The 55,618-nt window shown below is 57.5% G+C and carries 59 protein-coding genes, 2 tRNA genes and 1 other RNA gene (2 of these 62 only partly in view); 22 read left to right on the top strand and 40 right to left on the bottom strand.

Translation table 11 applies throughout. The features are described from left to right. The 4 genes from AFK67_RS02430 to AFK67_RS02415 form a co-directional block, all read left to right on the top strand. Nucleotides 1–843, top strand: the 3' portion of a protein-coding gene (locus AFK67_RS02430) for a carbohydrate porin (RefSeq protein WP_007718420.1). Its footprint begins 684 nt before the window's first position; 843 of the gene's 1,527 nt are visible here — the last part of the coding sequence; the start codon falls outside the window, past its left edge; the stop codon is at nt 841–843. A 71-nt stretch (nt 844–914) separates the two neighbouring features. Then, nucleotides 915–2,285 (top strand): sucrose-specific PTS transporter subunit IIBC, encoded by a 1,371-nt coding sequence (locus tag AFK67_RS02425; protein ID WP_007718422.1) that lies wholly within the window; start codon nt 915–917, stop codon nt 2,283–2,285. Next, the gene (locus tag AFK67_RS02420; RefSeq protein WP_007718424.1) at nt 2,285–3,694 is read left to right on the top strand and encodes a sucrose-6-phosphate hydrolase; all 1,410 of its coding nucleotides are present in this window, start codon (nt 2,285–2,287) and stop codon (nt 3,692–3,694) included. Before AFK67_RS02425 ends, AFK67_RS02420 begins: the two co-directional genes overlap by 1 nt. Nucleotides 3,695–3,722: 28 nt before the next feature. Next, a complete protein-coding gene (locus AFK67_RS02415) occupies nt 3,723–4,736 on the top strand; it encodes a LacI family DNA-binding transcriptional regulator (protein WP_007718438.1) in 1,014 nt (337 codons plus the stop codon). Here the strand turns inward: AFK67_RS02415 and yhaJ are convergent. After that, on the bottom strand, nt 4,733–5,632 hold the full coding sequence (yhaJ, locus tag AFK67_RS02410; RefSeq protein ID WP_004385839.1) for a DNA-binding transcriptional regulator YhaJ: 900 nt from the start codon (nt 5,630–5,632) through the stop codon (nt 4,733–4,735). The two genes, AFK67_RS02415 and yhaJ, sit on opposite strands and share 4 nt — an antisense overlap. Nucleotides 5,633–5,734: 102 nt before the next feature. On the opposite strand from yhaJ, the gene AFK67_RS02405 reads away from it, so the two are divergent. The 3 genes from AFK67_RS02405 (at nt 5,735) to AFK67_RS02400 (ending at nt 7,496) form a co-directional block, all read left to right on the top strand. Further along, a complete protein-coding gene (locus AFK67_RS02405; RefSeq protein WP_007714942.1) occupies nt 5,735–6,436 on the top strand; it encodes a pirin family protein in 702 nt (233 codons plus the stop codon). 36 nt (nt 6,437–6,472) lie between these two features. Continuing rightward, nucleotides 6,473–6,649, top strand: coding sequence for a protein YhaL (locus tag AFK67_RS23160; protein ID WP_007714915.1), 177 nt, complete (start codon nt 6,473–6,475; stop codon nt 6,647–6,649). 310 nt (nt 6,650–6,959) lie between these two features. Beyond that, nucleotides 6,960–7,496 (top strand): fimbrial protein, encoded by a 537-nt coding sequence (locus AFK67_RS02400; RefSeq protein WP_235047949.1) that lies wholly within the window; start codon nt 6,960–6,962, stop codon nt 7,494–7,496. A 503-nt stretch (nt 7,497–7,999) separates the two neighbouring features. Here AFK67_RS02400 and rnpB read toward each other — a convergent pair. Together rnpB and rsmI are read right to left on the bottom strand one after the other, a co-directional pair. Beyond that, nucleotides 8,000–8,374, bottom strand: an RNA gene (rnpB, locus tag AFK67_RS20550) — RNase P RNA component class A. A gap of 58 nt (nt 8,375–8,432) precedes the next feature. Then, nucleotides 8,433–9,293: a 16S rRNA (cytidine(1402)-2'-O)-methyltransferase gene (rsmI, locus tag AFK67_RS02395; RefSeq protein ID WP_007714912.1), complete on the bottom strand. Its 861-nt coding sequence runs from the start codon at nt 9,291–9,293 to the stop codon at nt 8,433–8,435. A gap of 63 nt (nt 9,294–9,356) precedes the next feature. On the opposite strand from rsmI, the gene AFK67_RS02390 reads away from it, so the two are divergent. From AFK67_RS02390 to dolP, 4 genes are read left to right on the top strand one after another with little or no spacing between them, the layout of a single operon-like run. Beyond that, nucleotides 9,357–11,420 carry a penicillin-binding protein activator gene (locus AFK67_RS02390; RefSeq protein WP_038884932.1) on the top strand — a complete coding sequence of 688 codons (2,064 nt, stop codon included), beginning with the start codon at nt 9,357–9,359 and terminating at the stop codon, nt 11,418–11,420. Then, complete coding sequence (locus AFK67_RS02385) at nt 11,378–11,773, top strand: YraN family protein (RefSeq protein WP_032966702.1); 396 nt, start codon at nt 11,378–11,380, stop codon at nt 11,771–11,773. The genes AFK67_RS02390 and AFK67_RS02385 overlap by 43 nt, the downstream gene beginning before the upstream one ends. Nucleotides 11,774–11,799: 26 nt before the next feature. Continuing rightward, nucleotides 11,800–12,390 (top strand): DnaA initiator-associating protein DiaA, encoded by a 591-nt coding sequence (diaA, locus tag AFK67_RS02380; RefSeq protein ID WP_007673089.1) that lies wholly within the window; start codon nt 11,800–11,802, stop codon nt 12,388–12,390. Nucleotides 12,391–12,399: 9 nt separating this feature from the next. After that, complete coding sequence (gene dolP / locus AFK67_RS02375) at nt 12,400–12,975, top strand: division/outer membrane stress-associated lipid-binding lipoprotein (protein ID WP_007714902.1); 576 nt, start codon at nt 12,400–12,402, stop codon at nt 12,973–12,975. A gap of 125 nt (nt 12,976–13,100) precedes the next feature. On the opposite strand, the gene AFK67_RS02370 is transcribed toward dolP, so the two are convergent. Together AFK67_RS02370 and AFK67_RS02365 are read right to left on the bottom strand one after the other, a co-directional pair. Then, on the bottom strand, nt 13,101–14,141 hold the full coding sequence (locus tag AFK67_RS02370; protein WP_007714899.1) for a permease: 1,041 nt from the start codon (nt 14,139–14,141) through the stop codon (nt 13,101–13,103). A gap of 76 nt (nt 14,142–14,217) precedes the next feature. Next, the gene (locus tag AFK67_RS02365; RefSeq protein ID WP_038884911.1) at nt 14,218–14,868 is read right to left on the bottom strand and encodes an NAD-dependent epimerase/dehydratase family protein; all 651 of its coding nucleotides are present in this window, start codon (nt 14,866–14,868) and stop codon (nt 14,218–14,220) included. A 144-nt stretch (nt 14,869–15,012) separates the two neighbouring features. On the opposite strand from AFK67_RS02365, the gene AFK67_RS02360 reads away from it, so the two are divergent. Continuing rightward, nucleotides 15,013–15,531 carry a type 1 glutamine amidotransferase domain-containing protein gene (locus tag AFK67_RS02360; protein WP_007673104.1) on the top strand — a complete coding sequence of 173 codons (519 nt, stop codon included), beginning with the start codon at nt 15,013–15,015 and terminating at the stop codon, nt 15,529–15,531. Here the strand turns inward: AFK67_RS02360 and AFK67_RS02355 are convergent. Beyond that, nucleotides 15,511–15,945, bottom strand: a complete 435-nt coding sequence (locus AFK67_RS02355; RefSeq protein ID WP_007714893.1) for a YhbP family protein — start codon at nt 15,943–15,945, stop codon at nt 15,511–15,513. The genes AFK67_RS02360 and AFK67_RS02355 overlap by 21 nt on opposite strands. Before the next feature lie 65 nt (nt 15,946–16,010). Here AFK67_RS02355 and AFK67_RS02350 point away from each other — a divergent pair, with 65 nt between their 5' ends. Then, complete coding sequence (locus tag AFK67_RS02350) at nt 16,011–16,298, top strand: GIY-YIG nuclease family protein (RefSeq protein WP_007714890.1); 288 nt, start codon at nt 16,011–16,013, stop codon at nt 16,296–16,298. A gap of 2 nt (nt 16,299–16,300) precedes the next feature. On the opposite strand, the gene AFK67_RS02345 is transcribed toward AFK67_RS02350, so the two are convergent. Both AFK67_RS02345 and ubiT read right to left on the bottom strand, forming a co-directional pair. Then, nucleotides 16,301–16,804, bottom strand: a complete 504-nt coding sequence (locus tag AFK67_RS02345; protein ID WP_007714888.1) for a GNAT family N-acetyltransferase — start codon at nt 16,802–16,804, stop codon at nt 16,301–16,303. Further along, nucleotides 16,798–17,322 (bottom strand): ubiquinone anaerobic biosynthesis accessory factor UbiT, encoded by a 525-nt coding sequence (gene ubiT / locus AFK67_RS02340; protein ID WP_007714885.1) that lies wholly within the window; start codon nt 17,320–17,322, stop codon nt 16,798–16,800. Before ubiT ends, AFK67_RS02345 begins: the two co-directional genes overlap by 7 nt. A 246-nt stretch (nt 17,323–17,568) precedes the next feature. On the opposite strand from ubiT, the gene ubiU reads away from it, so the two are divergent. From ubiU to AFK67_RS02325, 3 genes are all read left to right on the top strand, one after another. Continuing rightward, a complete protein-coding gene (gene ubiU, locus AFK67_RS02335) occupies nt 17,569–18,564 on the top strand; it encodes a ubiquinone anaerobic biosynthesis protein UbiU (RefSeq protein WP_007714881.1) in 996 nt (331 codons plus the stop codon). Nucleotides 18,565–18,574: 10 nt separating this feature from the next. Next, a complete protein-coding gene (locus tag AFK67_RS02330) occupies nt 18,575–19,453 on the top strand; it encodes a U32 family peptidase (protein WP_007714879.1) in 879 nt (292 codons plus the stop codon). A gap of 152 nt (nt 19,454–19,605) precedes the next feature. Then, the gene (locus AFK67_RS02325) at nt 19,606–20,616 is read left to right on the top strand and encodes a luciferase-like monooxygenase (RefSeq protein ID WP_007714877.1); all 1,011 of its coding nucleotides are present in this window, start codon (nt 19,606–19,608) and stop codon (nt 20,614–20,616) included. Nucleotides 20,617–20,663: 47 nt separating this feature from the next. On the opposite strand, the gene mtr is transcribed toward AFK67_RS02325, so the two are convergent. From mtr to rlmE, 20 genes are all read right to left on the bottom strand, one after another. Beyond that, nucleotides 20,664–21,908 carry a tryptophan permease gene (mtr, locus tag AFK67_RS02320; protein ID WP_007714875.1) on the bottom strand — a complete coding sequence of 415 codons (1,245 nt, stop codon included), beginning with the start codon at nt 21,906–21,908 and terminating at the stop codon, nt 20,664–20,666. A gap of 208 nt (nt 21,909–22,116) precedes the next feature. Then, nucleotides 22,117–23,505: a tryptophanase gene (tnaA, locus tag AFK67_RS02315; protein WP_038884914.1), complete on the bottom strand. Its 1,389-nt coding sequence runs from the start codon at nt 23,503–23,505 to the stop codon at nt 22,117–22,119. Between the two features lie 114 nt (nt 23,506–23,619). Continuing rightward, the gene (gene tnaC, locus AFK67_RS21470) at nt 23,620–23,718 is read right to left on the bottom strand and encodes a tryptophanase leader peptide (protein WP_071601050.1); all 99 of its coding nucleotides are present in this window, start codon (nt 23,716–23,718) and stop codon (nt 23,620–23,622) included. Nucleotides 23,719–23,898: 180 nt separating this feature from the next. Continuing rightward, nucleotides 23,899–25,815, bottom strand: coding sequence for a DEAD/DEAH family ATP-dependent RNA helicase (locus AFK67_RS02310; protein WP_007714867.1), 1,917 nt, complete (start codon nt 25,813–25,815; stop codon nt 23,899–23,901). Continuing rightward, entirely contained in the window at nt 25,808–25,888 is an 81-nt protein-coding gene (gene yrbN / locus AFK67_RS22690) for a protein YrbN (protein ID WP_097563900.1), read from the bottom strand. The genes AFK67_RS02310 and yrbN overlap by 8 nt, the downstream gene beginning before the upstream one ends. Before the next feature lie 107 nt (nt 25,889–25,995). Continuing rightward, nucleotides 25,996–26,880, bottom strand: a complete 885-nt coding sequence (nlpI, locus tag AFK67_RS02305; protein ID WP_004385054.1) for a lipoprotein NlpI — start codon at nt 26,878–26,880, stop codon at nt 25,996–25,998. A 116-nt stretch (nt 26,881–26,996) separates the two neighbouring features. Then, nucleotides 26,997–29,132: a polyribonucleotide nucleotidyltransferase gene (pnp, locus tag AFK67_RS02300; protein WP_032966700.1), complete on the bottom strand. Its 2,136-nt coding sequence runs from the start codon at nt 29,130–29,132 to the stop codon at nt 26,997–26,999. Between the two features lie 244 nt (nt 29,133–29,376). Continuing rightward, nucleotides 29,377–29,646 carry a 30S ribosomal protein S15 gene (gene rpsO / locus AFK67_RS02295; protein ID WP_004385056.1) on the bottom strand — a complete coding sequence of 90 codons (270 nt, stop codon included), beginning with the start codon at nt 29,644–29,646 and terminating at the stop codon, nt 29,377–29,379. 143 nt (nt 29,647–29,789) lie between these two features. Continuing rightward, nucleotides 29,790–30,734: a tRNA pseudouridine(55) synthase TruB gene (gene truB, locus AFK67_RS02290; protein WP_007714862.1), complete on the bottom strand. Its 945-nt coding sequence runs from the start codon at nt 30,732–30,734 to the stop codon at nt 29,790–29,792. Further along, a complete protein-coding gene (gene rbfA / locus AFK67_RS02285; protein WP_007714860.1) occupies nt 30,734–31,135 on the bottom strand; it encodes a 30S ribosome-binding factor RbfA in 402 nt (133 codons plus the stop codon). The genes truB and rbfA overlap by 1 nt, the downstream gene beginning before the upstream one ends. Nucleotides 31,136–31,267: 132 nt before the next feature. Next, the gene (gene infB / locus AFK67_RS02280; protein ID WP_007714858.1) at nt 31,268–33,979 is read right to left on the bottom strand and encodes a translation initiation factor IF-2; all 2,712 of its coding nucleotides are present in this window, start codon (nt 33,977–33,979) and stop codon (nt 31,268–31,270) included. 24 nt (nt 33,980–34,003) lie between these two features. Continuing rightward, a complete protein-coding gene (nusA, locus tag AFK67_RS02275) occupies nt 34,004–35,491 on the bottom strand; it encodes a transcription termination factor NusA (RefSeq protein ID WP_007714855.1) in 1,488 nt (495 codons plus the stop codon). A 27-nt stretch (nt 35,492–35,518) separates the two neighbouring features. Further along, nucleotides 35,519–35,971: a ribosome maturation factor RimP gene (rimP, locus tag AFK67_RS02270; protein ID WP_007673151.1), complete on the bottom strand. Its 453-nt coding sequence runs from the start codon at nt 35,969–35,971 to the stop codon at nt 35,519–35,521. A 213-nt stretch (nt 35,972–36,184) separates the two neighbouring features. Beyond that, nucleotides 36,185–36,261 (bottom strand) — tRNA-Met (locus AFK67_RS02265). Nucleotides 36,262–36,320: 59 nt separating this feature from the next. Further along, nucleotides 36,321–36,407 (bottom strand) — tRNA-Leu (locus tag AFK67_RS02260). A 42-nt stretch (nt 36,408–36,449) separates the two neighbouring features. Continuing rightward, nucleotides 36,450–36,782 carry a preprotein translocase subunit SecG gene (secG, locus tag AFK67_RS02255; RefSeq protein ID WP_004385062.1) on the bottom strand — a complete coding sequence of 111 codons (333 nt, stop codon included), beginning with the start codon at nt 36,780–36,782 and terminating at the stop codon, nt 36,450–36,452. Between the two features lie 223 nt (nt 36,783–37,005). Then, nucleotides 37,006–38,343: a phosphoglucosamine mutase gene (gene glmM, locus AFK67_RS02250; RefSeq protein WP_007714851.1), complete on the bottom strand. Its 1,338-nt coding sequence runs from the start codon at nt 38,341–38,343 to the stop codon at nt 37,006–37,008. Next, nucleotides 38,336–39,184 carry a dihydropteroate synthase gene (folP, locus tag AFK67_RS02245; RefSeq protein ID WP_007714850.1) on the bottom strand — a complete coding sequence of 283 codons (849 nt, stop codon included), beginning with the start codon at nt 39,182–39,184 and terminating at the stop codon, nt 38,336–38,338. Before folP ends, glmM begins: the two co-directional genes overlap by 8 nt. Nucleotides 39,185–39,274: 90 nt before the next feature. Beyond that, on the bottom strand, nt 39,275–41,209 hold the full coding sequence (ftsH, locus tag AFK67_RS02240) for an ATP-dependent zinc metalloprotease FtsH (protein ID WP_004385065.1): 1,935 nt from the start codon (nt 41,207–41,209) through the stop codon (nt 39,275–39,277). 56 nt (nt 41,210–41,265) lie between these two features. Beyond that, nucleotides 41,266–41,895, bottom strand: coding sequence for a 23S rRNA (uridine(2552)-2'-O)-methyltransferase RlmE (rlmE, locus tag AFK67_RS02235; protein WP_004385066.1), 630 nt, complete (start codon nt 41,893–41,895; stop codon nt 41,266–41,268). Nucleotides 41,896–42,019: 124 nt separating this feature from the next. Here rlmE and yhbY point away from each other — a divergent pair, with 124 nt between their 5' ends. Continuing rightward, a complete protein-coding gene (gene yhbY / locus AFK67_RS02230; protein ID WP_007714845.1) occupies nt 42,020–42,313 on the top strand; it encodes a ribosome assembly RNA-binding protein YhbY in 294 nt (97 codons plus the stop codon). A 220-nt stretch (nt 42,314–42,533) separates the two neighbouring features. On the opposite strand, the gene greA is transcribed toward yhbY, so the two are convergent. Next, a complete protein-coding gene (gene greA, locus AFK67_RS02225) occupies nt 42,534–43,010 on the bottom strand; it encodes a transcription elongation factor GreA (RefSeq protein ID WP_007714842.1) in 477 nt (158 codons plus the stop codon). A 247-nt stretch (nt 43,011–43,257) separates the two neighbouring features. Here greA and dacB point away from each other — a divergent pair, with 247 nt between their 5' ends. The 3 genes from dacB to pmrB are packed head-to-tail and all read left to right on the top strand — an operon-like array spanning nt 43,258 to nt 46,414. Continuing rightward, nucleotides 43,258–44,691 (top strand): serine-type D-Ala-D-Ala carboxypeptidase, encoded by a 1,434-nt coding sequence (dacB, locus tag AFK67_RS02220; RefSeq protein WP_032966697.1) that lies wholly within the window; start codon nt 43,258–43,260, stop codon nt 44,689–44,691. A gap of 2 nt (nt 44,692–44,693) precedes the next feature. Next, nucleotides 44,694–45,356 (top strand): two-component system response regulator PmrA, encoded by a 663-nt coding sequence (gene pmrA / locus AFK67_RS02215; RefSeq protein ID WP_007714836.1) that lies wholly within the window; start codon nt 44,694–44,696, stop codon nt 45,354–45,356. Further along, complete coding sequence (gene pmrB / locus AFK67_RS02210) at nt 45,353–46,414, top strand: two-component system sensor histidine kinase PmrB (RefSeq protein WP_007714833.1); 1,062 nt, start codon at nt 45,353–45,355, stop codon at nt 46,412–46,414. Before pmrA ends, pmrB begins: the two co-directional genes overlap by 4 nt. Before the next feature lie 62 nt (nt 46,415–46,476). On the opposite strand, the gene cgtA is transcribed toward pmrB, so the two are convergent. From cgtA to rplU, 4 genes are all read right to left on the bottom strand, one after another. Beyond that, entirely contained in the window at nt 46,477–47,649 is a 1,173-nt protein-coding gene (gene cgtA, locus AFK67_RS02205) for an Obg family GTPase CgtA (RefSeq protein WP_007714830.1), read from the bottom strand. Between the two features lie 16 nt (nt 47,650–47,665). Beyond that, nucleotides 47,666–48,631, bottom strand: a complete 966-nt coding sequence (locus AFK67_RS02200; protein WP_007714827.1) for a DMT family transporter — start codon at nt 48,629–48,631, stop codon at nt 47,666–47,668. A 94-nt stretch (nt 48,632–48,725) separates the two neighbouring features. Then, nucleotides 48,726–48,983 (bottom strand): 50S ribosomal protein L27, encoded by a 258-nt coding sequence (gene rpmA / locus AFK67_RS02195; RefSeq protein ID WP_004385076.1) that lies wholly within the window; start codon nt 48,981–48,983, stop codon nt 48,726–48,728. 19 nt (nt 48,984–49,002) lie between these two features. Beyond that, nucleotides 49,003–49,314: a 50S ribosomal protein L21 gene (rplU, locus tag AFK67_RS02190; protein ID WP_004385077.1), complete on the bottom strand. Its 312-nt coding sequence runs from the start codon at nt 49,312–49,314 to the stop codon at nt 49,003–49,005. 257 nt (nt 49,315–49,571) lie between these two features. Between rplU and ispB the strand changes: the two genes are divergently transcribed. Next, nucleotides 49,572–50,543 carry an octaprenyl diphosphate synthase gene (ispB, locus tag AFK67_RS02185; protein ID WP_007714820.1) on the top strand — a complete coding sequence of 324 codons (972 nt, stop codon included), beginning with the start codon at nt 49,572–49,574 and terminating at the stop codon, nt 50,541–50,543. A gap of 318 nt (nt 50,544–50,861) precedes the next feature. Beyond that, nucleotides 50,862–51,125, top strand: coding sequence for a DNA-binding transcriptional regulator SfsB (gene sfsB / locus AFK67_RS02180; protein ID WP_007673194.1), 264 nt, complete (start codon nt 50,862–50,864; stop codon nt 51,123–51,125). Nucleotides 51,126–51,268: 143 nt separating this feature from the next. Here the strand turns inward: sfsB and murA are convergent, their stop codons facing one another. The 7 genes from murA to mlaF all read right to left on the bottom strand — a co-directional run. Then, on the bottom strand, nt 51,269–52,528 hold the full coding sequence (gene murA / locus AFK67_RS02175) for a UDP-N-acetylglucosamine 1-carboxyvinyltransferase (protein ID WP_007714816.1): 1,260 nt from the start codon (nt 52,526–52,528) through the stop codon (nt 51,269–51,271). 52 nt (nt 52,529–52,580) lie between these two features. After that, the gene (ibaG, locus tag AFK67_RS02170; RefSeq protein WP_004385081.1) at nt 52,581–52,838 is read right to left on the bottom strand and encodes a BolA family iron metabolism protein IbaG; all 258 of its coding nucleotides are present in this window, start codon (nt 52,836–52,838) and stop codon (nt 52,581–52,583) included. Between the two features lie 124 nt (nt 52,839–52,962). Further along, nucleotides 52,963–53,265, bottom strand: coding sequence for a lipid asymmetry maintenance protein MlaB (mlaB, locus tag AFK67_RS02165; RefSeq protein WP_007714811.1), 303 nt, complete (start codon nt 53,263–53,265; stop codon nt 52,963–52,965). Beyond that, nucleotides 53,265–53,894: a phospholipid-binding protein MlaC gene (gene mlaC / locus AFK67_RS02160; protein WP_007714809.1), complete on the bottom strand. Its 630-nt coding sequence runs from the start codon at nt 53,892–53,894 to the stop codon at nt 53,265–53,267. Before mlaC ends, mlaB begins: the two co-directional genes overlap by 1 nt. Before the next feature lie 15 nt (nt 53,895–53,909). Further along, entirely contained in the window at nt 53,910–54,461 is a 552-nt protein-coding gene (mlaD, locus tag AFK67_RS02155) for an outer membrane lipid asymmetry maintenance protein MlaD (protein ID WP_007714806.1), read from the bottom strand. A gap of 3 nt (nt 54,462–54,464) precedes the next feature. Further along, on the bottom strand, nt 54,465–55,247 hold the full coding sequence (mlaE, locus tag AFK67_RS02150) for a lipid asymmetry maintenance ABC transporter permease subunit MlaE (protein WP_007714803.1): 783 nt from the start codon (nt 55,245–55,247) through the stop codon (nt 54,465–54,467). 7 nt (nt 55,248–55,254) lie between these two features. Continuing rightward, nucleotides 55,255–55,618, bottom strand: partial view of a phospholipid ABC transporter ATP-binding protein MlaF gene (mlaF, locus tag AFK67_RS02145; RefSeq protein ID WP_038875203.1) — the 3' end only. Its footprint extends 452 nt past the window's final position; only the last 364 of its 816 coding nucleotides appear in the window; its start codon lies off the right edge, out of view; its stop codon occupies nt 55,255–55,257.

Genomic DNA, 55,618 nt, shown 5'->3' with positions numbered 1-55,618 from the left:
TTCCTGGCGGGGACCGGCGCGGGGATTTATGACATGCGCTGGAGCGACAACGCGCGCAGCAACTTCTCGCTGTATGGCCGCACGTTCGGCGATATCGAGAATAGCGAAAACACCGCGCAGAACTATGTGCTGACCCTCAATAACTATGTCGGGCCGGTGCAGCTGATGGTGAGCGGGATGCGCGCCAAAGATAACGAAGACCGCGTGGATATCGACGGCAACCGCGTGAAAAAAGACGCGGCGGAAGATGGCGTGCATGCGCTGCTCGGCCTGCATAACGACAGCTTCTACGGCCTGCGCGACGGGTCGTCGAAAACCGCGCTGTTGTATGGCCACGGTCTTGGCGCGGAAGTGAAATCTATCGGCTCCGACGGCGCGCTGCTGCCGCAGGCGGACACCTGGCGTCTCGCGAGCTATGGCATGACCCCGCTTGGCGGCGGCTGGCATATCGCGCCAGCGGTGCTGGCCCAGAGCAGTAAGGATCGCTACGTGAAAGGCGACAGCTACCAGTGGGCGACCGCTAACCTGCGCGTAATTCAGGAGATTAACCAGAATTTCGAATTGCAGTATGAAGGCAGCTACCAGTACATGGACTTGCGCCCGGAAGGCTATAACGCCCGTAACGCGGTCAGCGGCAACTTCTATAAGCTGACCTTCGCGCCAACGCTGAAAGCGGGCGACGTCGGCGAATTCCTCAAGCGTCCTGAGCTGCGCCTGTTTGCCACCTGGATGGACTGGGATCACCGCCTGGATAACTACGCCAGCAGCGATTCCTTCGGCAGCAGCGGTTTCACCGCCGGTGGCGAATGGAACTTCGGCGTCCAGATGGAAACCTGGTTCTGATGATAACGGCCCCCGCCGCGCGGGGGCCTGCGCTTTGCTGACCACACAAAAACCACAAGACCGAGGTTGTTATGGATTTTGAACAGATTGCCCGCTCGCTCCTGCCGCTGCTCGGCGGCAAAGAGAATATCGCCAGCGCCGCCCACTGCGCCACGCGTCTGCGGCTGGTGCTGGTGGACGACGCCAAAGCCGACACGGCCGCCATCGGCAATGTCGAAGGTGTCAAAGGCTGCTTTCGCAACGCCGGACAGCTACAGATTATTTTCGGTACCGGCGTCGTCAACAAAGTGTACGCCGCGTTTATCGCGGTCGCCGGGATAAGCGAATCCAGCAAATCGGAAGCGGCAAGCGTCGCGGCCCGCAAGCTGAACCCGTTCCAGCGCATCGCGCGTCTGCTGTCGAATATTTTCGTGCCGATCATTCCGGCTATCGTCGCCTCCGGCCTGCTGATGGGCCTGCTCGGCATGGTGAAAACCTACGGCTGGGTCAGCCCCGATAACGCGCTCTATATCATGCTGGATATGTGCAGCTCGGCGGCGTTCATCATTCTGCCTATCCTGATAGGCTTTACCGCCGCGCGCGAGTTTGGCGGCAACCCGTATCTGGGCGCGACGCTTGGCGGTATCCTCACCCATCCGGCGCTGACTAACGCCTGGGGCGTGGCGGCGGGCTTCCACACCATGAACTTCTTCGGGATTGAGGTCGCGATGATTGGCTACCAGGGCACGGTATTCCCGGTGCTGCTGGCCGTATGGTTCATGAGCCTTCTTGAAAAACAGCTGCGCCGGATTATCCCGGACGCGCTGGATCTGATCCTGACGCCGTTCTTCACTGTGATTATCTCAGGCTTCGTGGCGCTGCTGGTGATCGGCCCGGCGGGCCGCGCGCTCGGCGACGGCATCTCTCTGGTGTTAAGTACGCTGATTACCCACGCAGGCTGGCTCGCAGGGCTGCTGTTCGGCGGTCTTTACTCGGTGATTGTCATTACCGGCGTGCATCATAGCTTCCACGCGATTGAAGCAGGATTGCTCGGCAACCCGTCTATCGGCGTGAACTTCCTGCTGCCCATCTGGGCGATGGCGAACGTGGCGCAGGGCGGCGCGTGCCTCGCGGTGTGGTTTAAAACCAAAGATCCGAAAGTGAAAGCGATTACGCTGCCGTCGGGCTTCTCGGCGCTGCTCGGCATCACCGAGGCGGCGATTTTCGGGGTGAACCTGCGTTTCGTGAAGCCGTTTATCTCGGGGCTTATCGGCGGCGCGGCAGGCGGCGCGTGGGTCGTTTCCACCCATGTGGGCATGACCGCGGTCGGGCTGACCGGGATTCCGGGCATGGCGATTGTGAAGGCCAGCTCGCTGCTGAACTACACCCTCGGTATGGCTATCGCCTTCTGTGTCGCTTTTGCGGTCTCTTACCTGTGGAAATACAAAACGGACGCTGAATAATGACTACCCGCACGCTGCTGCCTGCCATTTTACAGGCCGTGATGAAAGGCCAGCCGGTCGCGCTTGGCGATCGCCACTATCCGCGCTGGCACCTGGCGCCTGTTACCGGCCTGATGAACGACCCGAACGGCTTTATTCATTTTCAGGGGCGTTACCACCTGTTTTATCAGTGGAATGCGCTGGGCTGTCAGCATCAGCATAAGTGCTGGGGACACTGGAGCTCGGCGGATCTGACGCACTGGCGTCACGAGCCGCTGGCTCTGCTACCGGATGAAGAGTATGACCGCAGCGGCTGCTATTCCGGCAGCGCGGTGGATGACGCCGGCACGCTGACGCTCTGCTATACCGGCAACGTGAAGTTTGACGACGGCACGCGCACCGCGTGGCAGTGTCTGGCGGTGCAGAACGCCGACGGCGGCTTCGACAAGCTCGGCCCGGTGATGCCGCTGCCCGGCGGCTACACCGGCCACGTGCGCGATCCGAAAGTCTGGCGGCACGCAGAACACTGGTACATGGTGCTGGGCGCGCAGGATCTCGAACACCAGGGCAAGGTGCTGCTGCTGCGATCCGATAACCTGTGGAACTGGGAAAATCTCGGCGAGATAGCGGGCAGCACGCTGGGCGGTCTGGGCGATGCGGGATACATGTGGGAGTGCCCGGATCTCTTTATGCTCGACGGCAAAGCCATTCTGCTCTGCTGCCCGCAGGGCGTGGCGCGCGAAGAGAAACGCTTTCTTAATACGTACCCGAGCGCGTATCTGTGCGGCGAGCTGGATTATGAACAGACGGAATACCGCCACGGCCCGCTGGTGGAGCTGGACGCGGGTTTTGAGTTTTACGCGCCGCAGACCACGCAGGCCGACGATGGCCGCCGGTTGCTTATCGGCTGGATGGGCGTGCCGGACGGCGAAGAGATGCTGCAGCCGACCGTGGCGCAGGGCTGGATCCACCAGATGACCTGCCCGCGCGAGCTCTCGCTTCGCGATGGCTTGCTCTGCCAGCAGCCGGCGCGCGAACTTGCCGCGCTGCGTGGCGACGAACAACGCGTCGGGGGCGTAGCCTCAACGCTCCCGCCAATGGTAGCCGAAAGCCTGGAGCTGATGCTGGAAGCGCAGGGCGACGTCACGCTCGATTTCGCAGGCACGCTGCGCCTTGAATGGACGCGCGATGGTCTGCGCCTTTCGCGCCGCAGCCTGAAAAACGGCGAGTGGCTCTACCGCTACTGGCAGGGCGAGGCGAAGCGCCTGCACATTCTGTGCGACCGTTCCAGCGTCGAAATTTTTATCAACGACGGCGAAGGCGTGATGAGCAGCCGCTATTTTCCGGCGGCCAGCGCGATGCTTGGCTTTGAAGGCGACGCGCAACTCCGGCTGCGCTACTGGTCGTTACGCCCTTGCATGGTAGAATGAGGGTTTGACCACTCACCGAACCGAAGCCGTGCGAAAAACCAAACGCGTTACTATCAGTGATATCGCCGCCCTGGCGGGGGTTTCCAAAGCCACCGCCAGTCTGGTGCTCAATGGACGAGGCAAAGAGCTGCGCGTGGCGCAGGAGACGCGCGAGCGCGTTCTGGCCATCGCACAGCAGCACCACTATCAGCCGAGCATTCACGCCCGCCTGCTGCGCGACAACCGCAGCCATACGCTGGGGCTGGTGGTGCCGGAGATTACCAACTACGGTTTCGCCGTGTTTTCGTATGAACTGGAAACCCTGTGCCGCGAGGCGGGGCTTCAGCTGCTTATCTCCTGCACCGATGAAAACCCCGGCCAGGAGACCGTCGTGGTCAATAATCTGGTGTCGCGCCAGGTGGACGGGCTTATCGTCGCCTCCAGCATGCTGAGCGACAGCGACTACGTGAAGCTCAGCGAACAGCTGCCGGTGGTGCTGTTTGACCGCCATATGAACGATACCGCGCTGCCGCTGGTGATCACCGATTCCGTCACGCCGACGGCGGAGCTGGTCGAACGCATCGCGCGCCAGCACCCGGACGAGTTCTATTTCCTCGGCGGTCAGCCGCGCCTCTCTCCCACCCGCGACCGGCTGGAAGGCTTTAAGCAGGGGCTGGCGCGGGCGGGCGTTGAGCTGCGCCCCGAGTGGATCATTCACGGTAATTATCATCCGAGCAGCGGCTATGAGATGTTCGCCGCGCTCTGCGCCCGTTTAGGGCGTCCGCCGAAGGCGCTGTTTACCGCCGCCTGCGGTCTGCTGGAAGGTGTGTTGCGCTACATGAGCCAGCATCGCCTGCTGGAGAGCGATATCCATCTGGCGAGCTTTGACGATCACTATCTGTATGATTCGCTGTCAGTGCGCATCGATACCGTGCAGCAGGATTGCCGCCAGCTGGCGCTGGACTGCTTTGAGATGATCACCCAACTGGTGGATGACAATGAACCGACGCCGCTGCAGCGCTACCTCCCGGCCACGCTGCAATGGCGTCATCCGGCGGATTAACGCTTCACGTTAAAGAGCTTCGGAATTTCGCGCAGGCACCAGGCCTTCGCCTCGCCCATGCTGTCGCGCCGCCAGGCCATGATGATGTCCACCTCGCTGGTGGACTCCGGGCTTACGACGCGCAGCCGCCCTTCGGCAATATCTTTTTCCACCAGCGGATACGGCATCGTCGCCACGCCAAGCCCGGCGAGCAGCGCCTGGCGCTTGTCTTCAATGGATGTCACCGTCAGCCTCGGCTGTTTGTCGAGCAGCTGTACCGTCAGCACCGGGCGCTCACGCGCGGTGTCCGCCACCGCCACGCCGCGATACTTCACGCGCGTCACCTCGGACAGCGGCTCCGGCTCGTCGTGGATCGGGTGATCCGGCGCTGCGACGTAGACGTTCATCAGCGTATAGAGCTTGCGGGAGTTAATTTCTGACGACGAGCGAAAATGCATGTCCGGCGCGATGACGATATCGGCGCGGCCCTGCTCCAGCCGCTCCCAGGCGCCCGCCAGCACTTCGGTGATGAAAGAGAGCTGGGTGTTGGCTTTCGCGGCGAGTTTATCCACCAGCGGAAAGAGGCACGGCGTCGGCACCAGCGCCTCGGCGACGATAGTCAGGTGCGTTTCCCAGCCGCGCGCCAGCGCCTCGGCGTCCGTTGTGAGCTTATCCGCCGCCTCCAGCAACACGCGTCCGCGCTCCAGCAGCATACGGCCCACGTTGGTGAACTTGGTGCGGTGGCCGGAGCGGTCGAACAGCACCACGTCCAACTCCTCTTCCAGCTTCTGCATGGTGTAGCTCAGCGCAGACGGCACGCGGCCCAGTTCGTCAGCCGCGGCAGCGAAACTGCCGCGCCGGTCGATAGCGTCCATGACGCGCAACGCCTCCAGCGTCAATGCCCTTTCTTTAGCCATCAGGTTCTCGTTCAGGAAATTTGAATATACCCAGCAGATTAACTGGCTAACAATGCAGCGTCCACACCCTTAACATAAAAGCCTGTCAAGAGAGGTAAAATTATGATTATTACGAGAACAGCCAAACAGTGTGGGCAAGCTGACTATGGATGGCTGCAGGCTCGCTATACCTTTTCCTTTGGACACTACTTCGACCCAAAACTGCTGGGCTACGCCTCGCTGCGCGTGCTGAACCAGGAAGTGCTGGCGCCCGCCGCCGCGTTCCAGCCGCGCACCTATCCTAAAGTGGATATCCTCAACCTGATCCTCGACGGCGAAGCGGAATACCGCGACAGCGAAGGCAACCACCTGCGCGCGAAGGCGGGCGAGGCGCTGCTGCTCTCTACTCAGCCGGGCGTAAGCTACAGCGAACATAACCTGAGCAAAGACCATTCGCTGACACGGATGCAGCTTTGGCTCGACGCCTGCCCGGAGCGCGAAAACCCGGCGGTGCAGAAAATCGCGGTCGGCCCGCAGGCGCGCCAGCTGCTCGCCTCGCCGGATGGCGCCGAGGGTAGTCTGCAGTTGCGTCAGCAGGTGTGGTTGTGGCATATCGCCCTGAATGAAGGGGAATCGGTCAGTATGCCGCTCAACGGGCCGCGCGCCTATTTACAGTCGATCCACGGTACGGTGCATGCGAAAACCGGTACCGAAGAAAAAGAGGCATTAACCTGCGGAGATGGCGCTTTTATTCGTGACGAGGCTAACATAACCCTCATCGCCGATTCGCCTCTGCGCGCTTTACTGGTAGATTTGCCGGTGTAACAAGAAGGTGCAGAATGCTGCATCAGGAGTCATAAAATGAGTACTATCACACAGCAAAAGAAAGTCACGCAGTTGACTGTTTCACCCGTCCCGCAGGAAGCGTCTACACGCGCCGGAGCGCAAACAGCGTTTACCTACGATTGCATGCTCAGCGAGCTGGAAGCCATTATCGCTGAAGCCGAAGTCCGTCTGGCCGAGGAAGAAGCCGCCTGACGTACGCTCTCCGGGCGGGCCTGTCGGCTCGCCTGCTCCTGTATTTATTCCTTTGTCGCGCTTTGCTACGGCTATTCTTCCGTCTGATGGCAAACCACCCCGCAGGCCAGGTAACACACTGGTCGCCACTATGACCGCTACCTCACATCCATCTGTGTCTCTTTACACTGTCAGTTTCTGATTTTTCCCTCGCTTATCGCCGTTTCGCATCAAAAGCATAACGTTCTGCTCTCCGCGCATAAAAATAGCGGCTCATGCCGGGCGCGATCCGGATTAAGGAAAAGATGATGAGGATTATCAGAGGCAAAATATGAAAAAAACCGTACTCCTTGGATTAACGCTAGTGAGCGCGGCCTGCGTCGCGGCGGAAGATAAAACGGCCACGCTATCCGTCACTGGAAGTGTGCATCAGTCCTCTGGTTGTGCAGTTTCACTGAGCCGCACGACGGCCGATTTAGGAAACCAGAAAATTGAGCGGTTACCTGCAGTCGCCACCAGCCCAATCAACACAACGTCATCCGTTTTGGTGGTCGCGTCCCTCACTGGCGCAGGCTGCACCGATTATACCAATACCGATAATTACTATGCCCATACGGCGCTTCAGTTTAACGGCGTAGCAGACAGCACTGAAAGCACCGTTCTCGCCAATACCTTAAATGACGATACTGCGGCAAAAGGTATCGCCGTCGGTTTATATTCGTCAGAAGGTGTTCGATTTAATATCAACGAAAATATCCCATTGAACGATGGCCGCTTCCCCTTTTTTATCGGGATGGTCAAAGTCAACGATAACCCCAGCGCAGGTAAGGTGCAGTCGTCTCTGACCGTCTCCGTAGAGCATCTTTAAGGAACTGACCTTAACCAGGTAAAGCAAAAACCCCGCCGAAGCGGGGTTTTATAATGAGTGAAGCTGACCGGTAAGCCGCGTTCTTTTCATAGAAAGTGTCGTGGACAGTCATTCATCTTTGCCTTGTTTTCAAAAGCAAAAACCCCGCCGAAGCGGGGTTTTATAATGAGTGAAGCTAACCGATAAGCAGCGTTCTTTTCACAGAAAGCGTCGTGGACAGTCCTTCATCTTTGCCTTGTTTTCAAAAGCAAAAAACCCGCCGAAGCGGGGTTTTATAATGAGTGAAGCTGACTGGTAAGCCGCGTTCTCTTCATAGAAAGCGTCGTGGACAGTCATTCATCTTTGCCTTGTTTTCAAAAGCAAAAACCCCGCCGCAGCGGGGTTTTTTAATGAGTGAAGCTAACCGATAAGCCGCGTTCTTTTCACAGAAAGCGTAGTGGACAGTCATTCAACTTTGCCTTGTTTTCAAAAGCAAAAACCCCGCCGAAGCGGGGTTTTATAATGAGTGAAGCTAACCGATAAGCCGGGTTCTGTCGTGGACAGTCATTCATCTAGGCCAGCAATCGCTCACTGGCTCAAGCAGCCTACCCGGGTTCAGTACGGGCCGTACCTTGTGAACCCCTATTTGGCCTTGCTCCGGGTGGAGTTTACCGTGCCGCGAACTGTTACCAGTCGCGCGGTGCGCTCTTACCGCACCCTTTCACCCTTACCTGATCCCGCTTGCGCGGGCCATCGGCGGTTTGCTCTCTGTTGCACTGGTCGTGGGTTTCCCCCCCAGGCGTTACCTGGCACCCTGCCCTATGGAGCCCGGACTTTCCTCCCCTCCGCCCGTCTCCCCGAAAGGACGACGACGAAGCGGCGACTGTCTGGTCAGCTTCGGCGCGGAGTATAGAGGGTTTGCCAGTCGCTGTCACGCCCCATCACGGTTTATCGCGGTCAGCCCTGCTGCTCCAGCGCGTATTTATACAGCGCGTTTTTTTTCACGCCGTGGATTTCCGCCGCCAGCGCCGCGGCTTTTTTCAGCGGCAGCTCGGCCTGCAACAGCGCGAGCGTGCGCAGCGCGTCCGGCGGCAGCGCGTCTTCCTGCGCTTTATGCCCTTCGACGATCAGCACCATTTCGCCCTTGCGGCGGTTTTCATCTTCTTTCACCCAGGCGAGCAGCTCGCCGACCGGCGCGCCGTTGATGGTTTCCCAGGTTTTCGTCAGTTCGCGCGCCAGCACCACATAACGGGACTCGCCCCAGACGGCGACCATATCCTCAAGGCTTTCCAGCAGACGATGGGTAGACTCATAGAAAATCAGCGTGCGCGGCTCTTGTTCAAGCGCTTTCAGCGCGTCGCGGCGGCCTTTGGATTTCGCGGGCAGAAAACCTTCATAGCAGAAGCGGTCGGAAGGCAGACCGGCGGCGGACAGCGCCGCGATGGCCGCGCACGGCCCCGGCAGCGGCACCACGCGCAGCCCGGCTTCGCGGCAGGCGCGCACCAGATGGTAGCCAGGGTCGTTAATCAGCGGCGTACCGGCATCAGAGACCAGCGCAATGTTTTGTCCTTCACGCAGTTTGGCTATCAGGGTTTCCGCTTTTTGCTGTTCGTTATGGTCGTGCAATGCAAAAAGCCGGGCGCTGATAGCAAAATGTTGCAGCAGCAGACCGGTATGACGGGTATCCTCAGCGGCGATAAGATCGACGGACTGCAATACTGTCAGGGCGCGTTGCGTGATGTCGCCGAGATTGCCGATAGGCGTCGGGACAATATAGAGCTGGCCCTGAGAATTCTGCGCCGAATCGTTATGTTTCATTGTTTCGTCCGTATTGCCGATTTAAAATTGAACATTCACCAGAAAAAAACCACTGGATACAGCATGGTACCTTCTAAATTTTCCGGCTCTAAAGCCGCGCGTTGTCTGCCTGTCCTGCTGGCAGCCTTGTTTTTCGCAGGCTGCGGCACGCAGACGCATGACCAGAGCAGTGCGCATATGCAGGGCGAAGCCAAAGCGGATTCCGGCTTTTATCTGCACCAGATGGAACAAAGCAGTGATGATAGCAAGACCAACTGGCAATTACTCGCCATACGTGCACTGCTTGGCGAAGGCAAACGCGAGCGCGCCATCACGCTCTACGGCGAGCTGCCGCAAAACCTGACGGACGCCCAGCGTCGCGAAGCGTCGCTGCTCGACGCGCAGATCAAACTGGCGCAGCAGGATTATCAGGGTGCCGTAGCGCTACTTGAGAAAATCAACCCGGCGGATCTCAACGACGAGCAGAAAGCCCGCTACTGGCAGGCGAAAATCGACGCCAGCCAGGGCCGCCCGTCTCTGGAGCTGCTGCGCGCGCTGATAGCCCAGGAGCCGCTGTTGCAGGGTCCGGCAAAGCAGAAAAACATCGACGCCACTTGGCAGGCGCTGTCGCAGATGTCGCAGGATCAGGCGAAGGCGCTGGTTATTAACGCCGATGAAAATACGCTGCAAGGCTGGATCGATCTTCAGCGCGTCTGGTTCGATAACCGCAACGACCCGAAAATGCTCCAGGCGGGCGTGAAAGACTGGCAGACCCGCTACCCGCAAAATCCGGGCGCGAAAATGCTGCCGACCCAGCTTGCTAACCTGCAAAACTACAAGCCTGCGTCCGCCAGCAAAATCGCGTTGCTGCTGCCGCTAAACGGCCAGGCGGCCGTGTTTAGCCGCGCCATTCAGCAGGGGTTCGAAGCCGCGAAAAATGCAGGCACCAGCCCGGTTGCCGTTCAGGCGCCAGCCCAGGCGACAGCAGATAACGCCACGCAGAACGCGAATAGCCCGCAAACGCCGCAGGCGGCTTCCGCCGATAGCGTGGCAAGCCCAGCCGCCGCGCCGGTTGACGATCTGGCCGCGCAGCCTGACGCCCAGCCAACCGCGCAACCGCAACAGCCGCCCGTCGACGCGCAACCTGTCGCCGCCGCGCCTGCGAATCCTTCCGCAGAAATTAAGGTCTATGACACCAGCGAGCAGTCCATTACGCAGATCCTTACCCAGGCTCAGCAGGACGGCGCAAGCCTGGTTGTCGGCCCGCTGCTGAAAGAGAACGTCGACGGCCTGCTTAAGAGCGGCACGCCGCTGAACGTGCTGGCGCTCAACCAGCCGGAAACCGTACAAAATCGCCCGAACGTCTGTTATTTCGCGCTGTCGCCGGAAGATGAAGCCGCTGATGCCGCCGCCCACATCTGGCAGGAAGGCAAACGCGCGCCGCTGCTGCTGGTGCCGTACAGCGCGCTTGGCGAGCGCGTCACCAAAGCCTTCGCCGACCGCTGGGCGCAGCTTGGCGGCGGTACGGTATTGCAGCAGAAATTTGGCTCCGTTAACGAGCTGAAAATGAACATCAACGGTGGCACCGGCATCGCGCTGACCGGCACGCCTGTCGCCGCGAGCCTGCCGAAGCAGGAGTCAGTGACGATAGGCGGTCTCTCCATTCCGGCACCGCCGACCGACGCCCAGATAACCGCAGGCAGCAGCGGCAACGTAGACGCGGTCTACATCGTCGCCACGCCATCGGAAATCGCGCTGATTAAGCCGATGATCGCCATGCGTGCGGGCAGCCACAGCGGCGCGTCGCTGTACGCCAGCTCCCGCAGCGCCCAGGGCGGCGCAGGCCCGGATTTCCGTCTGGAGATGGAAGGTCTGGAGTTCAGCGATATCCCGATGCTCGCGGGCAGCAACCCGGCGCTGATGCAGCAGGCGCTCTCGGCGGTGAATAATGACTATTCGCTGGCGCGCCTGTATGCGATGGGCGTGGATGCCTGGTCGCTGGCGAACCATTTCTCCCAGATGCGTCAGGTGCCCGGCTTCCAGCTTAGCGGCAACACCGGCGCGCTCAGCGCGACACAGGACTGCGTAATTAACAGGAAGTTAACGTGGCTCAAATACCAGCAGGGACAGTTGGTTCCGGCCAACTGAGTCGCAGACAGACCGGCGCGGCCTTTGAAGCACAGGCGCGCGCCTTTCTGGAGCGCAAGGGATTGCGTTTTATCGCCGCCAACGCCCATGAGCGCGGCGGCGAAATCGATCTCATCATGGACGACCGCGGCGTGACGGTTTTCGTCGAGGTCCGCTACCGGCGCGCCAGCCTCTATGGCGGCGCGGCCGCCAGCGTTACCCGCAGCAAACAGCAAAAGTTGTTACATGCCGCCCGGTTGTGGCTCGCGCGCCACAATGGGAGCTTTGATACTGTGGATTGCCGGTTCGATGTGTTAGCCTTCACCGGCAATGAAATCGAGTGGATTGCGAACGCCTTTTCGCTCCACGCCTGAACTGACGTAACGCTCAAAGGATAATCGTGCTAGAAAGAATCAAAGTCTGCTTTACGGAAAGCATTCAAACCCAGATTGCGGCGGCGGAAGCACTCCCGGATGCGATTTCTCGTGCGGCCATGACCCTGGTTCAGTCTCTCCTTAACGGCAACAAAATCCTCTGCTGCGGTAACGGCACGTCCGGTGCCAACGCGCAGCATTTCGCGGCCAGCATGATCAATCGTTTTGAAACCGAGCGGCCCAGTTTACCTGCCATTGCACTTAATACCGATAATGTGGTCTTAACGGCGATAAGCAACGACAGGCTGCATGACGAAGTGTATGCCAAACAGGTGCGTGCGCTGGGTCATGCCGGTGATGTGCTGCTGGCGATTTCCACCCGCGGCAACAGCCGGGATATCGTCAAAGCGGTCGAGGCTGCGGTCACCCGCGATATGACTATCGTGGCGCTGACGGGTTACGACGGCGGCGAGCTGGCGGGGCTTCTGGGCCCGCAGGATGTGGAGATCCGTATTCCTTCGCATCGCAGCGCGCGCATTCAGGAAATGCATATGCTGACGGTAAACTGCCTGTGCGATTTAATCGATAACACATTGTTTCCACACCAGGATGATTAAGGAGTGCTCATGAAGGCCATTAAACCCCTCGCGGTGGTGATGACCGCGCTTGTGCTACAGGGCTGCGTCGCGGCGGCTGTCGTCGGAACCGCGGCGGTCGGCACCAAAGCCGCGACCGACCCGCGCAGTGTGGGTACTCAGGTTGATGACGGTACGCTGGAGCTGCGCGTGAATACGGCGCTTGGCAAAGATGAGCAACTGAAGAAAGAAGCGCGTATCAACGTGACCGCCTATCAGGGCAAAGTGCTGCTGACCGGCCAGTCGCCGAACCCGGAGCTGGCGTCCCGCGCGAAGCAGATAGCGATGGGCGTGGAAGGCGCGACGGAAGTGTTTAACGAAATCCGCAACGGCCAGCCGATTGGGCTTGGCACCGCGTCATCGGATACCTGGATAACCACCAAGGTGCGCTCGCAGCTGCTCGGCAGCGATCAGGTGAAATCGTCTAACGTGAAAGTGACGACCGAGAATGGCGAAGTGTTCCTGCTCGGTCTGGTGACCGATCGCGAAGGCCGCGCAGCGGCGGATACCGCGAGCCGCGTAAGCGGCGTGAAACACGTCACCACCGCGTTTACCTACATTAAGTAACCCTTCACCTAAGCCCTCTCCCACCGGGGAGAGGGTTCACATCATTTCCATTGATGTTTTAATCGGTCTTGCGGCAGAGGGCGCGATGCTTGCCCGCCGACAAACCAGGCTCGCGCCATAACCCACTACATCAGCGCCAGCGCGCCCGTCACGGCGCCCGCAAGCATCACCATACCGCCGGTCATCCACAACGCTTTGGCCGGAAACGCTTTACGCAACATGATAAGAGACGGCAGGCTCACCGCAGGGAGCGTCACCAGCAGCGCCAGCCCCGGCGCGAGGCCCATCCCCGCCAGCATCATGGTCTGTACAATCGGAATTTCCGCCGCGGTCGGGATAACGAACAGGCAACCCGCCACCGCCATCGCCAGCACCCAGAACAGCGTATTGCCCACCGCGCCGTCAGCGTGCGGGAACAGCCAGACGCGCGCGGCACCCAGCGCCAGTACCGCCAGCAGATAGACCGGGATAGTGCTCCAGAACAGCGCCCAGAGCGCCTGTCCCCAGCGCGTCATAAAGCTGCCCTGCGGGGCTTCTGCAGGCAGCGCCGATTCAGGCAGCGCAGGCGCAGGCGTGTCGGCCACAAAGCGCTGCACCAGCGATGCGATACCAACCACCATCACCAGACCCGCCGCCACGCGGATAAGCGCGAACTGCCAGCCCAGTACAAAGCCCATAAACACCAGCGTCGCGGGGTTCAGCAGCGGATTGCCGAGCCAGAACGCCAGCGCGCCGCCCATCGACACCGACTGACGCCGCATACCCGCCGCCACCGGCGCCGCGCAGCAGGTGCACATCATGCCGGGGAGCGAAAACAGCGCGCCCAGCAGCGTACCGCGAAAGCGCGGCTGGCCCAGCGTGCGCAGCAGCCAGTCGCGCGGGATCAACACCTGAATGAGCGAGCCCAGCAGCACGCCGAGCACGGCGGCTTTCCAGACCGCGAGAAAATAGACGGCGGCGTAATCCAGCGCTGCGCGCAGCGGGTTATCCTGCGCGTTAGCGAGAATCGAATTGCCGATGCTGTGCGTTTGCGCGGCGGTAAAGGCTTTGCCGTAATAGGGCTGCCATTTGACATACCACAGGCCGATAAACAGCACGAGAAAGAACAGCGCGGGTTTCCACCATGCGGGGGATTTCGGCGCCAGAGATGAAGACTGACCAGCCATAACATTCCTCTGGAAAACAGGGGGTAAATTTTTGCCGGTCAATACTACGCCCGCGTTACGCTTTTTGAAACGGCATTCAACGCGCCGTTTGTGCGGCTATTTCACGCAATTGTGTGGAATCCAGCACCGCGACGTCTTCTTTTGCCGGCGACAGCGCCACATTCATCAGCGCCCGCGCCACGGTCTGCGCCTCGATAGCTTTCCATTTGCCGGGCAACAGGCGAAACAGCGGCGCCATAAAGGATTCCCCGGCGCGACGCTTTTCGCGATCCCCGATAAGCAGCGACGGATGCGCGAAGGTAAGACGCGGCCAGCCCTGCGCTTTCAGCGCCGCCTCCATTTCGCCTTTCACCCGGTTGTAGAAAAACGGCGAATTCGGATTCGCTCCGACGGCGCTGACCACCAGCATATGCTTCGCGCCGAGCCGCAGCCCGGCAAGCGAGGTGTCGACCACCAGCGTGTAGTCGGCGAGGATAAACGCCTCTTTACTGCCCGCTTCGCGACGCGTGGTGCCCAGACAGCAAAAGACCAGATCCAGCGGCGTATCGAGCTGCGTCAGCACGTCGGAGAGCTGCGGATCGTGCGGGTTTTCCACTTTGCGCAGCGTCACCGGCAACGGGCGGCGGGTCGCCGCGATAATCGACGAGACGCGCGGCTCGTCAACCAGCATACGCAGCAGATGGCTGCCCACCAGCCCGCTGGCGCCGGTTATCAGTACTCGACTCATGATCGCTCCTTTGCAGAATCTTCTGCCTTGCAATGTCAGCGCCCTGGACCAGGCTTAATAGTCTGTGTGGTTTAAGTATTTACCATTTCTGGCAAAAGCCATTACTGCACATCACCGTTCTGTAAAGACACCAAGGGAGGCGTAATGAGCAAGAAGATTGCAGTCTTAATCACTGACGAATTCGAAGATTCGGAATTCACATCCCCCGCCGCGGAGTACCGCAAAGCCGGGCATGAAGTGATCACCATTGAGAAAGAAGCGGGGAAAACCGTCACCGGCAAACAGGGCGAGGCAACGGTTACAATCGATAAATCTATCGATGACGTCAGCCCGGCGGATTTTGACGCCCTGCTGTTGCCTGGCGGCCATTCGCCTGACAGCCTGCGCGGCGACGATCGCTTCGTCACCTTCACGCGCGATTTCGTCAATACCGGCAAACCGGTCTTTGCTATCTGCCACGGCCCGCAACTGCTGATTAGCGCAGATGTGATCCGCGGGCGTAAGCTCACCGCCGTGAAGCCTATCGTTATCGATGTGAAAAACGCCGGGGCGGAATTCTTCGATCAGGAAGTGGTGATAGACAAAGATCAACTGGTGACCAGCCGCACCCCGGAAGATCTGCCTGCGTTTAACCGCGAGGCGTTACGCCTGCTCGGCGCGTAACCAGCCGAGTTTTTTACCAAACCCCAGGGTGTTGTCAGTGAACTTGATTTCATCAAGACGGATCTCCCACAGCGGGGAGGACATCACCCTGGCGACCGGAAAGCGACGGTTGTAGCGCTCGCGCAAGGCTTCGCTTTCCGGTCCTTCCACCAGCCGTAATTCCCCCGCAAACTGCACGCCGCGTATCCGCGCCACGGTTTTGGTCTGCCCGTTGACCGTGCCCGCCACGCGCGCCAGCCGCCCGGCCATTTCGCCATGCCGGCTTTTGGTGTCGCTTAACAGATAAAACGCCACCCGCTCGCGGTCATAAACGTAAAACGCGTTAGCGCACCAGAGCGTGTCTTCACGGCCAACGCAGTAGGTGACGACATGTTGTTTAGCGAGCCATTGGCTGATGGCGTCGAGAGCGTCCATGAGTTCTCCTGTCGGGAATAATCGTGATAAGGTGCGCCCAGTTGTGACTGTCGCTGATATTCATTATGGAAGAATGGTTTCTTTATCTGATCCGCAGCCCCGATAACCGGCTCTATACCGGTATCACTACCGATGTGGCGCGCCGTTTCGCGCAGCATCAGCGCGGCAAAGGCGCTAAAGCGCTGCGCGGGAAAGGCGAGCTGACGCTGGTGTTCAGCGCGCCTGCGGGCAATCGCTCTGCGGCGCTGCGCGCCGAGTATCGCATTAAGCAACTAACGAAGCGGCAGAAAGAGCAACTGGTTGCGGGGGAGCTGGCGTTTGAGACGATGACTGACGCGCCGCAAACGCCCTGAAATCAGAAGCGGTTAAAGTGATCGTGGTACTCCACGCGGCCATGCACGCCGTCGAGCGCGTCATCGGCGAGACGGTGCACCTGAAACGCCGCTTCGGCACCCGGCCAGCGGCAGTGGAGATCGTAGCGGGCGGCGGGCTCAAAGCCCAGACGGTTATAAAACTCCGGCGAGCCCAGCGTGACCACCGCCGCGTAGCCAAATTCATTCAGCGAATCGAGCCCTTCGTAAACTAACTGCCGGCCAATCCCCTGCCCGCGCCAGCCGTCATCGACTGCCAGCGGCGCAAGGCCCAGCCATTGACGCTCCTCGCCCGCCACGGTGACGGGGCTGAAGGCGACGTAACCGACGACCTGACCTTCATCGTCCGTTGCGACTAACCCCAGGGTCAGCTGCCCGTCTTCACGCAGCGCGTGCACCAACTCCGCCTCGCTGTCGCGACCAAACGCGCGGCGAAGTAAAGCGTCGATGCCAGGCGCATCAATGGGGATTTCTACACGAATCAGCATGGTTCACCTATGGAAGTTGCTTTGGTTAGCGGCGAGACGCTCAGCCCCGCTTCAACGAAGTCCGCCAGTTGCAGCAGCAGCACGCGTAGCGGTTTCGGCATCGCGTCGAGTTCAATGGCGTCCATCAGATTCTTCACATATAACCCTAATTCAGTATCACCTTCAATCACCAGGCGACGCTGGAAGAAAAGCGTGTCGGGATCCTGCTTGCGCGCGGCGATCATCAGCAGGTCGGCGGCGTCGGCGCGGAACATCACGTCAGCGTCGGCCTGTTCGCGCACGATAAGCGTGTCGTTTTCGACCGAAGTGAACCAGCGCAGGCCGATGTCGCGCACCTCAATGCCGAGCCAGCGGCCTTCCAGAAATGCCAGCTCTTCATCCGCCAGCGCCTGACGGAATTGCCAGCCGAGCAGTTGCTCCAGCGCCTGGCGCTTGAGCGCGAACGGCGTCAGCGCGACCGGCGCTTTAAGAAGCGAAGGGCCAAGATGTACCAGACAGGAACGCAGATTCTTCAACACGGGCTTTTCTCCTTGCCAAATCACAGTGGCCGTTATTGTGCCATATCAGCCAGATGAGATAGCGGCTCAAATCAAGCTTTGCGCCTTCGCGGGTACCCCTTTATAGATGCCATCAATACGACATTAGCTGCCTTAAATCAAAAATTGTCGCGGACGGGTTAACTAAAATCGCCGTTCGTTAACAATTTCGCTGCCTTTGCGCAGCGCGCAGGCCCGACGCGGCCTGCCTTATTTTCAGGACACGCTATGGAGTTGCTTTGCCCCGCCGGTAACCTTCCGGCTCTGAAGGCGGCCATCGATAATGGCGCGGATGCGGTCTATATCGGTCTGAAAGACGATACCAACGCCCGCCACTTCGCCGGCCTGAATTTTACCGAGAAAAAACTACAGGATGCGGTGAGCTATGTGCATCAGCATGGCCGCAAACTGCATATCGCTATCAATACCTTCGCGCACCCGGACGGCTATGACCGCTGGGAGCGTGCGGTGGATATGGCCGCCCAGCTTGGCGCCGATGCGCTGATCCTCGCCGATATCGCGATGCTGGAGTACGCCGCGACGCGCTACCCGCACGTGGAGCGCCATGTGTCGGTGCAGGCGTCCGCCACTAATGAAGCCGCCATCCGCTTTTATCAGCGTCATTTCGATGTCGCCCGCGTGGTGCTGCCGCGCGTGTTATCCATTCATCAGGTGAAACAATTAGCGCGCGTGACGCCGGTGCCGCTGGAAGTATTCGCCTTCGGCAGCCTGTGCATTATGGCGGAGGGGCGCTGCTATCTCTCGTCCTACCTGACCGGCGAATCGCCCAATACCGTAGGCGCCTGCTCGCCCGCCCGCTTTGTGCGCTGGCAGCAGACGGACCAGGGGCTGGAATCGCGCCTCAACGACGTGCTGATCGACCGCTATAAGGAAGGCGAAAACGCCGGTTATCCGACGCTGTGCAAAGGCCGCTATCTGGTAGACGGGCAGCGCTATCACGCACTCGAAGAGCCCACCAGCCTTAATACGCTGGAACTGCTGCCGGAGCTGCTGGCGGCCAATATCGCCTCGGTGAAAATCGAAGGCCGCCAGCGCAGCCCGGCCTACGTAAGCCAGGTGGCGAAGGTGTGGCGTCAGGCCATCGACCGCTGCAAAGCCGACCCGCAACACTTTGCGCCGCAGCCGGCCTGGATGGACGCGCTCGGCGCGATGGCCGAAGGCACCCAGACGACGCTTGGCGCGTATCACCGCAAATGGCAGTAAGGAGAGCAGAGTGAAATATTCGTTAGGGCCGGTGCTCTACTACTGGCCGAAAGCCACGCTGGAGAGTTTTTATGAAGCGGCGGCGAAGAGCAGCGCCGATGTGATTTATCTCGGCGAGGCGGTGTGCAGCAAACGACGCGACACCAAAGCCGCCGACTGGCTGGCGCTCGCCAGAACGCTCGCCGCCAGCGGCAAGCAGGTAGTGCTCTCGACGCTGGCGCTCGTCCAGGCGCCGTCGGAGCTGAACGAGCTGAAGCGGTATATCGACAACGGCGAGTTTCTGATTGAAGCCAACGATTTCGGCGCCGTGGGGCTGGCGGCGGAGCGCGGGCTGCCATTTGTGGCCGGTCATGCGCTGAACTGCTACAACGCCGTCACGCTGCGTCTGCTGTTAAAAGAGGGCATGACGCGCTGGTGTATGCCGGTGGAGCTGTCGCGCGACTGGCTGGTAAACCTGCTTGAGCAGTGCGACGCGCTGGGCATCCGCGATAAGTTTGAAGTGGAAGTGCTGAGCTACGGCCACCTGCCCCTCGCCTACTCCGCCCGCTGCTTTACCGCGCGTTCAGAAGACCGCCCGAAAGACGAGTGCGAAACCTGCTGCATTAAATACCCCACCGGGCGCAGTATGCGCTCGCAGGAGAACAGCCAGGTCTTTGTGCTGAACGGCATTCAGACGATGAGCGGCTATGTCTATAACCTTGGCAATGAACTCGCGTCGATGAGCGGGCTGGTGGATATGGTGCGCCTCTCGCCGATGGGCATGGAGACGCTCACGGTGCTCGACACATTCCGGGCCAATGAAAAGGGCACCGCCCCGCTGCCGCTCGCCGCGCACAGCGACTGCAACGGCTACTGGCGCAGGCTCGCCGGGATGGCCCTGCAGGCATAAGAAAAGGCTCACTTTGTTAACAGCATTTTGCATGAGTTCATGCAGTATGAATGGACAGCTTTCCGGCCGGGCCGCGGGCAAAATCCCCGAAATGCGCCAGGCTGGAAGAAGACCTTCAATCTGATAGCTATGCTGTAATTAAGTGAGCCGTTATGTCTGATAAATCTGTTGTGCCTTTCTCGGTGCTCGATCTCGCGCCGATCCCGCAAGGCTCCTCCGCCCGTGAGGCGTTCCATCACTCGCTCGATTTAGCGCGCCTCGCGGAAAAGCGCGGCTATGATCGCTACTGGCTGGCGGAGCATCATAATATGACCGGCATCGCCAGCGCCGCGACGTCGGTGCTGATTGGTTATCTCGCCGCCAATACCACGACGCTGCGCCTTGGCTCCGGCGGCGTGATGCTACCAAACCATGCGCCGCTGGTGATAGCTGAACAGTTCGGCACGCTCGACGCGCTCTATCCGGGCCGCATCGAGCTGGGCCTGGGACGCGCGCCGGGCAGCGATCAGCGCACGATGATGGCGCTGCGCCGCAATATGAATAACGATATCGACAACTTTCCGCGCGATGTGAAAGAGCTGACGGACTGGTTCGACGCCCGCGATCCGAGCCCGGCGGTGCGCCCGGTGCCTGGTTACGGCGCGAAGCTTCCGGTATGGCTGCTGGGCTCCAGCCTCTACAGCGCGCAGCTCGCCGCGCAGATGGGCCTGCCGTTCGCGTTCGCCTCGCATTTCGCGCCGGATATGCTCTTCCAGGCGCTGCATCTCTACCGCGCGCATTTCCAGCCCTCGGAACGGCTGGAGAAACCGTACGCGATGGTCTGCATTAACATCGTCGCCGCCGACAGTAACCGCGACGCGGAGTTTCTCTTCACCTCGATGCAGCAGGCATTTGTGAAGCTGCGCCGTGGCGAAACCGGCCAGCTGCCGCCGCCGATTGAGTCGATGGAAAGCTTCTGGAGCCCGGCGGAGCAGTACGGGGTTGCACAGGCGCTCAGCATGTCGCTGGTGGGTGATAAAGCGAAAGTCCGCCACGGGCTATTGTCGGTGCTGCGAGAAACCGACGCGGACGAAATCATGGTTAACGGCCAGATTTTCGACCACGAAGCGCGCCTGCATTCGTTTGATCTCGCCATGCAGGTGCGAGAGGAATTACTCAACTAATGGCCTTACCCGCCCTCTCCCGCAGGAGAGGGCGACACCCGCGCAGGTCACTGATAGACCGGCAGCAGGTTAAAGCTTGAAAGCAAATGCACCAGCGCATTGCCCAGCCCGAAAAGCAGGATCAGCGCAATCATGCCGTTGCCGCCCCAGACGCGAAAGCGCGGGCTGCCGAAGCGTTGACGTGACGCGCGCGCCAGCAACGCAGGCACAATAGCCGCCCAGATTGTCGCCGCGAGCCCCGCATAGCCAATCGCATAGAGAAACCCGTTCGGCCACAGCAGCCCCCCCGCCATCGGCGGCAGGAACGTCAGCAGCGCGGTTTTCAGCCGTCCGCGCGGTGAATCGTCAAACCCGAAGAGATCGGCCAGATAGTCAAATAACCCCAGCGTGACGCCCAGAAACGAGCTTGCCACCGCGAAGTTAGAAAACACAATCAGCAGCACGTCGAGTGTCCGACTGTTCAGCACGTCGCTCAGCGCGCTCACCAGCACATCGATATTGCCGCCCGCTTTCGCGATGCCGATAAATTCCGGGCGCGGAATATTGCCCATCGTCGCCAGCAGCCAGACGGCGTACAGCGCCAGCGCAATCAGCGTTCCCCAGACCAGACAGCGAATAATCGTGCCGGGCTCCTTGCCGTAATATTTCATCAGGCTTGGCACGTTGCCGTGGTAGCCGAATGACGCCAGGCAAAACGGCAGCGTCATCAGCACATAAGGCGTGTAGCTCGGGCTCGCCTCCAGCGTGTTGAATAGCGTCGCAGGCTCAACATGGCCCAGCAGCCCGCCGAACGTCAGGAAAAAGGTGATGACCTTGCCGCCAAGCACAATCGCCGTCATCCGGCTGACCGCGCTGGTGGAGAGCCAGACGATAAACGCAACAACGAGAGCGAAGCCAAACCCCGCCAGACGCGCGGGTATATCAATCGCCATGCCGGCAAGCGTGTGGTGGATAACCGAACCGCTGGCCGAGATATAGGCGTACGTCAGAATGTAAAGCACAAAGGCGACAGCCGCGCCATTGACCACGTTCCAGCCGTTACCGAGCAGGTCACGGGTCATGGTGTCGAAGCTCGCGCCGATATGGTAGTTGAGGTTGGCTTCAAGCAGCATCAGCCCCGAATGGAGCATGCAAAACCAGGTAAACAGCAAGGCGAGCAGCGACCAGAAAAACCACGCCCCGGACATCACCACGGGCAGAGAGAACATTCCCGCGCCGATAATCGTACCGGCGATGATCACAACGCCGCTGACCAGTGAAGGCGACGCGCTGCGGGCGATAAGTGTGGCCATAATGCTTTCCTGTGAAAAAGGTTACCCGGACGATTCATTGTACCAGTACAGGAGTACAAAAAGGAGAAAAAATCATACCTTATACGGATCGTGACGTATTTCGCTGGGTTGTCGCTGTTCAGTAGCTTATTAATCAACCACTATCTGCTGGCGCAGCACGCGATGCTCGCGACGGCACAGAGGGCGCGCGCCGCGCGCCCGGTGAGGATCAGGCGACCGGTTTGAGCCGGGCGACGAAGTGGCGCAACACGGGCGGCTCATAGGTGAAGGTCAGCCCTTTGATTTTGCTCGCCCGTTGCTTCACGCTTATCAGCGCGTCGGCGATGTAGTCCATGTGGTCATTGGTGTAGACACGGCGCGGAATGGTCAGGCGCAGCAGCTCCATCGGCGAAGGTTTTTGCAGGCCGGTCTGCGGGTCGCGGCCCAGCAGCAGCGAGCCGATCTCCACGCTGCGGATCCCTGCCTCCAGGTAGAGTTCGTTGTTAAGCGCGTGCGCCGGGAACTGCTCGGGGGGAATGTGCGGCAGCAGAAGTTTCGCGTCGACAAATACCGCGTGACCGCCGGTGGGGTACTGGATCGGAATATCGCCCGCGCGCAGCCGCTCGCCGAGGTATTCCACCTGATTAATACGGTAAGCCAGGAAATCTTCGTTAGTGCCCTCTTCAAGCCCAATCGCCAGCGCTTCCATATCGCGCCCCGCCAGCCCGCCGTAGGTGACAAAGCCCTCCATCGGCACGCAGCGGATACGCACATCGTTAAACAGCGCTTCATCTTCCCGGAAGCAGCACAGACCGCCAATATTCACCATCGGATCTTTTTTGGCGGACATCGTGAGCATGTCGCCATACTGGTACATCTCGCGAATAATTTCCTTCACGCTTTTATTTTCATATCCCGGCTCGCGCTGCTTAATAAACCAGGCGTTTTCACAGAACCGCGCCGAGTCGATGACTACCGGAATATTATGCTTACGCGCAATCTCATACACTTCGCGCATATTCTGCATCGAGACCGGCTGCCCGCCACTGCTATTACAGGTCACCGTAGTAATAATGGCCGCGACGTTTTCCGCGCCATGCCCCTGAATAGTGGCGTTGAGCTGGTCAATATCAAAATTGCCTTTCCAGTCGTACCAGGAGACAGTATCAAACGCTTTCGGCGTTACGACGTTAATGGCGCGGGCGCCGTTTAATTCCACGTGCGCCGCGGTCGTATCAAAATGAAAGTTTGAAATAAACACCGGGCGGCGGGACTGAATTCTGGCTATCAGGCTCGGAAAAAGGATCTGCTCCGCGCCGCGGCCCTGATGGGTGGGAATGGTGTACGGATAACCGATAATCTCTTTTACTTTTTCGCACAGATGCTGATAGTTGCGCGACCCGGCGTAGGCTTCATCGCCCATCATCAGCCCCGCCCACTGGCGGTCGCTCATGGCGCCCGTTCCGGAATCGGTCAGCAGATCGATATAGACATCCTGACTGTTTAATAAAAAGGGATTGTAACCCGCCGCTTCCAGCGCGTTTACGCGATCCTGCCAGGTAGTCATGCGAATGGTCTCAACCATTTTAATACGAAAAGGCTCAGGAATACGTTTCATGTTAATTCTCCGGCATGCGTCGCCCGCAGGCGGCCTGAATAACAGTGTCAGAAAGGCCTTACCCGCCGGGGCAATGATTTTTAAAAAAGAAGGTTTAAAAAATGCGGAGAAGTATTAACGCGGGAAATCTTCAGAAATGCGGTGATCCAGATTATACCAGGCGTTCAGGCCGCCTCGCTGAATGAGTCGATACGACAGAGACAACACATTCATTACATCGTCCTCTGCGGGTTACAGGTCTGTTAAAAATATCCGTTAATGGATATTTATCCGTGACTGATTCCACAAAAGAACAATGTCAGCTAAAAAACGTTCAATAAACCAAAGTTGTTAACCTCGGCCCATAAAAAAAGCCCCGAACAGGTCGGGGCTTTTTTATCAGATTAACGGTGCTTATGCATCGCTGAAGCGACGACGACCGGTTGCATCTTCACGACGCGGGCCGCGGCCACCTTCACGACGCTCGCCGCCGAAGCTACGACCGCCGCCTTCACGACGTTCGCCGCTGAAACGACGACCTTCGCTGCGACCGCCTTCACGACGCTCGCCGCCTTCGCGACGTTCACCGCCGAAACCACGGCCACCGCCAGCAGGACGACGATCGCCACGCGGCTGTGCATCGCCCATCAGTTGCATATTCATCGGCTTGTTCAGAATACGCGTGCGGGTGAAGTGCTGCAGCACTTCCGTCGGCATGCCTTTCGGCAGTTCGATCGTGGAGTGCGACGCAAACAGCTTGATGTTACCAATGTAACGGCTGCTGATGTCGCCTTCGTTGGCGATAGCGCCCACGATGTGACGCACTTCAACGCCATCATCACGGCCCACTTCAATGCGGTACAGCTCCATGTCGCCTGCGTCACGACGCTCACGACGCGGACGTTCTTCACCGCCGTTACGGTCGCTGCGCGGACCACGCTCATTGCGGTCACCACGACGCTCGAAACGATCGTCACGGTCGCGGAATTCGCGTTTCGGACGCATCGGCGCATCCGGCGGCAGGATCAGCGGACGTTCGCCCTGCGCCATTTTCAGCAGCGCGGCAGCCAGCGTTTCCACATCCAGCTCGCCTTCCGGCTGAAGCTTGGTCAGCAGCGCGCGGTACTGGTCCAGATCGCTGCTTTCCAGCTGCTGCTGTACTTTCGCGGCGAATTTTTCCAGACGGCGTTTGCCGAGCAGCTCTGCGTTCGGCAGCTCAACTTCCGGAATGGTGAGCTTCATGGTGCGCTCGATGTTGCGCAGCAGACGACGCTCGCGGTTCTCAACGAACAGCAGCGCACGGCCAGCACGACCCGCACGACCGGTACGGCCGATACGGTGAACGTAAGACTCGGAATCCATCGGGATATCGTAGTTTACGACCAGGCTGATACGCTCAACGTCCAGACCACGTGCCGCAACGTCGGTTGCGATCAGGATATCCAGACGACCGTCTTTCAGACGCTCCAGCGTTTGCTCACGCAGCGCCTGGTTCATGTCACCGTTCAGCGCGGCGCTGTTGTAACCGCTGCGCTCCAGCGCTTCAGCCACTTCCAGGGTCGCGTTTTTGGTGCGCACGAAAATAATCGCCGCGTCAAAATCTTCCGCTTCAAGGAAACGCACCAGCGCTTCGTTTTTACGCATACCGTACACAGACCAGTAGCTCTGGCTGATGTCCGGGCGCGTGGTAACGCTGGACTGAATGCGCACTTCCTGCGGCTCTTTCATAAAGCGGCGGGTAATGCGACGAATCGCTTCCGGCATGGTCGCGGAGAACAGCGCGGTCTGATGTTCAGCCGGGATCTGCGCCATGATAGTTTCGACGTCTTCGATGAAGCCCATACGCAGCATTTCATCGGCTTCGTCCAGGACCAGACCTTTCAGGTTAGAAAGATCCAGCGTACCGCGCTTGAGGTGATCCAGCAGACGGCCCGGCGTACCGACCACAATCTGCGGGCCCTGGCGCAGTGCGCGCAGCTGCACGTCATAACGCTGGCCACCGTACAGGGCCACGACGTTTACGCCATGCATATGTTTAGAGAAATCCGTCATGGCTTCAGCAACCTGAACCGCCAGTTCGCGGGTCGGTGCCAGCACGAGGATCTGCGGCGCGCGCAGGGTTTCGTCAATGTTGTGAAGCAGCGGTAAAGAGAACGCTGCCGTTTTGCCGCTACCGGTCTGGGCCATACCCAGAACGTCGCGACCACCCAGCAGATGCGGAATACATTCTGCCTGGATTGGAGATGGTTTTTCGTAACCCAGATCGTTAAGGGCTTCAAGGATAGGAGCCTTCAGGCCCAGATCAGTAAAAGTGGTTTCGAATTCAGCCATGTAGTACGAGTGCCTCAGAATTAATGGCGGCCAGTCTACATAACTCATCGTGAAAATTTTCTGCAATTTTCATTAAAAGTGTGAACCGGCTCAAAGTAGGTGTATTGACGAACAAACAAGCCCTCACCGGTTAAGGTGATGACTTTTAGTAAAAAATCCGTGGGCTGAAATGTTCGTCAGCTATTGCTGGTCCGATTCTGCCAGGTCATCTTGCTCCTGGCCCAAGAGCGCTAATTCCAACAATGCATAACGGTGCTCAACGAAGTTGTGTACGTTGTTAGCGACCGCTAATTTGAACAGTGCCGTGGCGCTGTCCTTATCCCCCAGACTTAGGTAGTACTTACCTAAATAGAAGTTGGTTTCACTGAGATGCTCAGCGAGCGAGGTGTTATCCGTTGCGTCTGCCTTCAGGCGTTCCATTAACGTTTTTTCGCTAATGTCGCCGAGCCAGAATTCGACTATGTTCCATCCCCACTGTTCTTTGTCCGATTTCTCAAAGCGTTCTTGCAAGGCCGCTTTGGCCTGTTTCTCATCCATTTTGCTTTCAGCAAGGAAGAGCCACAGACTACGGAAAGGATCATTGGGATCGTCGTGATAAAACGCCAGCAGATCATCTTGCGCTAACCGGTAACGTCCGCCGTAGTAGAGGGCGATACCGCGATTTAAATGCGCGTAGTTGTAAGTTGGATCAAGCTCAAGTACAGAATCAAACGCTTCATAGGCAGCATCAAAATTGCCTGCCTGCGTTAAATAAATGCCTAAGTAGTTGAATACTTCAGGCATATCGGGGCGGATAGCCAGTGCTTGTGAAAAATCATTTCGCGCCAGTGCCCGCAAACCAAGACTATCATACAACACTCCGCGCTCATATAAAAGCTGTGCGCGTTCATCATCGGTTAAAGCCCGACTTGCGAGGATCTGCTCCATGCGTGCGAGGATCACTTCTTGCTGCAAGGCCGGTTGCAATGGCACCGCCAGGACTTCACTCTTACGCCAGGCAGAGTTGCTGCATCCTGCCAGCGTGAGTGCTGTCGCAACGAAACACCAGCGCAATAAAGGCTTCATTTCCCACTCCCGAAGACAACAATTGGATGAACGTCCTGTCCCCCGGCTGCAAACGGGACATCCTGCCCCGTATCAAATGGCTCTCCGTGTCGCCACGGAGAGCTAAATGGCAAACCTTACTCGGCTTCCGGCGCAGCAGGGGTTGCTGCTTCCTGAGTCTGCTCGGTCGCTTCTTTGATGCTCAGACGCACGCGGCCCTGACGGTCAACTTCCAGTACCTTAACCGGTACTTCCTGACCCATCTGCAGATAGTCGGTCACTTTCTCAACGCGCTTGTCAGCAATCTGAGAGATGTGTACCAGACCTTCTTTACCGCCGCCGATGGCAACGAAGGCGCCGAAGTCAACGATGCGGGTCACTTTACCGTTGTAGATACGACCCACTTCGATTTCTGCGGTGATTTCTTCGATACGACGGATTGCGTGTTTAGCTTTCTCCCCGTCGGTCGCTGCGATCTTCACGGTGCCGTCATCTTCGATTTCGATGGTGGTGCCGGTCTCTTCGGTCAGCGCACGAATCACAGAGCCGCCTTTACCGATCACGTCTTTGATCTTGTCAGGGCTGATCTTGATAGTGTGGATACGCGGTGCGAACTGAGAGATATCGCCACGCGGCGCGTTGATAGCCTGTTCCATCACGCCCAGAATGTGCAGACGCGCACCCTTAGCCTGGTTCAGTGCAACCTGCATGATCTCTTTGGTGATGCCTTCGATTTTGATATCCATCTGCAGCGCAGTGATACCTTCACGAGAACCGGCCACTTTGAAGTCCATATCGCCCAAGTGGTCTTCGTCACCCAGAATGTCGGACAGAACGACAAAGTTTTCGCCTTCTTTCACCAGACCCATCGCGATACCAGCCACAGCGGCTTTGATCGGCACGCCAGCGTCCATCAGCGCCAGAGAAGCGCCACACACGGAAGCCATGGAAGAAGAACCGTTGGATTCGGTGATTTCAGACACAACACGCACGGTGTACGGGAAACGATCGGCTGCCGGCATCACTGCCAGTACGCCACGTTTCGCCAGACGACCGTGACCGATTTCACGACGCTTCGGAGAGCCGACCATGCCGGTTTCGCCGACAGAGTACGGAGGGAAGTTGTAGTGGAACAGGAAGCGGTCAGTACGCTCGCCCATCAGCTCGTCGATGTTCTGCGCGTCACGCTCGGTGCCAAGGGTCGCGGTCACCAGCGCCTGAGTTTCACCACGGGTGAAGAGCGCGGAGCCGTGAGTACGCGGCAGTACGCCAGTGCGCACGTCCAGACCACGGATCATATCTTTTTCGCGGCCGTCGATACGCGGTTCGCCTGCCAGAACGCGAGAACGTACGACGTTCTTCTCGATAGCATGCAGAATGTCACCCAGCTCGTTTTCATCAAGCGCGTCGCCTTCGGCCTGTTCAGCCTGCAGCGCAGCGATGACGTCCGCTTTGATAGCGTCGATCTGGCTGTAACGTTCTTGTTTGTCAGTGATGCGGTAAGCGTCGCTCAGACGAGACTCTGCCAGCGCTTTAACGCGCGCGTTCAGGGTTTCGTTAGCGGCTTCTGGCTGCCAGTCCCAGCGCGGTTTGCCCGCTTCTTTCACGAGATCGTTGATGTTCTGAATCACAATCTGCTGCTGCTCGTGGCCGAACACCACCGCGCCCAGCATCTGATCTTCGCTCAGCAGTTCAGCTTCGGATTCCACCATCAGCACGGCGCTTTCGGTACCAGCAACAACCAGATCCAGTTTGCTGGATTTCAGCTCTTCCTGAGTCGGGTTCAGGACGTACTGATCGTTGATGTAACCCACGCGCGCGGAGCCAATCGGGCCGTTGAACGGAATACCAGACAGAGATAGCGCAGCGGATGCGCCGATCATCGCCACGATGTCCGGGTTAACCTGTGGGTTAACGGAAACGACGGTCGCGATAACCTGAACTTCGTTAACGAAGCCTTCCGGGAACAGCGGGCGCAGCGGGCGGTCAATCAGACGCGCGATCAGCGTTTCGCCTTCGCTCGGACGACCTTCACGACGGAAGAAGCCGCCAGGGATACGACCAGCAGCGTAAGTACGCTCCTGATAGTTAATGGTCAGCGGGAAAAAGTCCTGACCTGGTTTCGCTTTTTTAGCGCCTACCACTGTCACGAATACGGCGGTGTCATCCATGCTTACCATAACGGCAGCAGTGGCCTGACGCGCCATCATACCGGTTTCAAGAGTGACAGTATGTTGACCATACTGAAATTTGCGGACGATCGGATTAAGCAAAATTATACCCTTTCTAAATGAAGAACAGCACGCCTGAAGCCGTGCTGACAGTACCCGATCTTCTTTGCATCCTCGCGACTAATGACAACCCTGACCCGCTTAGGCGGATAAAGCCTCTCATTAGCCGCGCGAACCTCTGCAACGAAGATCATACCCAGCAACAATACATGAGTTTACTCGCAATTGCTGCCGTCTGGTCGAAAAAAGGGGCCGTAAAGGCCCCCTTTTCTGAAACTCGCAATGATTAGCGACGCAGACCCAGACGCTCGATCAGCGCAGTGTAGCGTGCAACATCTTTACGTTTCAGGTAGTCGAGCAGTTTACGACGCTGAGAAACCATACGCAGCAGACCACGACGGCTGTGGTGATCTTTTTTGTGCTCTGCGAAGTGGCCCTGCAGGTGGTTGATCTGCGCAGTCAGCAGTGCAACCTGAACTTCGGTAGAACCGCTGTCGTTCTCACCACGACCAAACTCAGAAACGATTTTAGCTTTAGCTTCAACGCTTAGAGACATTTTCAACTCCAGTTTATAAAAAATAAGGGTGCCGATCTCTAATTCAGCCACCCGGGGCTACGCCTGCATAAAAATGACGGGCGTAGTGTTAAGCCGCAATATTCTACCTGTCGCGGCCTGTTATCGCAAGGTAGCGACGAGGGTTACGCCGGATACTCCACCACCAGACGGCGGGGCGCTACGCGGCCTTCACTGTCGATTTCACCCATGCCGAGAAACTTCTGCGCGTCGCCTTCCGTCACGCGAACCAGGCCCTGCGCAGGCGCATCGCTGGTACGCACGGGGTTGCCGTTTTTAAAATAAACGGAGGAGGTCAGCGGAAGGTTGACGACTGGGTAGTCCGAAGCAGGACTGTCCATTGGCATCAACAGCGGGTCGAGCAGTTCAGACGGCGCGATATCCTGCTGCTGCGCCGCTTCGAGCAGCGCGTTTAGCTGCTCGAGGGTCACCATACGATCCACCGGATATTTACTGACCGTCAGACGGCGCAGGTAAGTCACATGCGCGCCGCAGCCGAGCTTTTCGCCTAAGTCATCAATAATGGTGCGAATGTACGTACCCTTCGAGCAGTGCACTTCAAGCTCAAGCTCATTGCCTTCATGGCGAATAAACAGCAGTTCGTAAACGGTAATCGGACGCGCTTCACGCGGCACTTCGATACCCTGACGCGCATATTCGTACAGCGGTTTGCCCTGGTATTTCAGCGCCGAAAACATGGTCGGCACCTGCAGCGTATCGCCACGAAAGCTCTCTAGCGCGTCCTGCAGCGCCTGCTCGCTAAACGCGACCGGACGCTCTTCCACCACGGTGCCGTCGGCATCAGAAGTGTCGGTGCGTTGTCCGAGGCGCGCAATCACCCGATAACGCTTATCGGAATCGAGCAGATACTGGGAAAACTTGGTCGCTTCGCCGAGGCAAATCGGCAGCATGCCGGTCGCCAGCGGGTCCAGCGCGCCCGTATGACCAGCACGATTAGCATTATAGAGGCGCTTTACCTTTTGCAATGCGTCGTTGGAGGAGAGCCCCTGCGGCTTATCCAGCAGCAACACGCCATGCACGTCGCGACCGCGACGACGAGGACGACTCATTATTCCTCCTTGTCGTCGTCCGGATTCACGCGACGCTCTTCGTCGTGTTTCACTACGCTGCTGACCAGGTTGGACATGCGCATCCCTTCAACCAGCGAGTTATCGTAGAAAAAGGTCAGTTCCGGCACGATGCGCAGGCGCATCGCTTTGCCGAGCAGCGAACGGATGAAGCCTGACGCGTCCTGAAGCGCTTTGATGCCCGATTTAACGGCCGCTTCGTCTTTATCATTCAGGAAGGTCACGAATACTTTGGCATACGCCAGATCGCGGGAAACTTCCACGCCCGATACGGTGGTCATCAGACCCACGCGCGGATCTTTAATTTCGCGCTGCAGGATGATAGCAATCTCTTTTTGCATCTCCTGCGCGACGCGCTGAGGGCGACCAAATTCTTTCGCCATAATAAATTCTCCAGACAAAAAAGGGGCTATTAGCCCCTTTTGAATAGTCATACCGGGTGGCGCTTCGCTGACCCGGCCTACAAAATGTGCGCCTGAATCCTGCCCTGCGCGCTTGCGCAGGGCGCTAAAGGATTAGTCGATGCTGCGCTGGATCTCGATGATTTCGAACACTTCGATCATGTCGCCAACGCGAACGTCGTTGTAGTTCTTCACGCCGATACCACATTCCATGCCGTTACGGACTTCGTTAACGTCATCTTTGAAGCGGCGCAGAGATTCCAGCTCGCCTTCATAGATAACCACGTTGTCGCGCAGGACGCGGATCGGGTTGTGACGTTTAATCGTACCTTCGGTAACCATACAGCCAGCAATCGCACCGAATTTCGGCGATTTGAACACGTCACGAACTTCGGCAAGACCGATAATCTGCTGTTTCAGCTCAGGCGACAGCATGCCGCTCATTGCCGCTTTCACTTCGTCGATCAGATTATAAATGACGGAGTAGTAGCGCAGATCCAGGCTTTCCGCTTCGATAACGCGGCGCGCAGAGGCGTCGGCACGAACGTTGAAGCCAACCAGAATAGCGTTGGACGCCGCAGCCAGCGTAGCGTCGGTCTCGGTGATACCACCCACACCCGAGCCCACAATCTTCACCTTCACTTCGTCGGTGGAGAGTTTCAGCAGGGAGTCGGAAATCGCTTCTACGGAGCCCTGTACGTCGGCTTTCAGCACGATGTTGACTTCGTGAACTTCGCCCTCGGTCATGTTCGCGAACATGTTCTCGAGTTTAGATTTCTGCTGACGCGCCAGTTTCACTTCGCGGAACTTACCCTGACGATAGAGAGCCACTTCACGCGCTTTCTTCTCGTCACGAACAACGGTCACTTCGTCACCCGCGGCAGGTACGCCGGAGAGACCCAGAATCTCGACAGGAATGGACGGACCCGCTTCCTGGACTTCCTGGTTAAGTTCGTTACGCATCGCACGTACACGGCCATATTCAAAGCCACACAGCACGATGTCGCCTTTGTTCAGCGTACCTTCGCGAACCAGAACGGTAGCAACCGGACCACGACCTTTATCCAGGAAGGATTCGATAACGACGCCGGTCGCCATGCCTTTACGGACGGCATGCAGTTCCAGAACTTCGGACTGGAGCAGAATAGCGTCCAGCAGTTCATCGATACCGGTGCCCGCTTTCGCAGAAACGTGGACGAACTGGCTCTCGCCGCCCCACTCTTCCGGGATGATACCGTGCTGAGACAGCTCGTTTTTTACACGATCCGGATCGGCGTCTGGCTTATCGATTTTGTTCACCGCAACGACAACCGGCACTTTCGCCGCTTTGGCGTGCTGGATAGCTTCGATGGTCTGCGGCATCACGCCGTCATCCGCCGCCACAACCAGAACCACGATATCCGTTGCCTGCGCACCACGTGCACGCATCGCGGTAAACGCGGCGTGGCCCGGGGTATCCAGGAAGGTGATCATGCCGTTATCGGTCTGTACGTGGTACGCACCGATATGCTGGGTAATGCCGCCCGCTTCGCCCGATGCCACTTTCGTGGAACGGATGTAGTCGAGCAGAGAGGTTTTACCGTGGTCAACGTGACCCATGATGGTCACGACCGGTGCACGCGGCTCAGCCTGTGCGCCCATATCACGGTCGCTCATTACCGCTTCTTCCAGCTCGTTTTCACGACGCAGGATAACTTTGTGGCCCATCTCTTCAGCAACCAGCTGTGCGGTTTCCTGATCGATGACCTGGTTGATGGTCGCCATCGCGCCCAGCTTCATCATCGCTTTGATAACCTGAGAACCTTTTACGGCCATCTTGTTAGCCAGCTCAGCGACGGTGATGGTTTCGCCGATAACAACATCGCGGTTAACTGCCTGAGCCGGCTTGTTAAAGCCCTGCTGCAGGGAGCTGCCTTTGCGCTTGCCGCCTTTGCCGCCGCGAACGGCTGCACGGGCTTCTTCACGATCCGCTTTGGATTCGGAATGCTTGTTGCTCTTCTTCTGGCGTGCGACTTTCGCCGGACGCGCGCGACCACGGCCGCCTTCTACTTCGCGATCGCTGTCATCTTCTGCCTGACGCGCGTGCTGAGAAGTAGTGACGTGGTAGTCGCTGCTGTCTTCAGATTCTTCTTCGCTGCCGCTTTCCCATTTGGTCGCGTTCTCTTCAGCCATACGACGGGCTTCTTCCGCTACGCGACGGGCATTTTCTTCCAGCTTGCGACGCGCTTCTTCTTCGGCCTTGCGCTTAAGTTCAAGGGCTTCGGCTTCGCGGCGGGATTTTTCCGCCTGAGCAGCTTTGCTCACTTCGTCAGTTTGTTGATTGCTCACTTTGCTCGTTTCCGCAGCTTCACGTTTCGCTTTATCAGCGGCATCGCGTTTAGCTTGTTCTTCAGCTTCACGTTTCGCCTTATCGCCGGCTTCACGCTTGGCTTTTTCCTCTGCCTCTCGCTTGGCAGCTTCCTCTGCTTCACGACGGGCCTGCTCTTCCGCCTCACGCTTCGCCTGTTCTTCCGCGGCGAGACGCTCTGCCTCTTGCGGATCACGTTTTACAAAGGTGCGTTTTTTGCGGACTTCGATCTGTACCGACTTACTTTTCCCGCCGGTACCCTGAATATTTAAAGTACTGCGCGTTTTGCGCTGTAAAGTCAACTTATCCGGCCCTGAACCATGTTCGCGGTTCAGGTGCGCCAGTAAGGCTTGTTTCTCTTGTGCCGTCACAGAGTCTTCAGCGGACTTCGGGATCCCTGCATCAGCGAATTGCTGTACCAGGCGGTCCACGGAGGTCTGAATCTCTGCGGCCAGCGCTTTTACGGTTACATCAGTCATGCTGTTCCTTCCTGCTACAGTTTATTACGCTTCGTCGCTAAACCAGCGGATGTTACGAGCGGCCATGATAAGCTCACCGGCTTTCTCATCGGTCAACCCTTCGATATCCGCGAGGTCGTCCACGCCTTGATCGGCGAGGTCATCAAGCGTACACACACCGCGAGCAGCGAGTTTGTAAGCCAGCGTACGATCCATACCTTCGAGGTTAAGCAGATCGTCAGCCGGCTTGTTGTCGCCGAGGCTCTCTTCCTGAGCCAGCGCCAGGGTGGTGAGCGCGTTTTTAGCGCGTTCGCGTAATGCTTCCACGGTCGACTCGTCCAGGCCGTCGATTTCCAGCAGCTCTTTCATTGGCACGTAGGCCAGTTCTTCGAGCGTGGAGAAGCCCTCTTCTACCAGAACCGTGGCGAACTCTTCATCAATGTCGAGATACTTCGTAAAAGTATCAATGGCGGCGTGCGCTTCAGCCTGATGCTTGGCCTGGAGGTCTTCAACGGTCATTACGTTGAGTTCCCAGCCGCTCAGCTGTGAAGCAAGACGCACGTTCTGGCCGTTACGGCCGATGGCCTGCGCCAGATTGCCCGCTTCGACGGCGATATCCATGGTGTGTTTATCTTCATCCACCACGATAGACGCGACGTCTGCCGGCGCCATGGCGTTGATAACGAACTGCGCCGGATTGTCATCCCACAGCACGATATCAATACGCTCGCCGCCAAGCTCGGTCGACACCGCCTGAACGCGCGCGCCGCGCATACCTACGCAGGCGCCGACCGGGTCGATGCGCTTGTCATTGGTTTTCACCGCAATTTTAGCGCGTGAACCCGGATCGCGGGCAGCCGCTTTAATTTCAATCACTTCTTCGCCGATTTCCGGTACTTCGATGCGGAACAGCTCAATCAGCATCTCCGGCTTGGCGCGAGTGACGAACAGCTGAGCGCCGCGCGCTTCAGGACGAACGGCGTACAGTACGCCGCGAATGCGGTCGCCCGGACGGAAGTTTTCACGCGGCAGCATGTCTTCACGCAGAATGACGGCTTCGGCGTTGCTGCCGAGGTCCAGCGTGATGTTTTCGCGGTTAACTTTCTTCACCACGCCGGTGATGATTTCACCTTCATGCTCGCGGAACTGGTCAACAACCATCGCGCGTTCAGCTTCACGGACTTTCTGTACGATGACCTGTTTGGCGGTCTGCGTCGTGATGCGGTCAAACGTGACGGATTCGATCTGATCTTCGACGTATTCGCCGACGTTCAGGCTCGGATCTTCGTAACGCGCCGCTTCCAGTGTGATTTCACGAGTCGGCTGGGTGACTTCTTCAACAATAACCCAGCGGCGGAACGTATCGAAATCACCGCTTTTACGGTCGATGCTCACGCGAACATCGATCTCTTGTTCATATTTTTTCTTGGTTGCCGTAGCCAGCGCGCTTTCCAGCGCTTCAAAGATTTTCTCGCGCGGAACCGCTTTTTCGTTGGAAACTGCTTCGACAACAGCCAAAATTTCTTTATTCATCAGGGGCCTTCGCCTCAATCCAGACTGTTAAAATTGGGGTACCAGGTTCGCTTTCTGAATGTTGCTCAGCGCGAACACTTCATCTTTGCCGTCAACTGCAACGGTAATCATTTCGCCATCAACGGCTTTAATGATTCCCTGCCACTTACGACGATTCTGTACCGCCATACGCAGTACCAGCGTCACCTCTTCGCCAGTGTAACGGGCATAGTGTTCGGCAGTGAAGAGAGGACGGTCGAGGCCAGGCGAGGAGACTTCCAGGTTGTAAGCCACCGTAACCGGGTCTTCGACATCAAGAACGGCGCTAACCTGGTGGCTGACATCAGCACAATCGTCAACAGTGATGCCATCTTCACTATCAATATAGATGCGCAGCGTCGATGTGCGACCGCGAATGAATTCGATGCCGACGAGTTCGTAGCCCAGCGCTTCCACCGGTGCCGTAATCATCTCTGTTAATTTTTGCTCTAATGTGGACAAGCCCACCCCCAGGACATAAAAAAAGGGCATAAAGCCCAGTTATTCTTTAGCCAGATAACAAAAAACCCCGATAAATCGGGGCTTTTAATAACTGAACCCTGTAAACCGCAATGCGCGGTCCGGAACACCTTCCGGGGAATTTTCTTTCAAAAACGGTCAGGAAGGCATTCGCTGCACTTCACAGTATATTTGAAAAACAACTCTCAGGGAAAGTGGTTGCGGGGGCCGGATTTGAACCGACGACCTTCGGGTTATGAGCCCGACGAGCTACCAGGCTGCTCCACCCCGCGTCCGAAAACGTGGCAAATACTACGCCTTTAACGTTTAAATTGCAAGTTCTGCTGGGATTTGGTACCGAGGACGGGACTTGAACCCGTAAGCCCAATCGGGCACTACCACCTCAAGGTAGCGTGTCTACCAATTCCACCACCTCGGCACTATAGTGCGCAGTTTCTGTTTACTGCGCGAAGCTGACAAATTAACGCGGGATATCGCTGGTCGGCTTAGCCGGCGCTGCGGGCTGAGTCTGCTCAGTTTTTGCTGGCGCAGTCAGGTTTTCCCACTCACTTCCTTTATTGGTTTTGTTGCTGTTAATGTTACCCAGCACCAGGCTGATAATGAAGAACAGGGTTGCCAGCACAGCTGTCATACGGGTCATGAAGTTACCAGAACCACTTGAACCGAACAGCGTAGCAGAAGCGCCTGCGCCAAAGGAGGCTCCCATATCAGCGCCTTTACCTTGCTGCAGCATGATAAGACCCACGAGGCCCAGCGCTACAATAAGGAAAACTACCAAAAGAGCTTCGTACATAATCAACCTGTTCCTTGCGGGGTTACCGCAGCCAATTGCTTCAAACCAATAAAGCAGGGTATTTGTCATTCCCTACTGAAGCGGGTGTGAATACTAACGAAAGTGTTCTGGGCGCGCAAGTGCAATTTTAACGCCGAATGCTGACTGCGGAAAAAAACGGCAAAACACGCTAAAACGGCGATTTTAAAGGCGACTTTCGCCGCCTTTTTAAGCGCCTGAGAAATTAAACCGCTTTCACCGCATCCGCGATACGATGCGCAAATTCCGTCACCTGCGCTTCGTCTTCCCCTTCAACCATCACGCGGATCAGAGGCTCGGTGCCGGATTTACGCAGCAACACGCGTCCGCGTTTGCCCAGCGCTTGCTCAACGCTCTCAGTTACGGCTTTTACTGTTTCATGCTCGAGCGGATCGCCGCTGCCCGGCGTAAAGCGCACGTTGACCAGGATTTGCGGGAACAGCTTCATGCCGCTGCAGAGATCGTGCAGACTCATATGGTTACGCGCAATCGCCGTTAACACCTGCAATGCCGCCACGATGCCGTCGCCAGTCGTGGTTTTATCGAGCAGAATGACGTGGCCGGAGTTTTCAGCGCCAATGCGCCAGCCTTTTTCCTGCATCTTTTCGAGCACGTAGCGGTCGCCTACTTTCGCACGCGCAAAGGGGATGCCGAGCTGTTTCAGCGCGACCTCAAGGCCCATATTACTCATCAGCGTACCCACTGCGCCACCGCGCAGCTGGCCCTGACGTAGCCCTTCGCGCGCAATGATATAAAGGATCTGATCGCCATCGACCTTGTTGCCTTCATGGTCAACCATAATGACGCGGTCGCCATCACCGTCGAATGCGATGCCCAAATCGGCTTTCTCAGCCACCACGCGCTCCTGTAACAGGCGCACATCAGTCGCTCCGCATTTTTCGTTAATGTTAAGCCCGTCAGGCTCGCTGCCGATGGTGATAACCCGTGCGCCCAGCTCGCGCAGCACATTAGGCGCGATGTGGTATGTCGCGCCATTCGCGCAGTCCACAACGATTTTCAGGCCGTTCAGGCTAAGCTCGTTAGGGAACGTGCCTTTACAGAATTCGATATAGCGTCCGGCGGCGTCAACGATCCGGCTCGCTTTGCCGAGTTCGGCGGAATCCACGCAGCTAATTTCTTTTTCCAGCTCCGCTTCGATAGCCTCTTCCACTTCGTCCGGTAGTTTGGTGCCGTCGATGGAGAAGAATTTGATGCCGTTATCGTAAAACGGGTTATGGGACGCAGAGATAACAATGCCCGCTTCCGCACGGAAAGTACGCGTCAGATACGCGACTGCAGGCGTCGGCATCGGCCCGGTAAAGAGCGCCGAAAGCCCGGCCGCGGCCAGCCCCGCTTCTAATGCGGATTCCAGCATGTAACCAGAAATACGGGTGTCCTTGCCGATAATGACTTTACGGGAGCCATGACGCGCCAGCACTTTGCCCGCTGCCCAGCCCAGCTTCAGAACGAAATCAGGGGTGATCGGCGCATCGCCTACGCGGCCGCGAATGCCGTCCGTCCCGAAATATTTACGGTTACTCATAGTATTTTTTATCCTTCGCTGAAAGAGTTGCTTCCACTACGCGCATCGCTTCGACGGTTTCTTTCACATCATGAACCCGAACGATCTGCGCACCTTGCATGGCGGCCATCACCGCACAGGCAAGGCTACCGGGCAGGCGCTGATCGGGCCCGACGTTAAGGAGCTGTCCAATCATCGACTTACGCGACATTCCCACCAGCAAAGGCATTCCGAAGCGGTGAAACGCTGAAAGCCGGGCGAGAAGCTGGTAATTGTGGGCCAGATTTTTACCGAAACCGAATCCCGGGTCGAGTATGATTTTTTCTTTTGTAATGCCTGCCGCTTCACAACGGGCGATATGTTCCTCAAAAAAGTGCGCGACGTCGGCAAACACATCGTCATAATGCGGTGCCTGCTGCATCGTTTTCGGCTGCCCCTGCATATGCATTAGGCACACAGGCAGACCCGTCTGCGCCGCCGCTTCCAGCGCACCGGGCTCCGTCAGCGAGCGGATATCATTTATGATATGAGCGCCTGCCCGCGCCGACTCGCGGATTACTTCCGGTTTGGAGGTATCTACCGATACCCAGACTTCAAACCGCTGCGCCAGCGCTTCCACTACCGGCACCACTCGGGAGAGTTCTTCCTCCACGCTCACTTCCGCCGCGCCAGGACGGGTCGATTCGCCGCCCACGTCAATGATGGTCGCCCCGGCGTTAATCATCGCATTGGCGTGTTTCACCGCCTCGACCAGCGTGTTGTGCTGGCCGCCATCGGAGAAAGAATCCGGCGTGACATTCAGGATCCCCATCACGTGCGGGTGAGAAAGTTCGAGCGTTGAGCCCTGAGCGAAGAGTTTCATTGCCATTCCCTTATGAACTTGAATGAACGAAAACAGAAAACCCCGGACAGGCCGGGGTTTTAATTAATGCATTGATACTACAGCAGGCAATTATTTATCGCCAAACTGCTCAGACATGGTGTTGCCCGGGTTCGGCGTACGCGGTTCATCAACCGGACGCGGCGCACGCGGTGTACCGTTGCTGTCAGAGTTATTGTTGGCGCCTGGATCTTCCCAGCCTGCTGGCGGGCGAACATCACGGCGAGCCATCAGATCGTCAATTTGCGGCGCGTCGATGGTTTCATACTTCATCAGCGCGTCTTTCATGGCATGCAGGATGTCCATGTTATCGTTGAGGATCTGGCGAGCGCGATTATAGTTACGTTCAATCAGAGCCTTGACTTCCTGATCGATAATACGCGCCGTTTCATCTGACATATGCTTGGCTTTCGCCACGCTGCGGCCCAGGAACACTTCGCCCTCTTCTTCCGCATACAGCAGCGGACCGAGTTTGTCAGAGAAGCCCCACTGGGTCACCATGTTACGAGCAAGGTTAGTCGCGACTTTAATGTCGTTAGACGCACCGGTGGAGACATGCTCCGGCCCGTAGATGATCTCTTCCGCCAGACGGCCGCCGTACAGCGTCGAAATCTGGCTTTCCAGCTTCTGACGGCTGGCGCTGATAGCGTCGCCTTCAGGCAGGAAGAACGTCACGCCCAGCGCGCGACCGCGCGGGATGATCGTCACTTTATGCACCGGATCGTGCTCAGGCACCAGACGACCGATAATCGCATGGCCCGCTTCATGGTACGCGGTCGACTCTTTCTGCGCTTCGGTCATCACCATGGAGCGGCGTTCCGCGCCCATCATGATTTTGTCTTTCGCTTTTTCAAACTCCACCATCGAAACGACGCGTTTATTGCCGCGAGCGGCAAAGAGCGCTGCTTCGTTGACGAGGTTAGCAAGGTCAGCACCGGAGAAGCCCGGCGTACCGCGCGCGATGATAGCCGCGTCGATATCCGGTGCCAGCGGTACGCGACGCATATGCACTTTCAGGATCTGCTCACGGCCACGCACATCCGGCAGGCCAACCACAACCTGGCGGTCGAAACGACCGGGACGCAGCAGCGCCGGGTCAAGCACGTCAGGACGGTTAGTCGCAGCGATAACAATAATGCCTTCGTTACCTTCGAAACCATCCATCTCAACCAGCATCTGGTTCAGCGTCTGTTCACGTTCATCGTGACCACCGCCAAGACCCGCGCCACGCTGACGACCTACAGCATCGATCTCATCGATGAAGATGATGCACGGCGCCGCTTTTTTAGCCTGTTCGAACATGTCGCGAACACGGGACGCGCCCACACCCACAAACATTTCAACGAAGTCAGAACCGGAAATGGTAAAGAACGGCACTTTCGCCTCGCCCGCGATGGCTTTCGCCAGCAGGGTTTTACCGGTCCCCGGCGGGCCGACCATCAGGACGCCCTTCGGAATTTTACCGCCCAGCTTCTGGAAACGGCTCGGTTCGCGCAGGTATTCCACCAGCTCGCCGACTTCCTCTTTCGCTTCGTCGCAACCAGCCACATCAGCAAAAGTGGTTTTAATCTGATCTTCCGTCAGCATGCGCGCCTTGCTTTTACCGAACGACATGGCACCTTTGCCACCGCCGCCCTGCATCTGGCGCATGAAGAATATCCAGACCCCAATTAACAGCAGCATCGGGAACCAGGAGATGAAGATAGTGGCCAGCAGGCTCTGCTCTTCAGGCGGTTCACCGACCACTTTTACGTTTTTGGTCAGCAGGTTATCAAGGAGTTTGGGATCGTTTACGGGAATGTAAGTCGTGTATCGGTTACTATCTTTCTTGGTAACGTTGATTTCACGTCCGTTGATACGCGCTTCGCGAACCTGGTCCTGGTTAACTTCTTGCAGGAAGGTAGAGTAATCCACCCTACGGCCACTCGACTCGCTGGGCCCAAAGCTCTGGAATACTGACATCAGCACAACTGCGATGACCAGCCAGAGTATTAGGTTTTTCGCCATGTCACTCAAGGGATTAACCTCATATTACAACTGTGTTAACAAACAGCGTCAGGGTACTATAGTTTGCGCCCGGTCGCTACAATGTACACTTCACGTGAACGGGCACGAGAAGAGTCCGGTTTACGAACTTTCACCTTCGTAAACAGGGAGCGAATTTCCCGCAGGTACTCATCGAAACCTTCGCCCTGAAACACCTTCACTACAAAACTACCGCCCGGTGCCAGCACGTCTCGACACATCTCGAGCGCCAGTTCCACCAGATACATGGCGCGGGGAATATCCACAGCCGGAGTCCCGCTCATGTTCGGTGCCATATCTGACATGACAACCTGTACTTTACTGTCGCCCACGCGTTCCAGTAACGCTTTCATGACTAATTCATCACGAAAGTCGCCCTGAAGGAAGTCCACACCAACGATAGGATCCATTGGTAAAAGATCGCAAGCGATAATACGGCCTGCTCCTCCGATTTGCGTGACCACATACTGTGACCAACCGCCGGGTGCCGCGCCAAGATCGACGACCGTCATTCCCGGTTTAAAAATCTTGTCACTTTGCTGTATTTCATCAAGTTTAAACCAGGCACGGGAACGTAACCCTTTTTTCTGTGCCTGTTGAACATATTTATCGCTAAAGTGTTCCTGTAGCCAGCGACTGGAGCTGGCAGAACGCTTTTTACCTGTCATTTCACATTCCATCCGGGTTCATCGTGAGCCGCAGGCTCAAAAACCCACGTATTGCCATTTGGCGATAATTGGGAGATGGCGGTAGAATGACCCGTTTTCAATCCCAACGTAAGCAAAAAATACGATGAATCTGAGTACTAAACAAAAACAGCACCTGAAAGGTCTCGCCCATCCGCTCAAGCCGGTGGTTATGCTTGGCAACAATGGTTTGACCGAAGGGGTACTGGCCGAGATTGAGCAAGCGCTTGAGCACCATGAGTTAATCAAGGTGAAGATCGCCACTGAAGAACGCGAAACTAAGACCCTGATTGTGGATGCCATCGTGCGTGAAACCGGCGCCTGTAACGTACAGGTCATCGGGAAAACGCTGGTGCTCTACCGCCCGTCAAAGGAACGTAAAATTTCGCTGCCTCGCTAAGCTGTGGGTTCTGCGAGCGATCGCAGAAATCGTAAGCTACAGGCAAGGGTGCAAAATGCCACGCTCCGTTTGTTGATAAAAGGCCGCTTTGCGGCCTTTTTCCTTTCTTTACAAACTGAACGGCACGGGTGTCATGCGGGTTGAAGAGGAATGCGCTGTTCAGCAAATCCGCCCGGCAGACGCGCCTCATACTGCAAAAATAGCCGTTCAGCGGCAGGCGTTAAAGATAATCGACTTTGATGATTTCAAATTCGACCTGGCCGCCCGGGGTGTTAATCGTCACCACGTCGTCCAGCTCTTTGCCCACCAGACCGCGCGCGATAGGCGAGTTCACAGAAATAAGATTCTGTTTGAAATCCGCTTCGTCGTCGCCAACGATGCGGTACGTCAGCTCTTCGTCGGTATCCAGATTCAACACCGTGACGGTGGAGCCAAAAATCACGCGGCCATTATTCGGCATTTTGGTGATATCAATCACCTGGGCATTCGAAAGTTTAGCTTCGATATCCTTAATACGCCCTTCGCAGAACCCCTGCTGCTCACGAGCGGCATGGTACTCCGCGTTCTCTTTCAGATCGCCGTGCTCGCGGGCTTCGGCGATAGCGGCGATGATTTGCGGGCGACGCACGGATTTCAGAAAATCCAGCTCTTCGCGTAATTTCTCAGCGCCACGTAAGGTCATCGGAATAGGTTGCATTTGTTATACCTCTCACTGTCCTGTTAAGAACGGTTCACAGCCCGCTCCGGCTGCACGCCAGCCCGGAGGACCTTTCAGTCCCGGACGGCAAACAAAAGAAAACTGACCCGGAGACGAAGCCCCAGGTCAGGAACGATTTTGCAATTTGATACGTATTTTACCCTGAAGTTCCCGAAGGGTCATCGTTTACTTTGCAGGGTGATGCGCCTTAGTATGACGGCACGTTTCCAGCTGTTACCGCGAGATTATGCGATTTTCCAGATTTGCTGTCGGATTGACCACCAGTGTAGCCCTGAATGCCAGTGCCGCCAATGTCGAAGAGTATATCAATCAGTTACCCGCCGGCGCGAATCTCGCCCTGATGGTGCAAAAAGTCGGAGCCAGCTCCCCTGAGATTGATTTTCACAGCCAGCAGATGGCGTTGCCCGCCAGTACGCAAAAAGTGATCACGGCACTGGCTGCGCTATTGCAGCTCGGCCCCGATTACCGCTTCACCACGACGCTTGAAAGCCGCGGCGCGGTGCGGGACGGCGTGCTTGACGGCGATCTTACCGCGCGCTTCACGGGTGATCCTACCTTCAAGCGCCAGGATATGCACAATATGGTGGCGACGTTAAAAAAAGCGGGCGTTCAGCAAATAAAAGGAAACGTGCTGATCGACACTTCCGCCTTCGCCAGCCACGACAAAGCGCCGGGCTGGCCGTGGAACGACATGACCCAGTGCTTCAGCGCGCCGCCCTCCGCAGCCATCGTTGACCGCAACTGTTTTTCCGTGTCGCTCTATAGCGCGCAGCAGGCGGGCGAACCGGCTTTCGTGCGCATCGCCTCTTACTACCCTGTAAACGTCTACAGCCAGGTGAAAACCCTGCCGCGCGGCTCTTCAGAAGCCCAGTATTGCGAGCTTGACGTCGTGACGGGAGATCTTAACCGCTACACGCTGACGGGCTGTATGACGCAGCGCGCCGACCCTTTACCACTGGCTTTCGCAATCCAGGACGGCGCGGGTTATGCCGGCGCCATACTCAAAGCGGAGCTTAAACAAGCGGGCATCACCTACAGCGGCACGCTGCTGCGCCAGACGCAACCCAACGAGCCAGGCACGGTCATCGCCAGCCGCCAGTCGCCGCCGCTGCACGATCTCCTGCGCGTGATGCTTAAGAAATCCGACAACATGATTGCCGACACGGTGTTTCGCACCATTGGTCGTAACTTTTACGGCGTGCCCGGCACATGGCGCGCGGGTGCCGATGCGGTTCGCCAGATCCTGCGCCAGAAAGCCGGGGTCGATTTAGGCAATACTATCGTGGTGGATGGTTCCGGCCTCTCGCGCCATAATCTGATAGCGCCCGCGACCATGATGCAGGTGTTGCAGTACATCGCCCGCAACGACAGCCAGCTTAATTTTATCTCCATGCTGCCGCTTGCGGGGCACGACGGCTCGCTGCTCTATCGCGCTGGCCTGCATGAGGCGGGCGTCGACGGTAAAGTGTCAGCCAAAACCGGCTCGTTGCAGGGGGTATATAATCTGGCGGGCTTTATAACCACGTCCAGCGGACAACGCATGGCGTTTGTTCAGTATCTTTCCGGCTACGCCGTAGAGCCAGCCGACCAGCGCAACCGCCGTATTCCGCTGGTACGCTTTGAAAGCCGGCTTTACCGCGACCTTTACCAGAATAATTAACAATGAAGCTACTGATAGTCGAAGATGATCTGCTGTTACAGGAAGGGCTGGCGATAGCGCTCGGCAACGAGGGCTATGCGCTGGACTGCGCCGGCAGCGCAGCGCAGGGCGACGCCCTGCTCCAGAGCGGCGAATACAGTCTGGTTATCCTCGATTTAGGCCTGCCCGATAAAGACGGCGCGACGCTGTTGAGCCAGTGGCGCCGCAGCGGCGTCAGCACGCCGGTACTTATCCTCACCGCGCGCGATGCGCTTGAAGACCGCGTGAGCGGCCTTGATGCGGGTGCCGACGACTATCTGGTCAAGCCCTTTGCCGTAGCAGAGCTTCACGCTCGCGTCCGCGCGCTGATCCGCCGCTATCAGGGCCACAGTGATAATTTGCTTCAGCACGACGACATCACGCTTAACCTGCAAACCCAGCAGGTGTTGCTGCAGGGCCAGCCCGTGGAAGTGACGCCAAAAGAGTTCGCGCTGTTAACGCGTTTGATGATGCGTATCGACCAGACGGTGCATCGCGAAACCTTACAGCAGGATATCTACAGCTGGCAGGACGATCCCAGCTCTAACACGCTTGAAGTGCATATTCATAACCTTCGTCGTAAGCTCGGCAAAACCCGCATCCGCACCGTCCGCGGCGTGGGCTACCGGCTGGAGCGCCCGTCATGAACAGCATGCGCCGTCGGCTGATGCTGATGCTGGCGCTCATTCTTCTCTTCTGCCAGTTGGTAAGCGTTGTCTGGCTCTGGCATGAAAGCCGCGAGCAGATAAGCTTTCTGGTAAATGAAACGCTGTCGGCGAAATCCCGCACCCTGCATGTCGAAAAGGAAATCCGCGAGGCGATTGCCTCTTTGCTGGTGCCTTCTCTGGTAATGGTCGGGTTTACTCTCTTTTTCTCTTTCTGGGCGGTCACGTGGATCACACGCCCCCTCAGCCAGCTCAGCCACACGCTGGCTAACCGTTCGGCCGACAACCTCTCCCCGGTTCCGGTCGATTCGGCACTGGAAGAGATAAGCGCGGTCACGCTGTCGCTTAATCAGCTCTTTTCACGTCTCGACCACACCATCCAGCAGGAGCGCTTATTTACCGCCGATGCCGCGCATGAGCTACGCACGCCGCTCGCGGGCATCCGGCTGCATCTGGAGCTGATGGAACAGTCCGGCATCGCGCAGGCCAAACCGCTCCTCGCCCGCATCGATCGGCTGATGCATACCGTTGAGCAATTGCTGATGCTGTCGCGCGCCGGTCAGGCGCTGGCGAGTGGCCACTATGAGACGCTGCGCTGGTGTGGCGATATTATTGCCCCGCTGCGCAGTGAACTTGATGAACTGGCGGAACAGCGCGGGCAGCATATCGTCTGGCCTGCTGATGAGACATCGCTGGATGTTCAGGGCGATGCGGTGCTGCTGCGCCTTATGCTTCGCAACCTCCTGGAAAACGCCTCGCGTTACAGTCCCGAAAACAGCCGTATCGTCGTTGAGCTGGCGTCTGATGCTGACGGCAGTCGTCTGAGCGTTATAGATGAAGGGCCGGGCATTCCTGAGGCGCAGCGTCAGGCGATCGCTGAACCCTTCCGGCGGCTGGATCAGCGTTATGGCGGCAGCGGTCTCGGGCTCAGCATCGTGCAGCGTATCGTGCATCTGCATCGCGGCAGGTTAATCCTGGAAGATGGCCCGAATGGCGGCCTGGCGGCGTCATGCTGGCTGCCGGAGGCGATTAACCAGTAATAAACCCGCCTTGAGAGATGCAGAAAAGCCAATAAAAAAGGCCGGTTTCCCGGCCTTTTCTGTTAACGCTGATAAACGATTTCGACGCCTTCGTCGTCATCCTCGTCCCAGTCGTCATCCCACTCTTCTTCGGCTTCCGCCTCCATCTCTTCGAGTTGCTGGCGATGATAGTCATCCCACATAAACTCGACTTTTTCAGGCTGCTTCGCGTCGTCTTCGTGAACAATCGGGTTTTCGATGATGAAGTGCATCACGTCCCAGCACAGATCTTTCACGCCTATCTGGCTGGCGGCAGAGATCAGATAATATTTATCGCCCCAGCCCAGCGCTTCGGCGATGGCTTTCGCTTTCTCTTCGGCAACAGCGCGATCCAGCAGGTCGATTTTATTGAAGACCAGCCAGCGCGGCTTAGACGCCAGCTTCTCGCTGTATTTCTCAAGCTCGCCCACAATGATACGGGCGTTTTCCGCCGGATCGGAGCCGTCGATCGGATCGAGGTCGATCAGGTGCAGCAGTACGCGGCAACGCTCAAGGTGTTTCAGGAAGCGAATACCGAGGCCCGCGCCTTCCGCCGCGCCTTCAATAAGACCGGGGATATCGGCAACCACAAAGCTTTTTTCGTTATCCATACGCACGACGCCAAGGCTTGGCACCAGCGTGGTAAACGGATAATCCGCCACTTTCGGCTTCGCGGCGGAGACCGCGCGAATAAAGGTGGATTTACCGGCGTTCGGCATACCGAGCATCCCGACGTCTGCCAGCAGCATCAGTTCCAGCTGCAGATCACGTTTCTCGCCCGGCGTGCCCATGGTTTTCTGGCGCGGCGTACGGTTAACGGACGATTTGAAGCGGGTATTGCCCAGGCCGTGCCAGCCGCCTTTGGCGACCATCAGGCGCTGACCGTGTTTGGTCATGTCGCCCATTGTTTCGCCCGTTCCCTGATCGATAACGCGCGTCCCGACCGGCACTTTGACCGTCACATCTTTGCCGCGTTTACCGGTACAGTCGCGGCTCTGGCCGTTCTGACCACGTTCGGCGCGGAAGGACTTCTCAAAGCGGTAATCGATAAGGGTGTTAAGGTTTTCATCGGCTTCAAGCCAGACGTCACCGCCGTCACCGCCGTCACCGCCGTCCGGGCCGCCTTTCGGAATGTATTTCTCACGACGGAAGCTTACGCAGCCGTTACCGCCATCACCCGCCACGACCAGGATCGCAGCTTCATCAACAAACTTCATTTTACTTCTCCGTAATTCATTCGCCCGAGCGGGGGAGTACTCCTGCCGCTTCGTTTTTGCGCCACCGTCCCCAAAGACGGTGACCAATGGCGGAATACATCGCACCCGCAACCACGACAAACGCACCGAGATAACCCAACAGGTTCAACATCGGTCTGGCGAAGAAATCGGGCCAGGCAACAGATAACAAATCTGAAAACAGTAACGTAAACAGTGGGGTAAGCGTAATAATGGCGCTGACCTGCGCCGCCTGCCATCTCGCCATCGCCTCTGCCAGCGCACCATACCCCACCAGGGTGTTCAGGCCGCAGAAAATGAGACAGGCCAGTTGCCATGAGCTGAGCTGGAACAGCACGCCCGGTTTCGCCAGCGGCAACAACGCGATAGTACATAAAGTGTACAGCAAAAAGAGGATCTGTTGCGAGGCCAGACGGCGCAGCAGCACCTTCTGCGCGACGCCATAGCTGACCCAGACCGTCGCAGCCCCTACCCCGAAAATCACACCCCAGGTGTAATCGGTAAGGCGCGTAAAGATCTCAATCAGGCTGGTGTTGAAAAACATTACCAGCCCGCAAAGCAGCATCATTGCCCCGATAACCTGCGTGCCGCGCATCTTTTCTTTAAGGATCAGCACGCTTGCGACCATCATGCCGACCGGTGACAGTTGGCCTATCACTTGCGAAGCCGTCGGGCTGAGGTATTGCAGGGAAGAACTGAACAGAATGAAGTTGCCGAACAACCCGCCCGTCGCGATAGCCAGCAACACCAGCCAGCGCGGTTTACGGAACAGGCCCATCGGCGGTAGTCGGCCTTTGATAGTAAGGATCAACCCAAGCCCGATGCTCGCCATCAGGAAGCGATAAAACACCACTGTAGGCGGCTCCATCACTTCCAGTACCTGCTTCATTGCAATTGGCAGCGCACCCCAGCACATTGCGGTCGTGAGCGCCAAAAGAATACCAATGCCGGCCTGCTGCTTCATGCCCGTTTCCCTACAGAAAAATTACCGGGTTTCCAATGTAAAAAGCCCCGCAACAGGTTGCGGGGCTTTAATCCGTTACCGGACCGAGAAAACCTTACTCAGCAACGATGCTGATGTATTTACGGTTGTTCGGGCCTTTAACTTCAAATTTCACTTTACCGTCTGCTTTAGCAAACAGAGTGTGGTCACGACCGCAACCTACGTTGTTGCCAGCGTGGAATTTGGTGCCACGTTGACGAACAATGATGCTACCCGCCAGAACGGACTCGCCACCGAAACGCTTAACGCCCAGGCGTTTAGCTTCTGAATCGCGACCGTTACGTGTGGAGCCGCCAGCCTTTTTATGTGCCATTTAAATCTCTCCTCAGGTCTTAGGCGCTGATGCCAGTAATTTTCACATCAGTGAACCACTGACGGTGGCCCTGCTGCTTACGGTAGTGTTTACGACGACGAAACTTAACGATTTTAACTTTCTCGCCACGACCGTGAGCAACAACTTCAGCTTTGATTACGCCGCCATCAACGAAAGGAACGCCGATTTTGACATCTTCACCGTTTGCGATCATCAGAACTTCAGCGAACTCAACAGTTTCGCCAGTTGCGATGTCCAGCTTTTCCAGGCGAACGGTCTGACCTTCGCTAACTCGGTGTTGTTTACCACCACTTTGGAAAACCGCGTACATATAGAACTCCGCTTCCGCGCACGCCTTTTGCATGATCAGAGTGCGCTATAAATATTCACAATAGGGCGCGAATATTACGCAAATTGCGAGCCTTTGACAAGCCCGTTTGTTGTTCGGTGCGGAAAAAAAACACAACCGTGACGGCGACGTTTATCTGCCGCGTTTTTCCGGTACAATCTGTACTACATTTAGAATCCACTATCCTTACCTTCTCCCTTACAGACTGTGGTAAACAGGACGATAGCCAGACTTTTGCGATGAATTTAGAAAAAATTAATGAGTTAACCGCGCAAGATATGGCCGGTGTCAACGAGACCATCCTTGAGCAGCTCAATTCCGACGTACAGCTTATCAATCAGCTGGGCTATTACATTGTCAGCGGCGGTGGCAAACGCATTCGCCCGATGATTGCGGTGCTCGCTGCGCGTGCGCTCGGTTATGAGGGGAAAGCGCACGTCACTATCGCCGCGCTGATCGAGTTTATTCACACCGCCACGCTTCTGCATGACGATGTCGTCGACGAGTCCGACATGCGTCGCGGCAAAGCGACGGCGAATGCCGCGTTTGGCAATGCCGCCAGCGTTCTGGTGGGAGATTTCATTTACACCCGCGCGTTTCAGATGATGACAAGCCTGGGGTCGCTGAAAGTGCTTGAGGTGATGTCCGAGGCGGTTAACGTCATTGCGGAAGGCGAAGTCCTTCAGCTGATGAACGTCAACGATCCGGATATCACCGAAGAGAGCTACATGCGGGTGATTTACAGCAAAACCGCGCGTCTCTTCGAAGCGGCGGCGCAGTGTTCCGGCATTCTGGCAGGCGCCAGCGAGGCGCAGGAGCGCGCGTTGCAGGACTACGGGCGCTATCTCGGCACCGCTTTCCAGCTGATTGACGATCTGCTGGACTACAGCGCTGACGGTGAGCGTCTGGGCAAAAACGTGGGCGACGATCTCAACGAAGGCAAACCAACGCTTCCGCTACTGCATGCGATGCATAACGGCACGCCTGCGCAGGCGCAGATGATCCGCGAGGCTATTGAGCAAGGCAATGGGCGTCATCTGCTGGATCCGGTGCTCGAAACGATGGCGGCCTGCGGCTCGCTGGCGTGGACACGCACCCGGGCCGAAGAAGAAGCCGACAAAGCTATCGCCGCGCTTGAAATTATTCAGCCTTCCCCGTGGCGCGACGCGCTGATTGCGCTTGCGCATATGTCAGTCCAGCGCGACCATTAATCCTTCTCCGCGCCGACGGGCGCGGAAAGTTTCCGCTTTTATCCGCGCGTTTGCGCATCTTGTAGTCAATTCGCTTTCCAAAACCAGTTTTTCCCGCATACCCTTTTATTCACGATCCGCCGCGGCACGTCACGATCCCGGATGGATCGTTCTGCCGCCGTACCGGTTACACCGCTTACATTCCCCTTGTGGTTAACGCCACAGTTCTGAATACAACCAAAAGTAACTGGAACCATTTAGAAAATTTTGTGTTATAAATGATCAACCAGCTCCAGGCGGAGCTGCGCAGGGGTAGTAATGCCGTAACAGGGAGGAAGCATGGAACGTAAGTTTATCGACTGGCACCCCGCCGATATTGTCGCCGCACTACGCAAAAAGGGCTCGTCGCTGGCGGCAGAATCCCGCAAAGCAGGCCTGAGCTCTTCAACGCTCGCCAATGCACTGACGCGTCCCTGGCCCCGGGGCGAGAAAATCATTGCCGAAGCGCTCGGCACGGAGCCGTGGATAATCTGGCCGTCGCGCTATCATGATCCGGTGACTCATGAATTTATCGATCGCTCGCGCCTGATCCGCCATCGCTGACAGTTCCGGGGCATCGCCCCGGCTGTTCTGCGCCGCCACCGCGCACCGTCAGTCTGCCTTCAGTAAAAAAGCCTGCCGGGAGCGGCTGATTATCAGCGTTTCCCGGCAGGCTTATCGCGCTTCTTCGCGAGGCGAAAGAAAGATTATTCGCCTTTCACACGCTCAATGTTGGCGCCCAGCGCCCGCAGCTTATCTTCGATGCCTTCATAACCGCGATCGATATGATAAATACGATCCACTACCGTGGTGCCTTCCGCGATACAACCCGCCAGCACCAGGCTTGCAGAAGCGCGCAGATCGGTTGCCATCACCTGCGCGCCGGAGAGTTTCTCAACGCCGTGGCAGATAACGGTATTGCTTTCGATCTCCGCATGCGCGCCCATACGGATAAGCTCCGGCACGTGCATAAAGCGGTTTTCAAAAATGGTTTCGGTGATGACGCCAGTGCCTTCAGCCACCAGATTCAGCAGCGTGAACTGCGCCTGCATATCTGTCGGGAATGCCGGGTGCGGCGCGGTACGCACGTTAACGCCTTTCGGACGCTTGCCGTGCATATCAAGGCTTATCCAGTCTTCGCCGGTTTCGATATCCGCGCCCGCTTCGCGCAGTTTCGCCAGCACCGCGTCCAGCGTGTCAGGACGGGTGTTGCGGCACATCACTTTGCCGCCGGAAATCGCCGCAGCGACCAGGAACGTCCCGGTCTCGATACGGTCTGGCAGAACGCGGTACACGCCGCCGCCAAGACGCTCTACGCCTTCGATGGTGATTTTGTCGGTGCCCTGACCGGTGATTTTCGCACCGAGGGTATTCAGGAAGTTCGCGGTATCGACGATTTCCGGCTCGCGCGCGGCGTTTTCGATAACCGTGGTGCCTTCAGCAAGCGTCGCGGCGGACATAATCGTCACGGTCGCGCCAACGCTCACTTTATCCATCACGATATGCGCGCCTTTCAGACGGCCCTGGACGGAGGCTTTTACATAGCCTTCTTCCAGTTTGATTTCCGCGCCCAGCTGCTCAAGGCCGGTAATATGTAAATCGACCGGACGCGCGCCGATGGCGCAGCCGCCCGGCAGAGACACCTGGCCCTGACCGAAACGCGCTACCAGCGGGCCCAGCGCCCAGATAGAAGCGCGCATGGTTTTCACCAGATCATACGGCGCGCAGAAAATGTTAACCTGGCTTGCATCGATCCAGACGGAGCCGTTACGCTCCACTTTCATCCCGAGCTGACTCAGCAGCTTCATGGTGGTATCGATATCTTTCAGCTTCGGTACGTTTTGAATTTCTACAGGCTCTTCAGCCAGCAGGGCGGCAAAAAGGATCGGCAGGGCGGCGTTTTTCGCCCCTGAGATCGTTACTTCGCCAGAAAGGCGGCTCGGCCCCTGTACACGAAATTTATCCATCAGAACTGTTCTCTGTTATTCAATCACTTGCTGCCGGCGTAGTGCCCACAGCTCAAAAACCGTTGAGTTTGCGCTCGCGTTCCCATTCCTGCGGCGTAAACGTTTTGATGGAGACCGCGTGAATGCGGTTATCGGCGATGAACTCCATCAGCGGGCCGTAGACCGCCTGCTGTTTCTTGACGCGGCTCATCTCGCCAAACAGCTCACCCACAGCAATGACCTGAAAGTGGCTGCCATCGCCGGAGGAGACGTGGACTTCCTGGAGAGGCAGTGCGTTCATCAGCACCGTCTGAATTTCATGATTTTCCATGGGCTTTATTCATTATTCAGTGAAAACAGCCCAACATCTTAGAGCAAAGTGGCGCTGTCTTAAACAAGCAAAAAAGCCCCGCCGTAGAGCCGGACGGGGCTTTATCAGTAACGTGCTGAAAATATTAGTCTGTCGGGGTCGGCAACAAGCTTTCCGGCAGGTTGTAAAGTTTCGCAAGCGTCGTGAGATTCTCGCTCATGCCATCAAGCGCCACGCGGCGGCCGCCGGTCTGAGCCAGCGCGACCAGTTGCACCAGCAGCGCTAACCCGGCGGTATCCACACGGGTCAGGCCGCTGAGGTCGATGCGTTGTACCCCGTCAGTCGCGCTCTGGCGCTGCTCCCACAGAGGCGTCAGCGTTTCGCGATCCAGCGTACCGCGCAAGCGCAGCTGCGACGCCTGACGTTCCCAGTGCAGTTCCGCGGACATTACTGCTTCTGATCCAGTGTAATCGGCTGACGAGAGATAGATTTCAACTGCTCGGTCAGGCCATCAATCCCTTTCTGGCGCAGCAGGTCACTCCACTCGTTCTGTTTGGTCGTAATCATGCTCACGCCTTCGGCGATCATGTCATACGCCTGCCAGTTGCCGGTCTGGCTGTTTTTACGCCACTGGAAATCCAGACGCACCGGCGGACGGCCGTTCGGATCGATGATGGTCACGCGAATCGGCACGATGTTGGCATCGCCGAGCGGCTGCTCCGGCGCAATCTGGTAGGTCTGGCCGTGATACATTGCCAGCGCCTGGCCGTAAGCCTGTTTCAGGTACTCACGAAACGCGGCGAAGTAGGCTTCGCGCTGCGCGGGCGTCGCTTCTTTATAGTAGCGGCCCAGTACCAGCGCGCCCGCGTATTTCACCTGCACATACGGCAGCAGTTCCTGATCCACGACATCGCGCAGGTAGTTCGGGTTCTGGCGGATTTTCGGCTGTTCGTTTTTCAGGCGATCAAACGTTTTTTTCGCCGCCTCGTTCATCAGCTTATACGGGTTGGACTGATCCGCCGCCGTCGCGAGCGGCGCAATCACCAGCATGGCGACCATTAAAAGACGTTTAAACATATCCGTTTCTCCTGATTAGTTCGTCGCGCCGGCAGGCGGCGTCGCGTTATCCGGTTGGGCGGCAGAGTCTTGTTCACCGCCCTCTTTCTGGTTGTCGCCGCTGTTGCTCTTATAGAGGAACTGGCCAATCAGATCTTCAAGCACCATGGCGGATTTCGTATCCTGGATGGTGCTGCCATCCTTAAGGATAGTGGTTCCCAGCTCAGGATCTTCAAAACCGACATTCAGCGCCAGATATTGCTCCCCCAGCAAGCCGGAGGTACGAATCGCCAGCGAACTGGTATCCGGGATATGATCGTAGCGCTGTTCGATATCCATCGCGACGCGCGGCAGATAGGTTTTCGGATCGAGCGTAATGTCGGAAACCCGGCCAATCACCACGCCGCCGATGCGCACCGGCGAATGCGGTTTCAGGCCGCCGATATTATCAAAGGTGGCATACAGGCGGTATGTCGGTTCGGCCCGCAGCGAGGTGACATCCGCTACTTTCAGACAGATGAACAGCGCGGCCAGCAGCGCCACCAGCATAAAAGCGCCAACCCAAATCTCAAATTTCTTCGTTTGCATGCGTTAGTTCCCAAACATCAAAGCGGTAAGCACAAAATCAAGGCCGAGCACGGCCAGCGAAGCGTGCACAACGGTACGTGTAGTTGCCCGGCTAATTCCCGCCGATGTCGGGATTGCGTCGTAACCGTTAAACAACGCAATCCAGGTCACCGTAATGGCAAACACCACGCTTTTAATCAAACAGTTAATCAGGTCCATGCGCCAGTCGACGGCATCCTGCATGGCAGACCAGAAGAAGCCGGCATCAATGCCTTTCCAGTTGACGCCCACCAGCGAACCGCCCCAGACGCCTACCGCCACGAAAATCACGGTCAGCAGCGGCAGCGAAATCACGCCCGCCCAGAAGCGCGGCGAAATCACGCGGCGCAGCGGGTCGACCGCCATCATCTCCATGCTGGAGAGCTGCTCGGTCGCTTTCATCAGCCCGATTTCCGCCGTCAGCGCCGACCCGGCGCGGCCTGCAAACAGCAGCGCGGCCACGACCGGCCCGAGTTCACGCAGCAACGACAGCGCCACCAGCATTCCGAGGCTCGTTTCCGCGCTGTAGGTCGTCAGCACCAGGTAGCCCTGTAGGCCCAGCACCATGCCGATAAACAGCCCGGAAACGATGATAATGATCATCGACAGGACGCCCACATGGTAGAGCTGGCGCATCAGCAGCGGGCCGTGTTTGCGAAACTCCGGCTTGCCGACGACGGCATTGAATAACATCAGCCCGGCGCGGCCGAAGGAGGCGCTGAATTTCAGCCCGCGTTGCCCCATCGACGCCAGTATATTTAACAGCATGAGCAGACTAACTCCCTGTTGGCGAAATCAGATCGTGGTGATAATCCCCGGCGGGATAGCGGAAGGGCACCGGCCCGTCGGCGATGCCGTCAAGGAACTGGCGCACGCGCGGATCGGTATTTTCTTGCAACGCCTGCGCGCTGCCCTGCGCGACAATCCGTTTGTCAGCGACGATGTAAGCATAATCCGCGATGCTCAGGACTTCCGGCACGTCATGCGACACCACCACACAGGTCACGCCAAGCGCGCTGTTCAGCTCGGAAATCAGCTTCACCAGTACGCCCATGGTGATGGGATCCTGACCGACGAACGGCTCGTCGAACATAATCAGCTCCGGCTCCAGCGCAATGGCGCGCGCGAGCGCCGCACGG

Source organism: Cronobacter dublinensis subsp. dublinensis LMG 23823, from assembly GCF_001277235.1.
In the GTDB taxonomy this organism is placed as follows: domain Bacteria; phylum Pseudomonadota; class Gammaproteobacteria; order Enterobacterales; family Enterobacteriaceae; genus Cronobacter; species Cronobacter dublinensis.
This window is presented reverse-complemented; position numbering and strand designations above follow the sequence as displayed.

Excerpts from the sequence above, each read along its gene's own strand:
- AFK67_RS02425 (WP_007718422.1), top strand. The coding sequence starts at position 915 with ATGGATTTTGAACAGATTGCCCGCTCGCTCCTGCCGCTGCTCGGCGGC.
- AFK67_RS02420 (WP_007718424.1), top strand. The coding sequence starts at position 2,285 with ATGACTACCCGCACGCTGCTGCCTGCCATTTTACAGGCCGTGATGAAA.
- yhaJ (WP_004385839.1), bottom strand. The coding sequence starts at position 5,632 with ATGGCTAAAGAAAGGGCATTGACGCTGGAGGCGTTGCGCGTCATGGAC.
- AFK67_RS02405 (WP_007714942.1), top strand. The coding sequence starts at position 5,735 with ATGATTATTACGAGAACAGCCAAACAGTGTGGGCAAGCTGACTATGGA.
- AFK67_RS23160 (WP_007714915.1), top strand. The coding sequence starts at position 6,473 with ATGAGTACTATCACACAGCAAAAGAAAGTCACGCAGTTGACTGTTTCA.
- AFK67_RS02400 (WP_235047949.1), top strand. The coding sequence starts at position 6,960 with ATGAAAAAAACCGTACTCCTTGGATTAACGCTAGTGAGCGCGGCCTGC.
- rsmI (WP_007714912.1), bottom strand. The coding sequence starts at position 9,293 with ATGAAACATAACGATTCGGCGCAGAATTCTCAGGGCCAGCTCTATATT.
- AFK67_RS02390 (WP_038884932.1), top strand. The coding sequence starts at position 9,357 with ATGGTACCTTCTAAATTTTCCGGCTCTAAAGCCGCGCGTTGTCTGCCT.
- dolP (WP_007714902.1), top strand. The coding sequence starts at position 12,400 with ATGAAGGCCATTAAACCCCTCGCGGTGGTGATGACCGCGCTTGTGCTA.
- AFK67_RS02370 (WP_007714899.1), bottom strand. The coding sequence starts at position 14,141 with ATGGCTGGTCAGTCTTCATCTCTGGCGCCGAAATCCCCCGCATGGTGG.
- AFK67_RS02365 (WP_038884911.1), bottom strand. The coding sequence starts at position 14,868 with ATGAGTCGAGTACTGATAACCGGCGCCAGCGGGCTGGTGGGCAGCCAT.
- AFK67_RS02360 (WP_007673104.1), top strand. The coding sequence starts at position 15,013 with ATGAGCAAGAAGATTGCAGTCTTAATCACTGACGAATTCGAAGATTCG.
- AFK67_RS02355 (WP_007714893.1), bottom strand. The coding sequence starts at position 15,945 with ATGGACGCTCTCGACGCCATCAGCCAATGGCTCGCTAAACAACATGTC.
- AFK67_RS02350 (WP_007714890.1), top strand. The coding sequence starts at position 16,011 with ATGGAAGAATGGTTTCTTTATCTGATCCGCAGCCCCGATAACCGGCTC.
- AFK67_RS02345 (WP_007714888.1), bottom strand. The coding sequence starts at position 16,804 with ATGCTGATTCGTGTAGAAATCCCCATTGATGCGCCTGGCATCGACGCT.
- ubiU (WP_007714881.1), top strand. The coding sequence starts at position 17,569 with ATGGAGTTGCTTTGCCCCGCCGGTAACCTTCCGGCTCTGAAGGCGGCC.
- AFK67_RS02325 (WP_007714877.1), top strand. The coding sequence starts at position 19,606 with ATGTCTGATAAATCTGTTGTGCCTTTCTCGGTGCTCGATCTCGCGCCG.
- mtr (WP_007714875.1), bottom strand. The coding sequence starts at position 21,908 with ATGGCCACACTTATCGCCCGCAGCGCGTCGCCTTCACTGGTCAGCGGC.
- tnaA (WP_038884914.1), bottom strand. The coding sequence starts at position 23,505 with ATGAAACGTATTCCTGAGCCTTTTCGTATTAAAATGGTTGAGACCATT.
- tnaC (WP_071601050.1), bottom strand. The coding sequence starts at position 23,718 with ATGAATGTGTTGTCTCTGTCGTATCGACTCATTCAGCGAGGCGGCCTG.
- AFK67_RS02310 (WP_007714867.1), bottom strand. The coding sequence starts at position 25,815 with ATGGCTGAATTCGAAACCACTTTTACTGATCTGGGCCTGAAGGCTCCT.
- yrbN (WP_097563900.1), bottom strand. The coding sequence starts at position 25,888 with ATGAAAATTGCAGAAAATTTTCACGATGAGTTATGTAGACTGGCCGCC.
- nlpI (WP_004385054.1), bottom strand. The coding sequence starts at position 26,880 with ATGAAGCCTTTATTGCGCTGGTGTTTCGTTGCGACAGCACTCACGCTG.
- rpsO (WP_004385056.1), bottom strand. The coding sequence starts at position 29,646 with ATGTCTCTAAGCGTTGAAGCTAAAGCTAAAATCGTTTCTGAGTTTGGT.
- truB (WP_007714862.1), bottom strand. The coding sequence starts at position 30,734 with ATGAGTCGTCCTCGTCGTCGCGGTCGCGACGTGCATGGCGTGTTGCTG.
- rbfA (WP_007714860.1), bottom strand. The coding sequence starts at position 31,135 with ATGGCGAAAGAATTTGGTCGCCCTCAGCGCGTCGCGCAGGAGATGCAA.
- infB (WP_007714858.1), bottom strand. The coding sequence starts at position 33,979 with ATGACTGATGTAACCGTAAAAGCGCTGGCCGCAGAGATTCAGACCTCC.
- nusA (WP_007714855.1), bottom strand. The coding sequence starts at position 35,491 with ATGAATAAAGAAATTTTGGCTGTTGTCGAAGCAGTTTCCAACGAAAAA.
- secG (WP_004385062.1), bottom strand. The coding sequence starts at position 36,782 with ATGTACGAAGCTCTTTTGGTAGTTTTCCTTATTGTAGCGCTGGGCCTC.
- glmM (WP_007714851.1), bottom strand. The coding sequence starts at position 38,343 with ATGAGTAACCGTAAATATTTCGGGACGGACGGCATTCGCGGCCGCGTA.
- folP (WP_007714850.1), bottom strand. The coding sequence starts at position 39,184 with ATGAAACTCTTCGCTCAGGGCTCAACGCTCGAACTTTCTCACCCGCAC.
- ftsH (WP_004385065.1), bottom strand. The coding sequence starts at position 41,209 with ATGGCGAAAAACCTAATACTCTGGCTGGTCATCGCAGTTGTGCTGATG.
- rlmE (WP_004385066.1), bottom strand. The coding sequence starts at position 41,895 with ATGACAGGTAAAAAGCGTTCTGCCAGCTCCAGTCGCTGGCTACAGGAA.
- yhbY (WP_007714845.1), top strand. The coding sequence starts at position 42,020 with ATGAATCTGAGTACTAAACAAAAACAGCACCTGAAAGGTCTCGCCCAT.
- greA (WP_007714842.1), bottom strand. The coding sequence starts at position 43,010 with ATGCAACCTATTCCGATGACCTTACGTGGCGCTGAGAAATTACGCGAA.
- dacB (WP_032966697.1), top strand. The coding sequence starts at position 43,258 with ATGCGATTTTCCAGATTTGCTGTCGGATTGACCACCAGTGTAGCCCTG.
- pmrA (WP_007714836.1), top strand. The coding sequence starts at position 44,694 with ATGAAGCTACTGATAGTCGAAGATGATCTGCTGTTACAGGAAGGGCTG.
- pmrB (WP_007714833.1), top strand. The coding sequence starts at position 45,353 with ATGAACAGCATGCGCCGTCGGCTGATGCTGATGCTGGCGCTCATTCTT.
- cgtA (WP_007714830.1), bottom strand. The coding sequence starts at position 47,649 with ATGAAGTTTGTTGATGAAGCTGCGATCCTGGTCGTGGCGGGTGATGGC.
- AFK67_RS02200 (WP_007714827.1), bottom strand. The coding sequence starts at position 48,631 with ATGAAGCAGCAGGCCGGCATTGGTATTCTTTTGGCGCTCACGACCGCA.
- rpmA (WP_004385076.1), bottom strand. The coding sequence starts at position 48,983 with ATGGCACATAAAAAGGCTGGCGGCTCCACACGTAACGGTCGCGATTCA.
- rplU (WP_004385077.1), bottom strand. The coding sequence starts at position 49,314 with ATGTACGCGGTTTTCCAAAGTGGTGGTAAACAACACCGAGTTAGCGAA.
- ispB (WP_007714820.1), top strand. The coding sequence starts at position 49,572 with ATGAATTTAGAAAAAATTAATGAGTTAACCGCGCAAGATATGGCCGGT.
- sfsB (WP_007673194.1), top strand. The coding sequence starts at position 50,862 with ATGGAACGTAAGTTTATCGACTGGCACCCCGCCGATATTGTCGCCGCA.
- murA (WP_007714816.1), bottom strand. The coding sequence starts at position 52,528 with ATGGATAAATTTCGTGTACAGGGGCCGAGCCGCCTTTCTGGCGAAGTA.
- ibaG (WP_004385081.1), bottom strand. The coding sequence starts at position 52,838 with ATGGAAAATCATGAAATTCAGACGGTGCTGATGAACGCACTGCCTCTC.
- mlaB (WP_007714811.1), bottom strand. The coding sequence starts at position 53,265 with ATGTCCGCGGAACTGCACTGGGAACGTCAGGCGTCGCAGCTGCGCTTG.
- mlaC (WP_007714809.1), bottom strand. The coding sequence starts at position 53,894 with ATGTTTAAACGTCTTTTAATGGTCGCCATGCTGGTGATTGCGCCGCTC.
- mlaD (WP_007714806.1), bottom strand. The coding sequence starts at position 54,461 with ATGCAAACGAAGAAATTTGAGATTTGGGTTGGCGCTTTTATGCTGGTG.
- mlaE (WP_007714803.1), bottom strand. The coding sequence starts at position 55,247 with ATGCTGTTAAATATACTGGCGTCGATGGGGCAACGCGGGCTGAAATTC.